At 57.7% G+C, this 55,039-nt stretch carries 56 protein-coding genes and 2 pseudogenes (2 of these 58 only partly in view); 32 read left to right on the top strand and 26 right to left on the bottom strand.

Features of this window, described 5'->3' with window-relative positions:
- Both BLV67_RS06670 and BLV67_RS33485 read right to left on the bottom strand, forming a co-directional pair.
- Window positions 1-817: the start of a methyl-accepting chemotaxis protein gene (locus BLV67_RS06670; RefSeq protein WP_069787833.1), read on the bottom strand. The gene continues 1,322 nt to the left of window position 1, outside the view; the window shows 817 of its 2,139 coding nt (coding positions 1-817); the start codon lies at window positions 815-817; its stop codon lies beyond the left edge, outside the window.
- A 185-nt stretch (window positions 818-1,002) separates the two neighbouring features.
- A pseudogene (locus BLV67_RS33485) lies at window positions 1,003-1,515 on the bottom strand (MFS transporter); the annotation flags it as partial.
- Window positions 1,516-1,823: 308 nt separating this feature from the next.
- On the opposite strand from BLV67_RS33485, the gene BLV67_RS06660 reads away from it, so the two are divergent.
- Entirely contained in the window at window positions 1,824-3,272 is a 1,449-nt protein-coding gene (locus tag BLV67_RS06660) for an APC family permease (RefSeq protein WP_065930141.1), read from the top strand.
- A gap of 81 nt (window positions 3,273-3,353) precedes the next feature.
- Window positions 3,354-3,776 (top strand): annotated as a pseudogene (locus BLV67_RS06655) (aldehyde dehydrogenase family protein); the annotation flags it as partial.
- A 479-nt stretch (window positions 3,777-4,255) separates the two neighbouring features.
- On the opposite strand, the gene BLV67_RS06650 reads toward BLV67_RS06655, so the two are convergent.
- From BLV67_RS06650 to BLV67_RS06635, 4 genes are all read right to left on the bottom strand, one after another.
- On the bottom strand, window positions 4,256-4,612 hold the full coding sequence (locus tag BLV67_RS06650; RefSeq protein ID WP_058426049.1) for a type II toxin-antitoxin system RelE/ParE family toxin: 357 nt from the start codon (window positions 4,610-4,612) through the stop codon (window positions 4,256-4,258).
- A gap of 2 nt (window positions 4,613-4,614) precedes the next feature.
- Window positions 4,615-4,905 carry a type II toxin-antitoxin system ParD family antitoxin gene (locus BLV67_RS06645; RefSeq protein WP_069787830.1) on the bottom strand — a complete coding sequence of 97 codons (291 nt, stop codon included), beginning with the start codon at window positions 4,903-4,905 and terminating at the stop codon, window positions 4,615-4,617.
- Between the two features lie 201 nt (window positions 4,906-5,106).
- On the bottom strand, window positions 5,107-5,322 hold the full coding sequence (locus BLV67_RS06640) for a death domain-containing protein (protein ID WP_058426048.1): 216 nt from the start codon (window positions 5,320-5,322) through the stop codon (window positions 5,107-5,109).
- Between the two features lie 206 nt (window positions 5,323-5,528).
- Window positions 5,529-6,071, bottom strand: a complete 543-nt coding sequence (locus tag BLV67_RS06635) for a 3-demethoxyubiquinol 3-hydroxylase (protein WP_244160699.1) — start codon at window positions 6,069-6,071, stop codon at window positions 5,529-5,531.
- A gap of 226 nt (window positions 6,072-6,297) precedes the next feature.
- On the opposite strand from BLV67_RS06635, the gene BLV67_RS06630 reads away from it, so the two are divergent.
- The gene (locus BLV67_RS06630) at window positions 6,298-6,918 is read left to right on the top strand and encodes a tyrosine-type recombinase/integrase (protein ID WP_069787828.1); all 621 of its coding nucleotides are present in this window, start codon (window positions 6,298-6,300) and stop codon (window positions 6,916-6,918) included.
- 336 nt (window positions 6,919-7,254) lie between these two features.
- Here BLV67_RS06630 and BLV67_RS06625 read toward each other — a convergent pair whose 3' ends face one another.
- The 3 genes from BLV67_RS06625 to BLV67_RS06615 form a co-directional block, all read right to left on the bottom strand.
- Complete coding sequence (locus tag BLV67_RS06625) at window positions 7,255-7,563, bottom strand: hypothetical protein (RefSeq protein ID WP_069787827.1); 309 nt, start codon at window positions 7,561-7,563, stop codon at window positions 7,255-7,257.
- Between the two features lie 29 nt (window positions 7,564-7,592).
- The gene (locus BLV67_RS06620; protein WP_003192635.1) at window positions 7,593-8,195 is read right to left on the bottom strand and encodes a hypothetical protein; all 603 of its coding nucleotides are present in this window, start codon (window positions 8,193-8,195) and stop codon (window positions 7,593-7,595) included.
- Between the two features lie 80 nt (window positions 8,196-8,275).
- Entirely contained in the window at window positions 8,276-9,826 is a 1,551-nt protein-coding gene (locus tag BLV67_RS06615; RefSeq protein ID WP_074854429.1) for an MFS transporter, read from the bottom strand.
- A 116-nt stretch (window positions 9,827-9,942) separates the two neighbouring features.
- On the opposite strand from BLV67_RS06615, the gene BLV67_RS06610 reads away from it, so the two are divergent.
- The gene (locus BLV67_RS06610; protein WP_003192639.1) at window positions 9,943-10,581 is read left to right on the top strand and encodes a TetR/AcrR family transcriptional regulator; all 639 of its coding nucleotides are present in this window, start codon (window positions 9,943-9,945) and stop codon (window positions 10,579-10,581) included.
- Between the two features lie 837 nt (window positions 10,582-11,418).
- Window positions 11,419-12,027 carry an RBBP9/YdeN family alpha/beta hydrolase gene (locus BLV67_RS06605; RefSeq protein ID WP_003192641.1) on the top strand — a complete coding sequence of 203 codons (609 nt, stop codon included), beginning with the start codon at window positions 11,419-11,421 and terminating at the stop codon, window positions 12,025-12,027.
- 802 nt (window positions 12,028-12,829) lie between these two features.
- On the opposite strand, the gene BLV67_RS32910 is transcribed toward BLV67_RS06605, so the two are convergent.
- The 3 genes from BLV67_RS32910 to BLV67_RS06585 form a co-directional block, all read right to left on the bottom strand.
- Window positions 12,830-13,114 carry a hypothetical protein gene (locus BLV67_RS32910; RefSeq protein ID WP_032900782.1) on the bottom strand — a complete coding sequence of 95 codons (285 nt, stop codon included), beginning with the start codon at window positions 13,112-13,114 and terminating at the stop codon, window positions 12,830-12,832.
- A 159-nt stretch (window positions 13,115-13,273) separates the two neighbouring features.
- A complete protein-coding gene (locus BLV67_RS06590) occupies window positions 13,274-13,630 on the bottom strand; it encodes a hypothetical protein (protein WP_003192646.1) in 357 nt (118 codons plus the stop codon).
- Between the two features lie 257 nt (window positions 13,631-13,887).
- Window positions 13,888-14,358, bottom strand: a complete 471-nt coding sequence (locus tag BLV67_RS06585; protein WP_069787825.1) for a hypothetical protein — start codon at window positions 14,356-14,358, stop codon at window positions 13,888-13,890.
- Between the two features lie 462 nt (window positions 14,359-14,820).
- Between BLV67_RS06585 and BLV67_RS06580 the strand changes: the two genes are divergently transcribed.
- Window positions 14,821-15,801 carry an NAD-dependent epimerase/dehydratase family protein gene (locus tag BLV67_RS06580; protein ID WP_244160698.1) on the top strand — a complete coding sequence of 327 codons (981 nt, stop codon included), beginning with the start codon at window positions 14,821-14,823 and terminating at the stop codon, window positions 15,799-15,801.
- Here the strand turns inward: BLV67_RS06580 and BLV67_RS06575 are convergent.
- The 3 genes from BLV67_RS06575 to BLV67_RS06565 form a co-directional block, all read right to left on the bottom strand.
- The gene (locus BLV67_RS06575) at window positions 15,767-16,180 is read right to left on the bottom strand and encodes a MerR family transcriptional regulator (RefSeq protein ID WP_069787823.1); all 414 of its coding nucleotides are present in this window, start codon (window positions 16,178-16,180) and stop codon (window positions 15,767-15,769) included. The genes BLV67_RS06580 and BLV67_RS06575 overlap by 35 nt on opposite strands.
- A 908-nt stretch (window positions 16,181-17,088) precedes the next feature.
- Complete coding sequence (locus BLV67_RS06570; RefSeq protein ID WP_069787822.1) at window positions 17,089-17,373, bottom strand: hypothetical protein; 285 nt, start codon at window positions 17,371-17,373, stop codon at window positions 17,089-17,091.
- The gene (locus BLV67_RS06565; protein WP_069787821.1) at window positions 17,373-17,672 is read right to left on the bottom strand and encodes a hypothetical protein; all 300 of its coding nucleotides are present in this window, start codon (window positions 17,670-17,672) and stop codon (window positions 17,373-17,375) included. Before BLV67_RS06565 ends, BLV67_RS06570 begins: the two co-directional genes overlap by 1 nt.
- Window positions 17,673-17,892: 220 nt before the next feature.
- Here BLV67_RS06565 and BLV67_RS06560 point away from each other — a divergent pair, with 220 nt between their 5' ends.
- Genes BLV67_RS06560 through BLV67_RS06550 form a run of 3 tightly spaced genes read left to right on the top strand, consistent with a single transcriptional unit; the run spans window position 17,893 to window position 19,094 of the window.
- Window positions 17,893-18,114 carry a PLDc N-terminal domain-containing protein gene (locus BLV67_RS06560; protein WP_069787820.1) on the top strand — a complete coding sequence of 74 codons (222 nt, stop codon included), beginning with the start codon at window positions 17,893-17,895 and terminating at the stop codon, window positions 18,112-18,114.
- Window positions 18,115-18,126: 12 nt separating this feature from the next.
- On the top strand, window positions 18,127-18,642 hold the full coding sequence (locus BLV67_RS06555; protein WP_069787819.1) for a hypothetical protein: 516 nt from the start codon (window positions 18,127-18,129) through the stop codon (window positions 18,640-18,642).
- Window positions 18,643-18,650: 8 nt separating this feature from the next.
- The gene (locus BLV67_RS06550) at window positions 18,651-19,094 is read left to right on the top strand and encodes a DUF421 domain-containing protein (RefSeq protein WP_069787818.1); all 444 of its coding nucleotides are present in this window, start codon (window positions 18,651-18,653) and stop codon (window positions 19,092-19,094) included.
- Window positions 19,095-19,101: 7 nt separating this feature from the next.
- On the opposite strand, the gene BLV67_RS06545 is transcribed toward BLV67_RS06550, so the two are convergent.
- Complete coding sequence (locus BLV67_RS06545; protein ID WP_069787817.1) at window positions 19,102-23,247, bottom strand: CheR family methyltransferase; 4,146 nt, start codon at window positions 23,245-23,247, stop codon at window positions 19,102-19,104.
- A gap of 318 nt (window positions 23,248-23,565) precedes the next feature.
- Here BLV67_RS06545 and BLV67_RS06540 point away from each other — a divergent pair, with 318 nt between their 5' ends.
- The 14 genes from BLV67_RS06540 to BLV67_RS06475 are packed head-to-tail and all read left to right on the top strand — an operon-like array spanning window position 23,566 to window position 37,733.
- Window positions 23,566-24,423 carry an SDR family oxidoreductase gene (locus BLV67_RS06540; protein WP_069787816.1) on the top strand — a complete coding sequence of 286 codons (858 nt, stop codon included), beginning with the start codon at window positions 23,566-23,568 and terminating at the stop codon, window positions 24,421-24,423.
- A 17-nt stretch (window positions 24,424-24,440) separates the two neighbouring features.
- Window positions 24,441-26,234 (top strand): thiamine pyrophosphate-requiring protein, encoded by a 1,794-nt coding sequence (locus BLV67_RS06535; protein WP_069787815.1) that lies wholly within the window; start codon window positions 24,441-24,443, stop codon window positions 26,232-26,234.
- 59 nt (window positions 26,235-26,293) lie between these two features.
- Complete coding sequence (locus BLV67_RS06530) at window positions 26,294-26,950, top strand: cytochrome c3 family protein (RefSeq protein ID WP_069787814.1); 657 nt, start codon at window positions 26,294-26,296, stop codon at window positions 26,948-26,950.
- Window positions 26,947-29,820: a TAT-variant-translocated molybdopterin oxidoreductase gene (locus tag BLV67_RS06525; protein WP_069787813.1), complete on the top strand. Its 2,874-nt coding sequence runs from the start codon at window positions 26,947-26,949 to the stop codon at window positions 29,818-29,820. Before BLV67_RS06530 ends, BLV67_RS06525 begins: the two co-directional genes overlap by 4 nt.
- A complete protein-coding gene (gene nrfD / locus BLV67_RS06520) occupies window positions 29,810-31,174 on the top strand; it encodes an NrfD/PsrC family molybdoenzyme membrane anchor subunit (protein ID WP_069787812.1) in 1,365 nt (454 codons plus the stop codon). The genes BLV67_RS06525 and nrfD overlap by 11 nt, the downstream gene beginning before the upstream one ends.
- Window positions 31,167-31,691: a DUF3341 domain-containing protein gene (locus tag BLV67_RS06515; protein WP_069787811.1), complete on the top strand. Its 525-nt coding sequence runs from the start codon at window positions 31,167-31,169 to the stop codon at window positions 31,689-31,691. The genes nrfD and BLV67_RS06515 overlap by 8 nt, the downstream gene beginning before the upstream one ends.
- Window positions 31,688-32,221 carry a c-type cytochrome gene (locus BLV67_RS06510; protein ID WP_069787810.1) on the top strand — a complete coding sequence of 178 codons (534 nt, stop codon included), beginning with the start codon at window positions 31,688-31,690 and terminating at the stop codon, window positions 32,219-32,221. Before BLV67_RS06515 ends, BLV67_RS06510 begins: the two co-directional genes overlap by 4 nt.
- Window positions 32,218-33,210 carry a hypothetical protein gene (locus tag BLV67_RS06505; protein WP_069787809.1) on the top strand — a complete coding sequence of 331 codons (993 nt, stop codon included), beginning with the start codon at window positions 32,218-32,220 and terminating at the stop codon, window positions 33,208-33,210. Before BLV67_RS06510 ends, BLV67_RS06505 begins: the two co-directional genes overlap by 4 nt.
- The gene (locus BLV67_RS06500) at window positions 33,200-33,550 is read left to right on the top strand and encodes a hypothetical protein (protein ID WP_069787808.1); all 351 of its coding nucleotides are present in this window, start codon (window positions 33,200-33,202) and stop codon (window positions 33,548-33,550) included. Before BLV67_RS06505 ends, BLV67_RS06500 begins: the two co-directional genes overlap by 11 nt.
- On the top strand, window positions 33,540-34,340 hold the full coding sequence (locus tag BLV67_RS06495) for an SCO family protein (RefSeq protein ID WP_069787807.1): 801 nt from the start codon (window positions 33,540-33,542) through the stop codon (window positions 34,338-34,340). Before BLV67_RS06500 ends, BLV67_RS06495 begins: the two co-directional genes overlap by 11 nt.
- Window positions 34,337-35,269 (top strand): cytochrome c oxidase subunit II, encoded by a 933-nt coding sequence (gene coxB / locus BLV67_RS06490; protein ID WP_065946790.1) that lies wholly within the window; start codon window positions 34,337-34,339, stop codon window positions 35,267-35,269. The genes BLV67_RS06495 and coxB overlap by 4 nt, the downstream gene beginning before the upstream one ends.
- Window positions 35,266-36,864 carry a cytochrome c oxidase subunit I gene (locus tag BLV67_RS06485; RefSeq protein WP_069787806.1) on the top strand — a complete coding sequence of 533 codons (1,599 nt, stop codon included), beginning with the start codon at window positions 35,266-35,268 and terminating at the stop codon, window positions 36,862-36,864. The genes coxB and BLV67_RS06485 overlap by 4 nt, the downstream gene beginning before the upstream one ends.
- A complete protein-coding gene (locus tag BLV67_RS06480) occupies window positions 36,851-37,477 on the top strand; it encodes a cytochrome c oxidase subunit 3 (RefSeq protein WP_069787805.1) in 627 nt (208 codons plus the stop codon). Before BLV67_RS06485 ends, BLV67_RS06480 begins: the two co-directional genes overlap by 14 nt.
- 1 nt (window position 37,478) lies before the next feature.
- Window positions 37,479-37,733 carry a hypothetical protein gene (locus BLV67_RS06475; protein ID WP_069787804.1) on the top strand — a complete coding sequence of 85 codons (255 nt, stop codon included), beginning with the start codon at window positions 37,479-37,481 and terminating at the stop codon, window positions 37,731-37,733.
- Here the strand turns inward: BLV67_RS06475 and BLV67_RS06470 are convergent.
- Window positions 37,705-40,017 (bottom strand): FdhF/YdeP family oxidoreductase, encoded by a 2,313-nt coding sequence (locus BLV67_RS06470; RefSeq protein WP_069787803.1) that lies wholly within the window; start codon window positions 40,015-40,017, stop codon window positions 37,705-37,707. The two genes, BLV67_RS06475 and BLV67_RS06470, sit on opposite strands and share 29 nt — an antisense overlap.
- 178 nt (window positions 40,018-40,195) lie before the next feature.
- On the opposite strand from BLV67_RS06470, the gene BLV67_RS06465 reads away from it, so the two are divergent.
- Window positions 40,196-41,122 carry an NADP-dependent oxidoreductase gene (locus BLV67_RS06465; protein ID WP_083269419.1) on the top strand — a complete coding sequence of 309 codons (927 nt, stop codon included), beginning with the start codon at window positions 40,196-40,198 and terminating at the stop codon, window positions 41,120-41,122.
- Window positions 41,123-41,352: 230 nt separating this feature from the next.
- Here the strand turns inward: BLV67_RS06465 and BLV67_RS06460 are convergent, their stop codons facing one another.
- The 5 genes from BLV67_RS06460 to BLV67_RS06440 form a co-directional block, all read right to left on the bottom strand.
- A complete protein-coding gene (locus BLV67_RS06460; protein WP_069787907.1) occupies window positions 41,353-41,592 on the bottom strand; it encodes a hypothetical protein in 240 nt (79 codons plus the stop codon).
- The gene (locus BLV67_RS06455; RefSeq protein WP_069787801.1) at window positions 41,592-41,846 is read right to left on the bottom strand and encodes a DUF6555 family protein; all 255 of its coding nucleotides are present in this window, start codon (window positions 41,844-41,846) and stop codon (window positions 41,592-41,594) included. Before BLV67_RS06455 ends, BLV67_RS06460 begins: the two co-directional genes overlap by 1 nt.
- Before the next feature lie 101 nt (window positions 41,847-41,947).
- Window positions 41,948-42,229: a hypothetical protein gene (locus tag BLV67_RS06450; RefSeq protein WP_074854428.1), complete on the bottom strand. Its 282-nt coding sequence runs from the start codon at window positions 42,227-42,229 to the stop codon at window positions 41,948-41,950.
- Between the two features lie 40 nt (window positions 42,230-42,269).
- Complete coding sequence (locus tag BLV67_RS06445) at window positions 42,270-43,580, bottom strand: SDR family oxidoreductase (RefSeq protein WP_069787906.1); 1,311 nt, start codon at window positions 43,578-43,580, stop codon at window positions 42,270-42,272.
- Window positions 43,581-43,661: 81 nt separating this feature from the next.
- Window positions 43,662-44,423, bottom strand: a complete 762-nt coding sequence (locus BLV67_RS06440) for an OBAP family protein (RefSeq protein ID WP_069787800.1) — start codon at window positions 44,421-44,423, stop codon at window positions 43,662-43,664.
- A gap of 187 nt (window positions 44,424-44,610) precedes the next feature.
- On the opposite strand from BLV67_RS06440, the gene BLV67_RS06435 reads away from it, so the two are divergent.
- A complete protein-coding gene (locus BLV67_RS06435) occupies window positions 44,611-45,111 on the top strand; it encodes a CinA family protein (protein ID WP_069787799.1) in 501 nt (166 codons plus the stop codon).
- Here BLV67_RS06435 and BLV67_RS06430 read toward each other — a convergent pair.
- Both BLV67_RS06430 and BLV67_RS06425 read right to left on the bottom strand, forming a co-directional pair.
- Window positions 45,108-45,638 (bottom strand): cupin, encoded by a 531-nt coding sequence (locus BLV67_RS06430; RefSeq protein WP_069787798.1) that lies wholly within the window; start codon window positions 45,636-45,638, stop codon window positions 45,108-45,110. The two genes, BLV67_RS06435 and BLV67_RS06430, sit on opposite strands and share 4 nt — an antisense overlap.
- Window positions 45,639-45,663: 25 nt before the next feature.
- Entirely contained in the window at window positions 45,664-46,101 is a 438-nt protein-coding gene (locus BLV67_RS06425) for a hypothetical protein (RefSeq protein ID WP_069787905.1), read from the bottom strand.
- A 270-nt stretch (window positions 46,102-46,371) separates the two neighbouring features.
- Between BLV67_RS06425 and BLV67_RS06420 the strand changes: the two genes are divergently transcribed.
- Entirely contained in the window at window positions 46,372-46,614 is a 243-nt protein-coding gene (locus BLV67_RS06420; RefSeq protein WP_240164006.1) for a hypothetical protein, read from the top strand.
- A 336-nt stretch (window positions 46,615-46,950) separates the two neighbouring features.
- Here the strand turns inward: BLV67_RS06420 and BLV67_RS06410 are convergent, their stop codons facing one another.
- Window positions 46,951-47,205: a hypothetical protein gene (locus BLV67_RS06410; RefSeq protein WP_045792168.1), complete on the bottom strand. Its 255-nt coding sequence runs from the start codon at window positions 47,203-47,205 to the stop codon at window positions 46,951-46,953.
- Between the two features lie 191 nt (window positions 47,206-47,396).
- Here BLV67_RS06410 and BLV67_RS06405 point away from each other — a divergent pair, with 191 nt between their 5' ends.
- Together BLV67_RS06405 and BLV67_RS33280 are read left to right on the top strand one after the other, a co-directional pair.
- A complete protein-coding gene (locus BLV67_RS06405; protein WP_069787795.1) occupies window positions 47,397-48,107 on the top strand; it encodes a glycosyltransferase family 2 protein in 711 nt (236 codons plus the stop codon).
- A 4-nt stretch (window positions 48,108-48,111) separates the two neighbouring features.
- On the top strand, window positions 48,112-48,360 hold the full coding sequence (locus tag BLV67_RS33280; RefSeq protein ID WP_074854427.1) for a hypothetical protein: 249 nt from the start codon (window positions 48,112-48,114) through the stop codon (window positions 48,358-48,360).
- A 7-nt stretch (window positions 48,361-48,367) separates the two neighbouring features.
- Here the strand turns inward: BLV67_RS33280 and BLV67_RS33275 are convergent, their stop codons facing one another.
- Window positions 48,368-48,571, bottom strand: a complete 204-nt coding sequence (locus BLV67_RS33275; protein ID WP_069787904.1) for a hypothetical protein — start codon at window positions 48,569-48,571, stop codon at window positions 48,368-48,370.
- A gap of 227 nt (window positions 48,572-48,798) precedes the next feature.
- On the opposite strand from BLV67_RS33275, the gene BLV67_RS06390 reads away from it, so the two are divergent.
- From BLV67_RS06390 to BLV67_RS06375, 4 genes are all read left to right on the top strand, one after another.
- Entirely contained in the window at window positions 48,799-49,938 is a 1,140-nt protein-coding gene (locus BLV67_RS06390) for a glutathione-independent formaldehyde dehydrogenase (RefSeq protein ID WP_054070027.1), read from the top strand.
- 304 nt (window positions 49,939-50,242) lie between these two features.
- Entirely contained in the window at window positions 50,243-50,620 is a 378-nt protein-coding gene (locus BLV67_RS06385; protein WP_069787794.1) for a termination factor Rho, read from the top strand.
- Window positions 50,621-51,785: 1,165 nt separating this feature from the next.
- Window positions 51,786-51,989, top strand: coding sequence for a helix-turn-helix domain-containing protein (locus BLV67_RS06380; RefSeq protein WP_069787793.1), 204 nt, complete (start codon window positions 51,786-51,788; stop codon window positions 51,987-51,989).
- 238 nt (window positions 51,990-52,227) lie between these two features.
- A protein-coding gene (locus BLV67_RS06375) for a DEAD/DEAH box helicase (RefSeq protein WP_069787792.1) crosses the window boundary here: on the top strand, window positions 52,228-55,039 show its 5' portion. 2,483 nt of this gene lie beyond the right edge of the window; 2,812 of the gene's 5,295 nt are visible here — the first part of the coding sequence; it begins with the start codon at window positions 52,228-52,230; its stop codon lies off the right edge, out of view.

Raw genomic sequence — 55,039 nt, 5'->3', positions numbered from 1 at the left:
AGGCCGCGAGCACGCCGCTGTCGGACACAATCAGCATGCTTCCCGAACCGTTGAACAGCATGCGCTGGGCATCGCTTGCGGCCGCTTGCAGGGCGCCGAGTGCGAGGTCAACGCCCAGGGCGCCGATCACTTTGCCATTGGCAATCAACGGTATCGACAGCGTGGTCATCAGTTGTACCTGCCCGGCCTGGGTGTCGGCATAGGGCGCCATCAGGCAGGTGCGCCGTGTGTCGCGCGGGCAGGTGTACCAACTGTTGTAGGGGGTGCCGCTGATGCTGAGATCGGTCTTATGCAAATCGCTTTCGGGAATCAGTATGTTCACCGACTCGCCAGCGCCCCGGTTCCAGGCACTGGCAAAGCGGCCGGTTTCGTTGGAGGCGCGCGCGGCGTCGTTGGCGAATGCGCTGTCTTGACCCTCCAGCGCATTCGGCTCGAAAACCAGCCACAGCCCGAGTATCTGCGGATTGCGCTCGAAGGTTGCCTTGAGACTCTGGTTCAGCTCCTCACGCAACGTCGCGGCCGGCAATCCGCGCTGCGCGGCCATGTTACGCAAATGTGCCGCCTGGTCGGACAGGGCGGTAATGAGCAGCAGGCTGTTGCCGAAGACCCGCTGCAGGTTACCCGTCTGCTCGGCGGCCTTGGCCAGCAGCAGGGTCTCGCCGCTCTCGGTGAGCATCTTGCTGCTGGACGTACTGATCAACCGGTTGTTCTGGTGACTCTGATAGAGGTTCAGGCTGACGATCAGACCGATTACGCCCAGAAGGCACAGGCCGGAAAGCAGGATGATTTTCAAACGGATGGAGAGGGCGTCGAGCATCGGAGTATCTCGCAGGTGAACAGCATGCTTGTTGACCATCAGTTGGCCCGGGCCACTGACTTCTTATTGGGTATGTCATATATCGGCCGGTCTCGGGTGTTAGCGAAGCCGGTTCGGTAATTCTCTCGTTATCGCGCTATGACGGGCGTCTGCCGGCTGAACTTGACCAGCAGCGCCGCAACCAACAACAGGCTGCCTGCCAGCGTCACCCCGGCGGCACCGCCCAGCTCGAAGGAAACCTCCTCGATAGACGCGGCCATACCGGCCTTATCGGTGGGGACGCTGAGCATGATGGTGCTGGAAGCTGCCGTCAGCGCCGCACCCATGGCCATGCCCAGTAGCGCAAGGCTGGCAACCTGCAGCGGTACCGCCGCGTTGCACAGCAACACGTACGCCAGCATGCCGGTGGCCGAGAGCAGCAGCGCCGCCAGCACAATCGGAACGTTGATCAAAAACACCGAGCCCCACCAGAAATGCTCCAGCAGCAAGCCGCCCACGACCGGACCGAGCGCCGCACCGCCGGAGGCCACCGACGCCCAGATACCAAATGCCATGGCCTGTTCGCGCTCGTCGCTGAACGTCAGCCGGATCAGGGCCAGGGTGGGCAAGGCGGTGTACAGCACGGTCATATCAATGACGATGAGCAGCAATGCGCTGGAAATAATGGCGAGGATCAGCCAGCGGTGCTTGGAGGGCATAGTGTGGGCTCGATAATTGAATGGCCAACGCCGGCAGCTTCAGGTCAGCCAGGCATAGGACGGGTGAACCTAGCATGCACGAGCGCGCACCCGTGGCGTTATCCCAAATCGGCGGGGGAATAAGTCGGCCCTGACCTGTTTTGGGGCGCTGACCGCGATGTTACCGATTTGGGATAGCGAGGGTTGCGTGGGCGGGCATAGGATCGAATCCAGCGTGCAACCTCAAGAATAAAAGCGCTACCCGGCACCGATAGCGGCTGGATCGGGGCCACCCCACAGCGACTGCCTCATACAATAAGGTCAAGAACATGAGTGTAACTATGCCGGTCAACAGCTCTACAGAGCTCAAGCGTGGCGCCCTGGGTGTCGGCTTCATCATCTTCTTTGTGATTTCGGCGGCAAGTCCGCTTAGCGTGATTGCGGGTGGGTTCCCGATTGGCATCATGCTAGGCAACGGTGCCGGCACCCCAGCGTTACTGCTGCTGGCCTTGCTGGTGCTGTTGGCGTTCTCGGTGGGTTACACCACCATGTCCCGCCATGTCACCAACGCGGGCGGTTTCTACGCCTTCACCTCTCGTGGCCTGGGCGGCCTGGTCGGCGGCTCGGCGGCAGTGCTGGCGATGTTCGCCTACAACATCTTGCAGATCGCCCTGTATGGCATGTTCGGTGGCGTGGTCGCCGGCACCATGGAAAGCGTGGCGGGTGTGATATTGCCCTGGTGGTCCTATTCGCTGATGGCGATGGCCAGCATTGCGTTTCTCGGCTATCGCAAGATCGACCTCTCGGCACGGGTACTGTCGTTGGTGGTGATCGCTGAATACCTGGCGATCCTGATCCTCGACTTCGCCATTCTGAAAAACGGGGGAGACAGCGGCGTCAATCTCGACTCGTTCACCCGTCAGCATGTGTTCAGCGGCACTCCGTCCATCGGCCTGCTGTTCTGCTTCGCCGCCTTTATCGGCTTCGAGGCCACCACCATCTACGGTGAAGAAGCGAAAGACCCCCAGCGTACCATCCCGATCGCCACCTACAGTTCGGTGTTGCTGATCGGCGGGTTCTATGCGCTGTCGGTGTGGTCGATGGTAGTGGGTGTGGGCGCGGACAAGATCGTGCCGATGCTGCAAGCCATGCAAGACCCCACCACCTTTATCTACGGCATGTCCGATCACTTCGTCGGCCCGCACCTGACCCAGGTCATCCGCGTGCTGTTCATGGTCAGCATCTACGCCGGGCTGTTGGCGTTTCATAACGCTGCGGCGCGCTACTTCTACGCTATCGGCCGTGACGGCCTGCTGCACAGCATGCTGGGCACCACTCACCGCGTGCACCAGAGCCCGCACATGGGGTCTGCCTTGCAGAGCCTGATCGCGGCCGTGGTGGTATTGATCTTCGCCGCGATGGACGCCGACCCGATCCTGCAGCTGTTCGCCTGGTTCTCCAACCTGGCAACCCTGTGCGTGATCCTGCTAATGGCGATGACCTCGTTCGCGATCTGCGTGTATTTCCATCGGCACCCCGAACTCAAGGTCGGCCTGCTGCGCGGGCGCATTCTGCCGGTGCTGTCGTGCCTGGCATTGCTGAGCGTGCTGGTACTGGCGGTGGCGCATTTCGATGTGCTCACGGGGGCCAGCCAGCTCTTGTCCTACAGCTTGTGCGCGGTGATTCCCGCAGCCCTGATGGGCGGCCTGTATCTCGCCGCGCGCCTGCGCAAGGTGTCGCCGCAGCGGTTCCTGGCCCTGGGCAGTCACAAGCTCTAAGGCCTGGTTCGAAACCTCTCTCCTGTGAATTGTTCGCTGCCGTTGTGCGGCAGGGCTCGTCTGCGTTAAAGGAAATTGCATATGCACCATTACAAGATGCTCATCAACGGCGTTTCGGTTGCCGGTGAAAACGGCCAGTTTGACGTGATCAATCCGGCCACCGGCGCCGTATTCGCCCAATGCCCGGCCGGCTCGCTGTCCCAGTTGGACGAGGCGGTGGCCGCCGCTCAGGCCGCTTTCAAGACCTGGCGCCACAGTACACATGGGCAGCGCTGTGAGCACCTCAATGCTATTGCCGATGCGATTGAAAAGGACGCTGATGCACTGGCCCGGCTGATCGTGCAGGAACAAGGAAAACCGCTTGAGCTGGCGTTTTCCGAAGTCATGGGCGCCGCCGCCTGGACCCGCTACGCCGCCGGGCAGGAGATCGCCGTGGAGCTGGTGGAAGAAACCCCGACCCAGCGCATCGAACTGCACCGCAAGCCCTTGGGTGTGGTGGCGTCCAAAGAACATTTTGACTAGGCTCTAGGACAGTAGTTTCAGCTTGAAAAAAGCGAATTATGCCCCCATTTATGCCCCCAATTGCACAGGGTGTGCGAGCGATCGCGAATGGCGATTTCTGACATGGATCTGGGTGGCCGTCACTGGTATTCAGTGCGCCTCCGTATACTGGGCGAGCAACCCGTATCTGGCAAATCCTTGGTCGCTCGGAAGAGGATTTGGGTAATGAGTCGACATCCTTAAGTGGAGTTGTCGGGTCTGTCTCTCTGCACCTATCCTGAAATTGACCCGCGAGATGCTCGTGCTCTGCGTGATGTTGCCAGGGCTCTGGTCGTGGGTCTCGATAGCCCGGTGGACACCGAACCTCCCGCCTCAATTGGCCGCCAAGTCGGCTGACAACGAGGGCGCTCAGGTTGAGATATAGAGGGGACGCCTTACCTTCGCTATTCCTGGCCAGTTAAGCCGTTGGGCCAGGTCGCTGATCAGTCGTTAGGTAAGTGCAACTGCACTTCCATGGCGTCATGAAGGAGTCGGACGACCTCGATCACGTCGTCATTTGCCAAACGATAAAATACGACGTGGCGTGGGCTTTTGACCGTTCCATGGGGATGTCTGGCCTGCTGGCGTGAATAGGTGAGATGATAGCTGCGAAGGCCCGGTGCAAGCTCATCGCGGTCATGGCTGCCAATGCAATAAGGCGTGTCGGCAAGCGCTTGCAGCGCCGCGAGGATCAGCGCCTGGTAGCGCTGGCGTGCTTGATCGCCGAACTGCGCTTGGGAGAGCCTGAGGATGTCGACAATGTCGGCACGCGCCGCGTTGGAAATCCGATACTGCGGCATGCTCAGTGTTTCTCTCGCGCGGGGAGGGTGGCCTCCAGGCTCAAGCCCTCGAGGTAGTGCTCCAGATCTCCTTCGTTCACCTGAGTAAAGCGCCCGTGCTCAAGGTCCATGATGCCGATCGAGGTCGCCTGACGCAGGGCCTCAATTTTGGCGGTATCTTCGGCGATGCGTTGCTCCAATAGCCTTAAGCCTTCTCGCATTACTTCGCTGGCATTTTGATAACGGCCGGACTGGACCAGGTCCTGGATAACCTGTTCTTGGTGAGGGGTGAGCACAACGTTTCGCGTCGCCATCATTAGCTCCAACTCTGGGCAAACATATTGTTTCGAACGTTGGCATATTATGCCATTTTACATAAAAGCAGGGAGTTTAGGATTTGTACCTGACGAACTGTAAAGTGTGGGGTCATCCTTTGCGCCGAACAGATGGCCCGGACTGTAAGCGCACAAAGTCCAAGCAAGGCTGTCGCATGCGGGACGTCGTGGACAGCTTAATTAGTGTGGGCCTCGGGCCTTCAGTTTTGCCAAACCTTGTTTGATGTGTCCGGCGTTCTCTCCAATCGTTTGTAGCGCGCCGCGGATATTGTCGCCTGTGTCCGTCGTACCCTTGCGCTCAATCCACAACGTCAACTCCATCACCGCCGCCTCTAAGGCGAGCTGGTTTTGGTACAGACGCTCAAGGACATCAGGCAGTGAATATTCAGTGGGCATTGTTTCGACTCCAATGAAGGAGCCGAAAGCGTAGCAGCGGGGGAGGCGGATGTCCTGAGCCACCCGTGAGTTAAGTGCATGAAACGGTTTAGAGTGAGGGCCAGCATTCGCCAAAAACTGCCGTTGCGACAGGCAGCAGACGGCCAGAAGCGGTCAGTCATTTGTCCAAATTGCGGCAGTGAAACTGGGATAATTACACCTGTTTTCTAAGAACGCATACCCATCCAGATTACCGCTTCAGTCCATGCAGTCACCATCGGTGTCAGTACCCTGAACCAGGGATCGCGCACATCAATCTGCGCTGCTGAGTGGTCATGATGTTGCTGCTCCTCCTCCACAATCGACGTAATGGCAGCCACCGCGTGGAGATCGATATCACCCAGCACATCAAGTTGATGAGCCAGGTGCTTGAGCACCACACTTTCAACCGCGACGGTAGTAGCGACAATGGCTTTGCGGCCACAGATGCCAGTAACCAGACCCAACGCCAGACCGCCGATGCCACACAACCAATAGCTACGGCAGCGGGGATAATTGCGACGTTGCAGCTCCTCCAGAAAAACCGTCCGATGGCGGCGCTCGTGGGAGAGGAACTCCTTGAGTTCGTTCACCATGCCCGGGACGAAAAGCCGGGCCATAAACAACTGTCCACTGTAGATACAGATCGCACCATGCTCGCCCGCATGGTCGACCTTCATCATGCGGTTGCCGAGGTCTTCGCCCTTAGCCGTGTAGTCTGGTGAGTTCACATTGAGATTTCTTGTTCGAGGGGCTTGGTCATCGGGCCTATCCTTGCTCTTGAGCCGGCATCGTGCTGTAACGCCAAGCAGATAAGCAAGTGGGACTTCACACAGGGCGCCCCCTCACCATCGTCGATTTGGCCGATCTTTAAGCAGCTGACAGACCGCTTTGGGTCGGTTAGCGACCGTCGCTCTGATTAGCCATCCTTGTCTTTCCACACGTGGAGGACTTGTCATGAACATCATCGCTACCTGCAGCCGTCAGCCCTGGAACAAAGGAAAACTAGTCGGGCAGAAAGCCCCACTCCGATTGAGAGATATCTGGGCCATCCGAGTAAGGCTTCAAATTGCGGAAAAAACCCGGGATCTGGCTCTCTTCGATCTGGCCATCGACAGTAAGCTTCGAGCTTGCGACTTAACCAAGCTCCGCGTGCGCGATGTCGCCCATGGCGAGCACGTTTCATCCCGAGCCATGGTGATGCAGCAGAAAACGCAGCGGCCAGTGCAGTTTGAGATCACTGAGCAAACACGGTCAGCTCTCGTGGCCTGGATACATCAGGCCCAGCTACACAGCGAGGATTGCCTTTTTCCTAGCCGGCTGCATACCTCAGACCATCTATCCACTCGTCAATACGCTCGTATCGTCAAAGGCTGGGTGAAAGCCGTAGGCCTTGATCCAGCCATGTATGGCACTCACACAATGAGACGTACGAAGGCATCACTAATCTATCGCAGAACGAAGAACCTTCGGGCGGTTCAGTTGCTGCTCGGCCATACGAAGCTGGAGAGCACTGTTCGATATCTGGGGATTGAGGTCGATGACGCCCTGGAGATGGCGGAACAGACTGAGGTTTGATCATGCATAGCGACGGTCGAAGTCAGACCGTCGCTAACCGGCCAGAAGCAGTCATCCCGTGATCACTCTACAACCTCTACGCGCAGTATCAGCCAAAAGAGCATCAACGCAGTGAGGAACAATACGGTGTGAGCGGTTTATAAAATGCTCTATTGCACAAGCGCGCGGATGGGGATGGATAAGCTGGCATATTTGAGGGTGTGCTGCTGAAAGCCGACGCGATTTTTGCAGAGAAACTCCCTGAAGAGCGGTTTAGATGCCTATTGAGCTGACCGTCGGGTCGTTGTTCGCCGCAATCCGACTTCTGGGCACTTTGCGTGAGACCAGCGTGATGGTTCAGCCTCCAGATGATTCTGCATCGCACAAAAGCTCCAGCAAGTCATTCGCCAGGGCCGCCGCTTCTTGTCGATAGTCGGTATTCCAGCGGCTCGACCAGTTAATAGGCTTTCCCTCATCCTCCCAATGCGCCAACGCAAGCCCGTTGAGTATTTCAGGCTCGAACCAAATACGCTGCCAGGCGACGGCGTCCTGGACTGACGCTGTGTCTTTCCACTGGAATTCTGTTTGCGCGACAAATGCCGCCCATGCGAACACATCTTCTGAGGCTCGCTCGCCGAGCGTTCGGAAGTATTTCGCGCTAGCCAATTAACGATTCCTTGTAGTCGTGCACCTGTCTAGTAAATGTCCATCCCCGGATACAGAGCTTCAGGTGGATGATAATCGGGGTCCTCAAACCTACTGTTCTGGTAATAGGTTTGGGCCGTCGGTCCATCACCGTTGTAGGTCACCTGCGGATTCGGCGTGAGATGCCAACCGTTTCCTTCTGTGTCGCGCTCAATCAGCGATGCGTACACCCTACAGCTGCCTGATGAGCCGGATGTCAGCCTGAACTGGTAATAGAGTCCGGCTTGGGGAGTAAACTTCGTCGAGATGTGGCAGGAGCGAGTGCGTGACCCCTCCCAGAAAAGATCCACCTGCGTTTCGATACCGGGTCGGATCCGCGTTTCGTAATAGTCCCATGTGAGGTCTTGCCCTGCCTTGGGCATGCCCACGTCTTGTGTATGGGTGAACGGCAGGAGGCCGGTGCGAACAGCGCCGCCCGAACGTTTACCGTTTTCGTATTGGTAAACTTCGGCATGTTGCGTGTAGTCGACGATACGTACCCAGGCAGGATTGGGCTCGTTTTCGGGCGCGGTGAAGTAGTTGGTGTGGGGCAAATACTGGCAACCTGCGAACAACGGCAGCGTCAGGAAACAGAGGGTACGGCGAATAGACATAAAACAGTCCTTTACGGGATTGTTGTACAGACCACAGAACTGCAGGTGAATTTCAAGGCTGGCTCCACTCTGAAGCAAAGTCAGCCGCCATCTGTGTGTTTCGGTGGGGGCGATGGCAAGGTGTCGGCCTCAAAAGAGGTGATTAACAGCATCAGGGCCACCAGTGCACAGGCGAGCCCGGAAACCATCATTGCCACATGAAACCCGTGCTCCATCGCGGGAACAAAAAGTGTAGAAACAATCAGCGAGTCACTTGATGCCACACCATGAGCAATCACATACCGCACAATCTCAGGCGCTTTGGCTACCCCTTGATCACGCAGCGCGGCAGCTAGCACTCGTGACGCCTCGCTGCTCATGAGCGTGCCCAAAAAGGCGACGCCGATTGTCATGCCCATCTGACGCAACGCGTTCATCGTGGTAGAGGCCACCCCCATACGATCAATCGGTGCGGCGGTCATAACCGCCATGCTGGTGGCAGGTACTGCGAGACCGGCTCCGAGCCCCAGAAGCCCGAACAGGGTGCCCACAATCCAATAAGGGGTATGTGCTGTGAAGGTCACCATGGTAGACATCGCCAGCGCCGTCACGCCATAACCGGCCACCAGAAGTCTTCGCGATGTCATCACTGCGCTCAAGCGCCCGTACAAAATCGACACGCAGCCGGTGACCAGAAACTGCGGCATCATTCGCCAACCCGTTTCAACCACTGACAAGCCTTGAATCGTCTGTAAATAGATCGAGAAGAAGAACAGGCAGCTGTAGTACGAAAAACCCAGGGTAAAAGAGGCCAGGTTGACCACGGCAAACGAACGCCTGCGAAACAGCGAAAGTGGCAATAACGGTCGATCTACACACCGCTCTACAAACATAAACAAAATAAACACCACCAGGGCAACTGCCAGCGCCGCTATGGGTATCAAAGAGTTCAAGCCCGGCTGGCCGATACTGATGAGCCCATAAGTCAGGCTGGCAAGACACACGACGCTGAGCACTTGCCCTGCCGGATCCAGCGCTGTGCGCGCTTGCTGTTTGTGCTCCCTGATCCCCCAGATGCCCAGGCCTATGGCAATCATCCCAAGAGGCAGGTTGATAACAAAAATACTCTGCCAACCTATGCCATGGAGCAACAAGCCACCCAGCAATGGCCCCAGGATAAGCGCCAATGCGCTGAACGCCGACCAGCCACCAATGACGTGAGCACGCTCTTCAGCGTCTGGAAATGCATGGCTGAGAATTGGCAGGGCACCCGGGATCAGAAGCGCACCGGCGACTCCCTGCACCGCCCTCCCGAACAGCAGTAAATCCAGGTTGGATGCCATAGCGCAAACTGCTGAGCCGACAGTAAACACCCCTACACCTGCCAGCCAGGCCCGCTTATGCCCATAACGATCGGCGATTGGCCCCGAAGACAGCATGAAGGCTGACAAACAGATCGTGTATGCATTGACGACCCATTGAAGACCGGAAATATCCGTTTGCAACGCGTCTTGCAGTGTCGGTAGTGCCACGTTCACGACGCTGATATCCAGCGTAGCGAGAAACGTGCCGAGGTAGGCTGCACATAGCGCCGCTATGCGGGGAAAGCGGCGGGTGACCGGGTTATCTGAGGCGGAGCGATCAATGTTCATGCCTCATGATATTTGCCGACTGACCGTCGGTCAATGGATCATTCCAACTTTTTCCCACCTCGATTGGTTCCCTCCTTTACACTGATTTCCTTTGACGAATTGTTTGAAACGAGACGATGAAAACCAAAGCCCCCGTAAAAGCTCCGGCGACAGAACGTGCTCCCAAGCCCCGGACCAAACCCGCCGAAGTACGTCTGGATGAACTGATGGCGGCAGCCGAGAAGCTTTTTCTAGCTCAGGGGGTCGAGGCCACCACGATCAACGAGATCGTTGAGTCAGCTCAAGTGGCCAAGGGCACGTTTTATCACTACTTTTCTTCCAAGAACGAAATGCTTGACGCTCTGGCCGTGCGCTATACCGAGCGCTTCATGCTCAGCCTGGACAATGCAATGGCGCGCTGCGCTGCCGATGACTGGGAAGAGCGTCTTCGCGCCTGGATTCACGCCAACATCGAAACCTACGTCAAGACATATCGTATCCACGATATCGTCTACGTGAACCACCACCATCATGATCGTGCCAACGGCTCGAAGAACGCTATTCTCGAGCAATTGCTTGCGATTATTGAAGGGGGCAAGCTGGCCGGCAATTGGGCGCCAGAACATCCGAACGTTGTGGCATTGCTCATTTATGCGGGCGTCCATGGCGCGACTGATAACATCATCGCCGCTAATACCGAGGACTTCGCCCCGTTTGCCCATGCCGTTGCTGATGCTTGCCTGCTGATGTTACCCAACGGCGTCAAACAAGCCTGATCGGAGGCGGTGCTTCGGCTAGAAGCAGACGCTCGCCAGTATATTTTGGTGCCTTATCGTTCTACTTGGCGTTGCCTCAGGATATCGGTGGCTGAAGGGAGCTACCATGTGCCTCGTAACCGACCGGGGCACATGAAATGCTCAGGCTTGCCTGGCTGGAAAGGCGCTGACCTGGCGCTATGCATACGTCCCCCCGACATCTCACGCCTGTAGGCGCGAGCTTGCTCGCGAAAACCCCATCAGCCCTCCAACTCGCCAGCCCGATAAATCGCAGTGTGATTGTGAGCCACCCACGCCCTCGACGGTTTGGTTTGTTAGGATCTTTACAGGTAGGTCGACTGACTTAAGTGGACGGTTACGCTGACATTTTCGCATGATCGGAAAAGCGTACGACAACGGTATACCAAGGAAGCTGCTTATGCGCAGACGTCACCTAGGAGCCATCCGCCACATCCAAATCAGTGATCCATTGCCATTGCCGCCTGTGCCGCAAAAAACACGACTGCATCGCTTCTTGCGGCAGGGCGAGTTTGCCGAAATCAGGCCTTGTGTCACTCATGCGAAATTGGCCCTCACTTGACCACTCGTTTGCATCGCATTTGACCAGCCATTTTCAACGGAGTGACCAGCACGAGTCGTGGTCATTGACGGCCACGAATTGCCATCAGCCCTAGATTACAACCGCATTGCCGATGGCCGCGATTGGACGCATATCACGGCACGCGTTGCAGGGAATCATCCAGATCGCTCAATTTATCAGCTGTGACATCCTCGCCGGCCGAAAGCAGAAAGTGTAGTATCAGCGACCGATCAATCCGCTGATCTCTGATACCCAATATGCATGCAGCCAACAGAACATCGAACCGCTATGACGGTAAACACGTTGTAATTGTGCATGGTTATACTGCCTCGCCCAATGTGAACTGGTTTCCTTGGTTGGCGGAGGTGCTACGGGAGCAAGGCGCGCAAGTTAGCATTCCAGCTATGCCTGATTCGTTCAATCCTGATCCAATAAAATGGGCATTGGCGTTGCAGCAATCACTGCCAGCAGCTGACACAAACACGATCCTCATAGGGCATAGTCTTGGATGCATCGCTGCTCTACGGCACTTGTTGTCCTTACCCGCACACACCCTAACTGGCGGAGTCTTGCTGGTCTCCGGCTTCGATAGAACGGTGTCTACGTTGCCAGAGCTACACGCCTTCACAGATGCACCGCTGGACCACGCGGAAGTTTGCCGTCGTACACAGAAAATCATCTCGCTGTTTTCCGACAACGATTCAATTGTTGAGCCGGCAGCATCTATCGAACTGTCCCGCAACCTCAAAGCCGAGCAAGAAGTCGTTAGTGGTGGGGGACATTTTCTCGACCGCGAGGGATTTGTACAGTTTCCAGAAATATGTACGGTTATTGCGAGGCTTCTTGGGCACGAGACACAGATTTAGCCGCTGGCGTATCCACGGGACACGCACTCGTTACTGCTATGTCTCGGCGAAGTTCACGCTCCAAGCCGGACGCTATTACCAATTCATGCTGACATCCGGTTCGGGCGGGACATGTACGTTGTATCCGTCGCTGATCGAACGCGACAAAGATGGGACCGGATGGCATCTGACTCCCAATTCTGAGGTGACGTACGAAGGCGAGGGGCCTACTGCCAAAATGCATTACAACAATAGTCGTTTTGAAGATCCCGATTACCACCCACCTGCGGATCTTTATCCTGGCATCGATGTTAACTGAAGGGCGTGTGATTCACGCCTAGCCGATGGCTGCCACTTACGGATCAATGTCAGGGGATATTTTATGGGTGCCAGGACGTACTGGCTCAGCGAGAGCGAACAAGCGTCGGAGAATCTCTTTGCATGGTCGGCTTTTGTCGCGCAAACCATCGCGCAAATTCTGCACTGAACCATCCACGAAAGGTTCGAACGAATCCAAGCCCAAGCCGTTCTGGTCTCGGCGTGTAAAAGACGCAATGGCAGTTTCGGATCGGACGCTGCCTAGGGCATTAGGCAACCTTGACAGCTTTAAGTGCAACGTCGAGCTGCGATCTGGCATTCGACTCATAGCGGCAGGCGAGCAGTCAAATTACCGAACTCTACAATGTCCGAAACGGATTCCTTCTGAGGCCTTGAGGGCTGCAACGTCTTGCGAGCGATCATCGGAAGGGGCTCCTCTTGATCAGTTGCGGTTCTCACTCGTCTTTTAACGCCGAGTCAGGAACAGGCCCGGTAGCTGCTCTAGCTACCATGTAATCCGATCAATTTCCTCTTGGTTCATCGCACGCCAATCAGTCTGGTGGATACCGTAATCAGCTTGAGCGTACTCAAGTGCCTCCTCCAGCGAAAGCATCAGATGGTCCCCTTCAATCTGCTGGCTGGTGTAATCAATGAAGCGAATCTCCATATAAACCGGTGGTTCGTCCTCACCCTCAACCTCGAGACCAAACAGCACGATAGCCGTAACACTGGGGCGATACTCACAAATGCACCGCACCTTGGCAAAGAGGTACAAGGGGGGCTTTTTCATATAGGGACTCCTTCACTGCTCAAGTGGTGCATGGGGTACAAGCGACAGCACAGGGTCGGTTGCAGCCTATCTCTACCGGCAGCTGACGACCCACAGGTGTCAGCAACCAGAGTCAGAGCGGAGGCCGGGGCTCGCGTCGTATAGCCATCGCGTTCCTGGCTACCACACCAAGATGGGAAATATATCGTGCCGCGTACTCACGACATAAGACTCCAATCCATTTTTCTCAGGATGGATTTGCAAGATCATTTGCGTACTGAAGGTGATGGTGAAAACCCCAAAACTATCAATTGAAAAAGCTTCTACATCGTGGTTTAGAAAGTCGAAAAGTAAAGGGCTTGTGGCAGCATCTTCACCATGCCCCCACTTGCATACCCTATTGATATCACAAGCGAATGGGCACTGAATTAACACGCTAGCCATATCGCCAAAAAGCAGGATCTGCGAACCGATCCCGACAGTTACACCTGTTAGCGCGGAAGGAATCATTTCGGCCAAATCTGAATCATTTATCATCGTGCCGTGCTCTTTTCATACAGGTGGTTGTTGAAGAAGCATAGGCCTGAATCGGCTCTCATTTAGTAGGCAGATCATATAACCATTTGTTAGCGCGGCCACCCAGGCTGACCGTCCGACGTTAGCGGAAGCGGCTTGGGTGACGTCAGCTTTTGGCCGATTGCTGCCCGTCACGAACGGCAGAAATCGGCCAAAAGCCGCCGGTCGGGTCAGGCGACTTCCGACCCAAAGCGGGCATCCACTCGTGACTATTCGGATCATGCGCCCACGTCATTTATCAGTTCGCGCCAGGCATCCCTTGCCTTCTGCTCCGAGGTAAAGACTTGTACTTTTGGATGCCAGAACTGCCCCTCAATTACGATGCATTCCAGGGTAGAGTCCTGAAACGTGAAGACATAATGGATGGCATCTTTTAGAAACCGCTGTCTATCGTGTCGCGGATGAATGGCGTTTCTCTGTCCAAGCTCTGCTAGCCAAGGCGAATTATCTATTCGATGAATTTGGTAATGCTTGAGGCCAAGTCCAATAAGCGGATGACCACCCAAAGCCTCGTCGTTTGGTGAGCCGAACTGAATTTTTTTAACTAGGGGAAAATGGATTAAAGCTATTTCTTCCCCAGCGGTGCAATACCGTAAACATAGCTGCGTGTCCGTGGCAAACACGATGGGTTCGGGCGACGTACTCGGCTGTGGCCAGGAGTCAAGCAGCACTACGGTTGCGAATGACATAGGTAAGCCTAGTGAGGAATAGGGAGCAAAACAGAGTGCGAGAGCGACGCGTTGTCGTCAAACGTTTCTGATCGCGATGGGCTGCTTCTGGCCGAGGCTGTGTAAAAACGTTTTTGAGCACGTCAGGTGCTCAAAACTGGACTGGAAATCGCGTTTCTACGCGAAATCCACATCTGCAGACGTGCCGATAAATTTCAGATTTAACGTAGACGCGGACACTTCAATTTTGGCGAAGCGTTTTTACACACTCTGGGCCGATAGCTGCCCGTCACGAACGGCAGTAATCGACCAAATGCGGACGGTGGATACGTCTAGAAAAACCGGTGCGATGGAGACCCCTGGTGAAGCCCCTTTGCTGTCACCTTAGACGGGCCTGACGCCAGCGCTTGACTCTGTCCCTTGGGGCAACCCATACCCTGCCTTATCTATTTCAGGTTCCGTCGTCAGCGGATAAGGCAATCCATGAATACGCTATCGATGGTCACCGGTGCCAATGGGCATCTGGGAAACACCTTGATCCGGGCACTGCTCGCCCGAGGGCAACAAGTGCGCGCCGGGGTCCGTGACCCGGACCGAAGCCCAGCCCTGAACGGGCTCGACTGCCACGTGGTACGCGCCGAACTGCAGGACCCTGACTCACTGCGCCAGGCCCTGCAAGGGGTGGACGTGCTGTACCAGGTAGCGGCAGTGTTCAAACACTGGGCGAGGAACCCACACGCCGAGATCGTCGACGTCAACGTACAAGGTACGCGTAATGTGCTGCGGGCCGCCGCAGAGGCCGGGGTCCGGCGCGTGGTCTATGTCAGCTCCGTGGCAGCGGTTGGACACAACGGCCAACGCCTGGATGAAAACAGCTGGAACACCGATCAGAACAACCCGTACTACCGCTCAAAAATCCTCTCTGAACGCGCTGCCTGGGAGACCGCCCAGGCCTATGACCTGCCGATGGTCACGGTGTTGCCCTCGGCAATCATCGGCCCTCATGCCACGCGGCTGACCGACACTATGGGATTTCTTGCGGCCGTGCTGGCGCGCAAGCTGGTGCTGGACCCGAACTTTTATTTTAACTTTGTCGATGTGCGCGACGTGGCCGACGGTCTGATCCGCGCCGCTGAAAAAGGCCGTCCCGGCCAGCGCTACATACTCGCCAATCAGCGGGCTTCATCACTGGTTGAGGTGATCGAGGCACTCAACACGCTATACCCCGGGTATCGACTGCCGCGCCGCGCACCAAAAGCCTTGCTGTTGCTGATCGCCTGGCTGCAAGAACAGCGGGCACGGTACACCGGTCAGCCAGCCGAATTGCTGCTCAGCCAGGTGCAGATGTTTTATGGGGTGCGCCAGGTCTACTGCATCGACAAGGCTATAAATGAACTGGGCTACCAGCCGCGCTCGCCGCAGGACGCTCTCAAGCAGGCGTTTGCGCACCTATTGGCACGCTGATACCAGGCGCAGCGCCGGGCACTGACGTGGGGGCGAATTGCTGGTTGATCTGTTGTTGCAACTGCGTCAGGTGCTGCTCCCGATTCTGCAAGGCCTGGATCTGCGCTTGCAGCTCCAGGCGCTTGACCTCGATGCCCTGATTGGCCAGCGCCAGGGGAAACGGTGCCTGATGCTGCTTGGCAGCCAGCAACTCGCTCATCTCCCCCAGTTTGAACCCCACCGCCTGGGCAGTGCGGATCATCTGAACCAGCGTCAAATGATGGGCCGTGTACAGCCGATAACTGCCACGGCGCTGTGGGGTCAGCAGGCCCAGTTGCTCATACAAACGAATGGCTTTGGGAGTGCACCCCGACAACGTGGCAAGTTCACCTATGTACATATAGCGCTCCCCCTGATCCAGCTCCGGCCCGCAGTTTACTGGCTGTGACCGGATGTTGTCCTGATTCACCCGGTGTTCATACAGATTTCGTCAGCGGCACCGTCTAGTTTGGGAAGCAGGGACAGATTTATTCCACCCATGGATCGGCCAATCTTGGCCAATTTCTACAGGTCTTACCGGCTGCTTAGGGTCGAAAGCAGCCAGATGAAATGGCGAGCTATCGGCCAAAGACTTTATTTCTAAATATTTGCGTTATGGCAAAATGATCTGATTACTTTGATGCTCAAGCCAGTCATAGCTCATTTGAAATTTTGGCTAATTTCTAGCGAGCAATTCTAAGGGTTAAAACAGACTAAGGCGGTTAGACAACTAATACGTGAGGTAAACATGAGCTATCACGTCGCACACAGATACGGTGCCATAAGCCCCATCTCTGGCATACGCCTGTTCCTTCAGCTTCTCGCCGAACTGATAGCTCGCTTGGAAGATGAGGGTCACGGTGATTTTGCGGTGAACCTGTCACGAACCGTTATTTTTGAAAACCTAGTAAAATCGAGATCAGACGACACTTTATAAGACTGGATATTGAGAATACTTGGATAACTAGTCGCTGTTTGGGTATTGGCGGCTCCAGAGATACGCGACGGGATGAAAGATAAATCAAAGGCGTTCATGCGCCGGACAATTTCCTTCAAGTGCTTGCGTTAACCTTCTTGGCATGAATGGGGGATCTACGCGCAGACGAGCCACATTAAGCCAGGTCGATTGTGCTGCGATCATCCCGTTCAGGCGGTTTGCAGCATTTCTTCATCGCACACCGGCAAAGTTTGTTCGAATCTGCTCTTCTTAGCGGCACAGCTTTGTAATGTCGATTTAGCGTGTGCGCGGTTGGTCGTAGGCACACGCGATCATGGGAGTGGGGCATCCTTTATATGGCGAGCGTCACTGGTTGGCGTGGAGGAACTCACCAACTCAGGTTTGCGACCACCGAGCATGGGCAAGTGTTCGTGGTGCATAGTTCGGGCAACCGGTTTATCTGCCAGAATCGCCTTCTTATGAAGTGCCGTTTCCAGCTCTTCCAAATGTCGCGAGAGTATTTTCACCGATCCGTCCAAATTGGCGGGATCGAAAGGGATCTTACCATTTGCGATTAGCACCATTGCCAGGTCCCACGCGCGCTGAGAGTCTTTCATCACGCCACTTCCTTCTCGCGCTTGGCAACTTTTCCGTCCTTTGCCGCCGCGCTTATTATGGGCGCTGGGAAATATTTATTGAGCACGCCGAGATGATCAATCGCTTCACGGAAAAGCGCTTCGGCTTTGCCGCGAAGGCGCAGATATTCATCAAACATTTCGCTATCGAAATCAGGGTGCTCCAGCAAGTCGAATGCGCTGTTGCTAAGGGCATTGGCCTGGTTGAAAAGCTTTTGATTTTGCTCCATGGCCAACTGCCGGCAGGCCATCATTTTTGTGTGGCTGTTATTGTGTTGCATGGCTTCAATCCTTCATCAGCAGGTCTCTCTATGGTGGTGTGACAAGCTTGCGAGGCCCTTGTATCAAATTGGTTTTCTCTTAAATATCGATTAATTCAGCGATTCAGCTGCGCCTAAATTATCGCCTTTTTAGATCGACGCTTCGCCATCTCAAAAAAACTGAACCTCATCGCCGCTCCTCAGACCTAACAACTTATAACCAGTAACCGGGAGGTACGTCATGCAAGTTACCTATTTCTGGATTGGCCTGATGGTCATTCTGCTGTTGCTGGACTTATGGGTCCTCAATAGCGTCTGGCGTAGCGATAACAGCACGGGCAGCAAGGCGGGTTGGACGGCGTTGGTCGCAGTATTACCGTTTGCGGGGTTGGCTATTTGGGCGATTGCGGGTCCGCGTGGCATCACCAAAGGTCCGTCCTCTCCAGAACACAGTAAGGGTTGATCAAGGGACCGTATGAAGGAGCCTGTTCATCGGGATCTGCACAGCCGCAATTACCCGGTCGATGAGGACATGGTCTTGCAACGCAAGGTCTGGTGCTTCGAGCGATTGGGCTGGTACGGCTTGGTAACGCTGATCGGGCTCACCTTGGCAGGGGTATTCTCCAAAGGGCCGCTGAGCAGCGCAGAGGGCCGCACTGCCGATGGGCAACTGCGCGTCGAGTACCAGCGGTTCCTGCGCAATGGCTCTTCCGATGAGTTGATCGTCCATCTCCAGGGCAAACCCCGCGAACCGCTCGAAGTCGAAATCAGTGGGGAATTGTTGCGCGGCTTTGAAATTGAAATGCTTCAACCGCAGCCATTAAAGGCGAGTGCCGCCGGCGAGGGCGTAAGGCTCTGGGTGCTCAGCGACAACGCGGGACAGGCGATCGTGCACCTGACGGTGCGCAGCGACGGTGTGGGCAGTTTTACGACTCGCGTTTCGCTGCCAACCGGCGCCTTATTAGGTTTCTCACAGTTCATTTATCCCTAGGGGGTATCATGGATTCGGTGTTACGGGCCGCTGCTATCTACATAGTATTGATGATCCTGTTCAAGGTCGCTGGTCGACGTTCGCTTGCGGAGCTGACCACCTTCGACCTGGTGCTGTTGATGGTCATCGGCGAGGCGACCCAGCAGGCTTTGCTGGGCGACGACTTTTCGCTGACCAATGCGGTGCTGGTGATCGCAACGCTGATTGCAATAGACATTGGTTTTTCACTGGTCAAACAGCGTTCACGCTGGTTTTCCCGCCTGCTTGATGGCGGCCCGACGATAGTCGTCGAGCATGGCAATGTGCTCCATGAGCGCCTCAAGCGTGCGCGATTAGATGAAAGCGATATTCTTGAAGCCGCCCGATCCGCTCAAGGCATCTTGGAGATCAATCAGATCAAATTCGCGATCCTTGAGCGCAACGGAAAAATTTCCGTCATTCCTTCTGAATAGATCCAGACTAACGCCGTAAGCGACAGAGTTTTTCGATGAGATCAATCAACGACTCATGGGCGACCGGTTTGCTGAGATGGGTACTAAAGCCCGACTCAGCCGCCTTCTTCTGGTCACTGCCGGCACCGTAGCCTGTGAGGGCAATGGCGGGCACCTGGCGCAGGTGGCCTATCGTACGCAGCTTCTGCATCAGCTCATGGCCATTCATTTTCGGCATGCCAATGTCAGAGATGATCAAGTCGTACTGTGCATCGCGGGCAGTTTCCAGCGCAGTCTGTGGGTCATTGAAGGCGCTAACCTGAGCGCCTTCCATCTCCAGCAACAAATCCAGCACTTCGAGCACTTCGGCAGAGTCATCCACCAGCAACACCTTGACGCCGTGCAGACGTTCACCCTCGTCCTGTTCAGCGTCAGCAAGTTGCAGATGATCCTGTTGTTCGCAAAGCGGCAGCCATATCGAGAAGGTGCAGCCAAAACCCAGCCCCCTGGAATGGACACTGACCGAGCCTTCGTGAGCCTCCACCAATTGGCGTACCAAGGACAACCCTATGCCAAGGCCCTCGCGCTGATGCGTCTGGTGCTGGTTTTCTGCCTGCCCGAACAGATCAAAGATCTTCTCGCGGCTGTCATCTGCCAAGCCGATACCACTGTCGATCACATCCAACTGCGCGCGTCCCTCTGAGCGGCTCAGCACCAACTGCACCTGACCGCCCTCCGGGGTGAATTTGAGGGCGTTATTGACCAGGTTCCAGATCACTTGCTCAATGCGCGTCGGGTCGACGTCGACGATCAGGGGGCCATGATCCGAAGGCGTATGCATCGTGACCTGACGATGATGGCCGTCGGCGAGCACTACGCCATGGATATCCTGCAACGTGCGAATCAGATCAACCTGTTGTTTTTTCAGCTTGAGCTTGCCCGTGCGCACCCGGGCGACATCCAGCAGGTCGTCAATGATTCGCGCCTGGCTGGACACTGCCTCGCAGATTGTATTCACGGCTTTGATCGCCGGACCCGCCGCCTTGGTAGCGGGCAAGCGACGCAGTAAATCCGCGTTCAGTTGGATCAGGTTCAGTGGATGCTTGAGTTCGTGCGACATAACGGCGAAGAACTCGTCCTTGAGATGGCTCTTCGTCTGAGTTTCCATCAGGCGCTGGCTTTGCTCATCCTGGGTGCGTTTGTGGCCGGTGAGGTCGCGGGCGATTTTGACGTAGCCCTGCAAGCTGTCGCTCTTGAGCTGTGTGACCTCACCGCTGCAGTAGAACCGGCTGCCATCCTTGCGCACGTGCCAGCGCTCGTCTTCACCCCGACCATGTTCGCGCGCCGCGCGTAGCTCGCTCTCAGGTACGCCGGCGGTGCGATCCTCCGGTGAAAAAATCAAGTCGTAATAGGCGCCCAGCACTTCGCCCTTACTGTAGCCGAAGATCAGCTCTGCACCGGTGTTCCAATCGGTGATGGCACCGTGGTCATCAAGGATGATAATTGCAAAGTCGTGGGTACTCTCGGCCACCAGGCGCATGCGCTCTTCCCCTAGGCGCAGTTCCTCCTCTGCCTGGCGTCGTTTGGTGATATCGATGAAGGTCAGCACCGTGCCGTCGATATGATCCTCGCTGGAACGGTAGGGCAACAATCGTGCGATGTACCAGCGATCGTCCTTACTGCTGATTTCCCGCTCGATGATGCTCAGCGACTCAAACACAGTCGCAGCGTCTTCAGTGATTTCCGGGTAATCCAGGCGGTGCGTGATGTCCATCAACGAGCGTCCGGTGTCCACTGGGAGCATGCTGAAAATATCGGTGGCACGTGGCGTGAACCACCGGATGCGCATATTGCGGTCGACGAATACGGTGGCGATATCGGTGGAGGCGATCAGGTTGGTCAGGTAGTCATTGACCTTGTCGGTCTCTTCTACCTTGGTTTTGAGTTCATAGTTGACGGTCAACAGCTCCTCATTGATCGACTGCAGTTCTTCCTTGCTGGTTTCCAGTTCTTCGGTGGCCGAACGCAACTCTTCATTGACCGCCTGCATTTCTTCGTTCGAGGCCTTGAGCTCCTCGCTTGAGACTTCCGACTGTTCGATGGTGTCCTGTAAGTGCAGCTTGGTGCGTTGCAGCTCCCGCTCAAGGTTGCGCAGGATGGCGTTTTCAGCATGGCTGACGGCGCTGGTATCAGCCTGTTGTGGGTCGGTTTCGCTTTCCTGGAAGATCACCAGCACATAGTCGCTTTCGGTCGCGTCATCGCGATAAGGGCAGGCGGTAATGTCCACCATGAAGGAGCCCTGCTCGCGCTGGACGCGGACTTTGCGGGAGGTCACAGGCATATTCGATTGCTGGACCTGGAAGAGTGTGGTGCGGATGTCGAGGCGCAGGTCGGGATGAACCAGGGCCAACAGATTGTGAGTAACTTCCCCGGCGACATAGCGCAAGAACCGCCCGGCACCTTCGCTCATGTGCAGGATGTCGGCGTGGATATCGACGATTACGCTGGGTGGCGCGGCTTTTTCCAAGGCGCGCAGGTGGATATCCGCGAACGAAACTTTGCTGGGCGCCTTGATTTCAGTCCCAATCGACGCGGTGCTTGGGCGCAGGTAGCCGCCTCGCGGCATGGTTGGGGCGCGGCGCATAGCGGAGGAGCCGGCACGCACCCGAAAAATGCGGTTTCGTTTGTCCACCGGTACAAACAGGTCCAGGCAACCGTCGGCCGATTCCGAGGAACCGAGGAACAGATAGCCACCGGGGCGCAGCGCAAAGTGGAACATCTGCAGGATGTCGCGTTGCACTTCGCGGTCCAGGTAGATCAACAGGTTGCGGCACACGATCAGGTCGATCTGGGAGAACGGCGGATCAGCCAGCAGGCTGTGTTTGGCGAACAAGACCTTCTCGCGAATTTCCTTGCGTACCCGGTAGTGCTGGTTTTTCTCTTTGGCGAAGTACTGGCGCAGCCGCGGTGGCGGTACGTCGGTGATGATCGCCTCGGGGTATACGCCGTTGCGGCCGTGGGTGATTGCGCGCTCGTCAATATCAGTGGCAAACACCTGCATCTTGGCACCGCTGGCATCCAGCGCCAGTTGCTCGGCCACCAGCATCGCGAGGCTGTAGGCTTCTTCGCCGGTGGAGCAGCCGGCCGACCAGATGCGCACCTCCTCACGGTGCGGCACGCTGTCTTCGAGCGACTTCACCAAGTTAGGTATCACGTCGCGTTCAAGTGCTTCAAAGGCTTCGCGGTCGCGGAAGAAGTTGGTCACGCCGATCAGCATATCGCCGAGTAACGCCTTGGTTTCGTCTGGGTGTCCTTGGAGGAAGTTGTAATAGGACGCCAGGTCAGGCTGCGCGGTTACTTGCAAGCGACGCTCAATACGGCGCAACACTGTGGCACGCTTGTAGTGCTTAAAGTCGTGCCCGGTACTGGCGCGTAGCTGAATCAGGATGTCCAGCAATAACTGCTCCGCAACGGCGGCATCGCGTTCGGTGGCGGGCGGGGTGGTATTGATTTCGGGATCGCCGGCGGTGGGCAGGATGATCGATTGAGCATTGCACCACAGCTCCAGCAATTTCTGCGGCATTTCCACCACCGGAAGCACGAGATCGGCCATTTGCGTTTCGATGGCAGCCAACGGCATACCATCGAACTCTGCATCTTCCGGGCTTTGTACCAGAGTGATCCCGCCTTGCTCCTTGATCCGAGACAGGCCCACCGCGCCGTCTGAGCCGGTCCCAGACAGAATCAGGCAAAACGCCCGCTCTTTGTGCGTGTCGGCCAGATCGCGAAAAAATAGGTCAATAGCGATATGCGAACCACCTTCGCGCAACGTTGGCGATACTGACAAATAGCCATCGTTCATGCTTAGGAGGTGTGCAGGCGAGATGACATACACCCGATTTTTTTCTATGGGCGTGGTGTCATTGACCTGCGACACCGGCATGCGGGTTGACTCCTGGATGATCTGGTCCGCCACACTTTGATGATCGGGGGACAGGTGCAGGATCACTACAAATGCCATGCCGCAGTCTTTGGGCATGTGCTCAAAGAACGCCTTCACCGCCTGCAGCCCGCCCGCCGACGCGCCAATCCCTACCACCGGAAAACTCAGGTCGCTTGGAATCAGATCTTTGCGTTGCGGAACGTTAGGGGACCGCAGGGGGGCAGACTTCATAAATACCGACCTTGTTAGCTTGGTTAACTGCGCACGCGAAGAGCGTGTGGAGGGGCGCGAACTTAAACGAGTGTTATGGCTTGACCGAAAGCTAAATAAATATAGCTGAAAACCTGCGTGCAGCAGAACGCCTCGACGCAATTAGCCAATTCTACGAAGTACTACGCTGCGGTTGAGGCGCCCATTATTCAGAAGGTTTATTCGGATCGAAGAATGGCGCTCGTGCGCCTGAACGGTTATCTGATTTTTTCAAAATCCGTCTGAACTTACCTTCCCGGCCAACCCTCGCAAAAGTAATCACAGCCAGGAGGGAGACCGATGAACAGTTACCCAAAACCACCTTTCAAGGCGCAAGAGCAGCCCGTACCCGGTCAACAGCGCAAGATGGATCCAATGCCCGATTGCGGTGAGCAGACCTACAAAGGCTCGGGTCGACTCGCCAACAAAGTAGCCTTGATCACCGGGGCCGACAGCGGCATCGGGCGTGCGGTGGCCATCGCCTTTGCACGCGAAGGCGCGGACGTGGCGGTCTCCTATCTGGATGAGCATGAAGACGCCAAGGAAACCGCGCGGTGGGTCGAGGCGGCGGGTCGTCAATGCCTGTTGCTACCCGGTGACCTGGGCAACGCGGATCAGTGCACGGCGATCGTCGCTGACACCGTGGAGAAGTTCGGACGCATCGATGTGCTGGTCAATAACGCGGCGTTCCAGATGACCTACGACAGTCTGGAAGACATCCCTGACGAGGATTGGCTAAAGACCTTTAACGTCAACGTCACCGCGATGTTTCGCATCTGCAAGGCAGCGCTGCCGCACATGGCCGAAGGCAGTTCGATCATCAACACCAGCTCGGTCAATTCCGATGCGCCCAACCCAACGCTGTTGCCGTATGCGGCGAGCAAAGGCGCGATCGCCAACTTCACTGCTGGCCTGGCGCAGATGCTCGGCAAGCGCGGTATTCGCGTCAACAGTGTGGCGCCCGGGCCAATCTGGACGCCATTGATCGTATCGACGATGACCGAGGAGTCCGTCAAGAACTTTGGTGGAAATACACCGCTGGGACGCCCCGGGCAGCCAGTCGAAGTCTCGCCCATTTACGTGCTGCTGGCGTCGGATGAGGGCAGTTATATCTCCGGTGAACGCTACGGCGTAACAGGTGGCAAACCCATTCTTTGAATGAAGCGAGGCATTCGATGACGACGACAGTAGGCGACTTTCTGGTTGAGCGGCTCAGCCAATGGGGCGTTACCCGAATCTTTGGTTATCCGGGTGACGGTATCAATGGTGTATTCGGCGCGTTGAGCCGGGCGCAGGGCAAGATCGAATTCATTCAGGCCCGTCATGAGGAAATGGCCGCGTTCATGGCGTCGGCCCACGCCAAATTTACGGGAGAGCTGGGCGTTTGTATCGCGACTTCAGGGCCAGGAGCCTCGCACCTGATCACCGGGCTCTATGACGCGCGAATGGACCATATGCCGGTGCTGGCGATTGTCGGGCAGCAGGCGCGGGCGGCGCTTGGGGGGCATTACCAGCAGGAGCTGGACCTGGTGTCGATGTTCAAGGATGTGGCAGGGGCATTTGTGCAGCAGGCTACGGTGCCATCCCAGGTGCGTCACTTGGTGGACCGGGCCGTACGCACCGCGGTCGGTGAGCGCCGAGTGACGGCGATCATCCTGCCCAACGATTTGCAGGAGGCGACCTACGAACCGCCCGTCAGGGCCCACGGCACAGTGCACTCGGGGGTGGGTTATTCAAAGCCGCGAGTGGTGCCGTATGAGGCGGATCTACAGCGCGCCGCAGACGTGCTGAATGCCGGTGAGAAAGTTGCGATTCTCGTCGGCGCAGGGGCGCTGGCGGCCACCGATGAAGTCATCGCCGTCGCCGAAGCGCTTGGCGCCGGGGTGGCCAAGGCGTTACTCGGCAAGGCTGCAGTCCCTGACGATTTGCCCTGGGTTACCGGCAGCATCGGCCTGTTGGGCACCGAGCCCAGCTACAAGCTGATGACCGAATGCGACACCTTGTTGATGATCGGCTCGGGTTTTCCTTACTCAGAGTTCCTGCCCAAGGAAGGCCAGGCCCGTGGGGTGCAGATTGACCTGCAACCCGACATGTTAAGCCTGCGTTATCCCATGGAGGTGAATCTGGTGGGCGATGCCGCCGAGACCCTGGCTGCGTTGTTGCCGTTGCTCACCCACAAGACTCAGCGTAAATGGCGCAAAAAGGTCGAGGGTTGGTGTGCTAGCTGGGAGAAAACCCTGGAGAAACGCGCCCTGGTAAAAGCCAAACCGATCAACCCGCAACGCGTGGTCTACGAGCTGTCTCCACGCCTGCCCGACCACTCCATCATCACCAGCGATTCCGGCTCCTGTGCCAACTGGTATGCCCGCGACTTGAAGATCCGCCGTGGCATTCAATGTTCCCTGTCCGGTGGCTTGGCGTCCATGGGGGCTGCCGTGCCGTACGCCATCGCCGCCAAGTTTGCGCAGCCGCAGAACACCGTGATCGCGCTGGTGGGCGACGGCGCGATGCAGATGAACAACATGGCCGAACTTATCACCGTGGCCAAATACTGGCGGCAGTGGCAGAGCCCTAACTGGATCTGTGCGGTGTTCAACAATGAAGACCTGAACCAGGTCACTTGGGAGCAGCGCGTGATGGAAGGCGACCCCAAGTTTAAGGCTTCGCAAACTATTCCTGACGTGCCGTATCACCTGTTTGCGATTTCGCTGGGGCTGAAGGGGATTTTCGTCGATCGCGAGGAAGATGTGGCTGCGGCCTGGGAACAGGCGTTGGCCTCGGATGTACCGGTGCTGATCGAGTTCAAGACCGACCCCAACGTGCCGCCACTTCCCCCGCATATCAAGCTGGAACAGGCCAAAAAGTTCGCCACCACGTTGCTCAAAGGCGACCCGGATGAAGCCGGGGTGATTGTGCAAACCGCCAAGCAAGTGTTGGCCAGCGTTCTGCCAGGAGGCGCAAAAAAATAACGAACGCTTGCGCACCCGCGCAGCCAAAGCGTTAAGGACATGCACATGAGAATCCGGCAATGACGCAGATTTTCAGGCGCTCGGCCGATACCTGGCTGCGCGTAGGACTGTTGCTGCTGATCGCCGGGCTCTCGGGAGGTTTGCTAGTGGCGTTGACTCTGGACAGCACCGACTACCGCACCGGCCGTAACTGGGTGGTCGAGCAGCCATTGCCCTTCAGCCATGCCCACCACGCGGGCGAACTCAAGATCGACTGCCGTTATTGCCACAGCGCGGTGCAGTCCTCCGCGATGGCCAGCCTGCCACCCACCGAAACCTGCATGAGTTGTCATTCCCAGGTATGGACACATGCCGATGTGCTGGAGCCGTTGCGCAAGAGCCTGCGTGAGCTTGAGCCCCTGCATTGGCAACGCATCGCCAAGCTGCCGGACTACGTGTATTTTCATCACGGCGTCCATGTGAACGCCGGCGTCGGCTGCAGTGAATGCCATGGTCAGGTCGACCGCATGCAACTGATGTTCAAGGCGCAACCGCTGAACATGGGCCAGTGCCTGGCCTGTCACCGTGACCCGGCGCCCCATCTGCGTTCCCTGGAGCAGGTCACCAATATGCAGTGGAAACCTTCCGAGGACCGTCGCCAATTGGGTGAGCGCCTGATGATCGCGCGGCACATCGATACCCGGGGCCTTACCGACTGCGGGACGTGCCACCGATGAGTAAGCCGCTGGACTTCTCCGTTGTGCGTGAACAACTGGCCGGACTTGAAGGGCAGGCCTATTGGCGCGGGCTTGAGGCGCTTGCCGAGTCCCCTGACGCTCAAGCGCTGATAGAGGCGGAATTTGCAGGTGTGGCGCCGCTGATGGATCGACGGCGTTTCCTGCAGTTGATGGCAGCGTCCATCGCCATGGCGGGGTTGGCCGCCTGTGGCAAGACCCCGGAACAGGCAGTGACGGCGGTCAGTCAGCCGGTCAATCTGACGCCAGGCGTGCCGGCCTGGTACGCCACCGCCATCCCGTTTGGCGGTGTTGCCCAGCCCGTGTTGGGCAAGACCGTTGCAGGCAGACCGATCAAGCTTGAAGGCAACCCGGACCATCCCGTGTCGGGCGGCGCCTGCGATGCGTTTACTCAAGCGGCGATCCTGCAACTCTATGATCCGGACCGTTCCCAGGCGCCGCGTTTCAAAGGTCGGGAAGCCAGTTGGCCGGATGTGCGCGCGGCGCTGGCCCACGAGCAGCAGGTGCTGGACAGCGCTCGCGGCAAGGGCTTGCACATCGTCTGTGGGGCCAGCAGTTCACCGACCCTCAAGCGCCAGCTCGACCAACTGCAACAACGCTGGCCTGAGGTGCGCCTGTACCATGGCGAAGCCTTTGCCGAGACGGCCGCCCTGCGAGCCAGCGAACGCGCGTTCGGTCAGCCATTGGCCGCGCACGTTCACCTGGAACAGGCCGAGGTACTGGTGTGCCTGGAGTATGACCCGCTGGGCAGCGGTCCGTATCAGACGGTGCTCCAGCGCGGCTGGGCTGAACGTCGCCGCCAGGCAGCGAAGGGTGAGGGCGCCGCGTTGGTATTCGTGGCTGAAAGTGTTCCGAGCCTCACTGGCGCTGCCGCCACCGCGCGCTTGCCCACGGCACCGTCGCAGTTGCCCGGCCTGCTGCTTGCGCTGAGCCAGGCGCTAGGCCAGGACCTGCCCGGAACGCCGCGCCTGAACCCGGCGCAACGGCAGTGGGTGCAGGACGCCGCAGCTGCGCTCAAGGCCCACCCGGGGCGCGGCCTGATCGGTATTAGCCAGCAGGCATCCGAGGCGTTGCAGGCGCAGGTCATGCAGCTTAACCAGCGCTTGGGGCACGCAGGCCAAACGTTGGACTGGCAGGTGCCGAGGTTATTGGGTTACGAGCCCAATCAATCGTGGGGTTCGCTTGCGCAACTGAGCCAGGAAGCGGTGACCCATTTGCTGATACTCGACTGCAACCCGGTGCTAAATGCCTACCTGCAAGATGTGCTGCCCCAGGTGCCATTTCGCTTGCATGCCGGGCTTTACTACGACGAAAGCGCCGCGCTGTGCCATTGGCACCTGCCGCTCAATCATGCGCTGGACGGTTGGAGCGATAGCCGCGCGGCGGACGGCAGTGCCTGCATCGTCCAGCCGCTGATCGAACCGATGTATTCGACGCGCACCCTGCATCAGGTCCTCGACTTGCTGCTGCACTCAACCGAGACCGATGCCTTGGCGCTGGTGCGCGCAACCTGGGCGCATATCGCGCAGCAACAATGGCGCGAGGCATTGGCCAATGGCTGGATTGAACCGGCCCCAGCGCCAGTCAAGGTGGAGGAAATGACGCCAATTGCCCTCGCGGCGGCCGACGTCGGCGAAGGATTAGAGGCCGTCATCCGTCCCGACCCGACCGTGTGGGACGGGCGCTTCGCCAACTCCGGCTGGCTGCAGGAATTGCCCAAGCCCATCAGCACCCTGACCTGGAGCAATGTGATCGGGCTTTCGCCACACCTGGCCGAACAGTTGGGCGTGAGCAACGGTGACGGCGTGGAGGTGACGCTGGCCGATCAGACCGTGCGCGGACCCGCCTGGGTTGAACCCGGGCAGGCCGACCAGGTCATTTTCTTATACACCGGCTACGGTCGCAGCCACGCCGGGCGCGTCGGTGATGGCCTGGGTTACGCGGTGAGGCCCACTGAGCAATTCTCCGTCAGTGCCTCCCTACGAAGCACCGGCGAGCACTTTCCCTTGGCGGCCACCCAGTCACATCACCGGTTGCCGCAAGCGCAAGAATCGCCCATCCGGGTGGTCTCACGCGACAAACCACAACTCGCGACCCAGGCCATTCCCGCGTCGCTCTACAGCCCGGTGGACGACAGCGGCCCGCAGTGGGGCATGGTCATTGATCTGGACCTGTGCACCGGCTGCAATGCCTGTGTGGTGGCCTGCCAGGCCGAGAACAACATTGCCGTGGTCGGCGCCGAGCAGGTCGCCCAGGGGCGCAGCATGCACTGGCTGCGCATCGACCATTATTACCAGGGGCCGTTGGAGGCCCCGCGTTCGCGCTTCCAGCCATTGCCCTGCATGCACTGCGAGCAGGCGCCCTGCGAAACAGGCTGCCCGGTCAACGCCACCGTGCATAGCCGCGATGGCTTGAACCAGATGGTCTACAACCGCTGCATAGGCACCCGCACGTGCGCCTCTTACTGCCCGTACAAAGTGCGGCGTTTCAATTGGCTGGACTGGAGCGCCGACGCCGCGCCGTCGATTCAGGCCCAACGCAACCCCGAGGTGACGGTACGCTCCCGCGGCGTGATGGAGAAATGCACGTACTGCATCCAACGCATCAGCAACGCCCGCACGGACAACAAGCAACACGGCGATGATTTCGACTCCTCTGCGGTGGTCACCGCTTGCCAGCAAACCTGCCCCAGCCAGGCCATCCAGTTTGGTGACATCAACGCGCCCGCCAGCGCTGTCAGTCTCGCGCGCCGCGATCCCCGCCATTACCGCTTGCTGGAAGCCCTCGGCACCCGGCCGCGTACCAGTTACCTGGCGCGCATCGAGGAGGAGGGCGCCGGCGATGAAGGCTGAGCCGCTGCTGCACGCCACCGGGCATTTCCTGCCAAAGGATTTGAGCGACCAGCAGGTGTCGCGGCAGGTGTTCGGGCCATTGCAGCAGTTCCCCCGGCGCGTTGCCTGGCGCTGGATGTTCGGTGTCGGCCTGGTGTTGTTGCTGGTGTACCTGGGTTCGGTCGCTGTGCTGCTGGGCAATGGCGTGGGCATGTGGGGCAATAATCAGCCGGTGCATTGGGGCTTTGGCATCCTCAACTACATCTGGTGGCTGGGGATCGGCCACGCGGGCACGTTTATCTCGGCCTTGCTGTTGCTGATCGAGCGGCCCTGGCGGCATACCCTCAACCGGCTGGCAGAGTTGATGACGCTGATGGCGGTGATCTGCGCCGCGCTGTACCCGATCCTGCACCTGGGCCGTCCCTGGCTGTTCTACTGGACCATGCCCTACCCGAATGAAATGGGGTTATGGCCGCAATTCAAAAGCCCGACGGCCTGGGACATGTTTGCGATCCTGTCGTACCTCACGGTGTCGGTGCTGTTCCTGATGGTGGGCGCCATTCCGGATTTCGCCGCAGCTCGTGACCGGGCCAGCACGCCGCTGCGCCAGGTGGTTTATGGCTTGCTGGCGCTCGGCTGGCGTGGGTCGCAGCGGCATTGGGCGCTGTGGCGGCGCACCACGCGGGTGTTGGCGATCCTCGCGATACCGCTGGTGTTTACGGTGTCGAGTGGCTATTCGTTTTTGCTGACCATGGGCACCCAGAGCGGTTGGCACTCCACCTTGTTTTCCGCCTATTTCGTGGCCGGTGCGGTGTTTTCCGGATTCGCCCTGGTGGCGCTGCTGGCGATTGCCGTGCGCTGGATGTTGTGTATCGAAAGCCTGATCACCCCACGCCATCTGGACATGCTCGGGCGCCTGTTGCTGGCGACCGGCTGGCTGACCATCTACGGGTATCTGGTCGATCTGTTCATGCCGTTCTACAGCGGCGACGCCCATGAAATCGAGGTACTGCTTGCGCGCATCAGCGGCGCGTATGCCTGGAGTTTCTGGTTGGCGATCGTCTGCAATGTCGGGGTGCTCCAGGCGCTCTGGTGGCGAAACGTGCGCCAAAGCCCGCCGCGATTGGCACTGGTGGCGCTGGCCGTGCTGGTGGGGATGTGGGCCGAGCGTTTCATGCTGCTGATCCCGCCGCAGACGCGTGATCTGCTGGTTTCCAGCTGGGGCGATTACACGCCGTCCCTGTGGGACTGGACGCTGTTTATCGGCAGTTTCGGGGTGTTTCTGGTGCCCTATAGCCTGTTCCTGCGCTATGTGCCGATGGTTTCCGCGTTCGAGGTCAAGCAGGCGCTGCATCAGGAGCGCGGCGATGGCTGAGTGCCTGGGTTTACTCGCGCGGTTCCCGGCGCCCCAGCCCTTGGTGGATGCCGCCGTGAGCGCGTGGGACCTGGGTTATCGGCGGCTGGATGCCTTCGCGCCGTTTGCGCTGGAAGCCTTGGAGCCGGTACTGGCGGTCGACGCCAGGCGAGTAGGGCGCATGGCCTGCCTGGGGGCCGGGCTGGGCGTCGTCCTGGCGCTGGTGATGCAGCTCGGTCCGGTGTGGGCCTATCCCTTGAACATCGGCGGGCGCCCCTTGGTGGCGTTGCCTTCATTCGCAGTGGTGACGTTTTTGTTCGCCGTAGTGTTTGCAGCAACGGCGGCGGTGTTGACGTTGTTGCTGTGCAGTCGCCTGCCGCGCTTGCATCATCCGTTGTTCGGCGTCGAGGGGTTTGAAGCGGCAAGCGACGATGGGTTCTTCTTGTTTATCGATGCGCGCGATCCGTTGTTCGACGCGCACCAGACCCACGCCTGGCTGGCCGAACGCGCGCAGAGCGTGCAGGAAGTGGCGCCATGAATGCCTGGCCATGGGCATTGAGCCTGGTGCTGCTGTGCAGCGGCTGCGATGACATGTCACGCCAGGCCAAGGTGCTTGAACAACGCGCCGGCGCGTTGTTTGGCAATGGCCTCAGCAGTCGCCAGCCTCCCGCCGGCAGTGTGGCGCGCGGGCATCTGCAACGTGAAGCGCTGGCGCGCCAACGGCCGGCCCTGAGTGCGGACTTGCTGGCACGTGGCGAGGCGGGCTATCAAACATTCTGCACGCCGTGCCATGGCCTGGGCGGGCTCGGCGATGGGCTGGTGGTGGGTCGTGGTTTTCCGGCGCCGCCGTCGTTTATCGAACCGCGGTTGCTGAACGCCTCCGATGACCAACTGATGCAGGTGATTGCCGACGGGCGAGGCTTGATGTACGGCTACGCGTCGCGCATTCAGCCCGATGAGCGCTGGGCGATTGTCGCCCACTTGCGTGTGCTGCAGTTGAGCCAGCACGCCGACCTGCAAACGCTGCCGCCGACGGTGCGCCAGGCCTTCGAGGAGTCCGGCCAATGAGCCGGTGGTGGTTGCTGGCTGCCGCCATCGGCCTTGCCGTGCTCGGCGTATGGCAGCCTGCCTGGGTCGGTGCGGGCACCCTGGCGGCAGCGGTCAATGGCAGCAATATCGCGCTGGGTTGCCTGCTGCTTGCGTTGCTGACGCCTCTGGTCAGCGGTCGCTGGCAGCCTTTGCTGGATCCCGGCAGTCGCTTGGGTGCAAGCGCCGTGTTGCTGATCATCCCGATGCTGTTGCCGGTGCTCGTCACGATGCCCTGGGTGTACCCCTGGTTCGATCAGGCGGCCCCGGGCTTTCGTGGCCTGTGGTTATCGCCGTGGTTTTTTGTGCTACGTACTCTGGTGTACGGCGGGCTTGCCTGGGTGGTGCACGGCTGGGTGGGCAAGCGCAGTGCGGCGGGGCTGATCCTGTACGCTCTGGTGGCGAGCCTGGCCGCCGTGGACTGGCTCATGTCGTTGCAGGCGGGGTTTGTCTCCAGCGTGTTCGGCCTGTTGTTGATCGCCCGGCAACTGCTCGACGGCCTGGCCTTTGCCGGGTTGTGTGTCTTGTGCTGGAACGTGGTGCTGCTGCCCGCAAGCCAGTGTGTGCTGTTGCGCGGTCTGCTGGTAAGCGCCTTGGCGTTCTGGATCTACGTGCAGTTCATGCAGTACCTGATTATCTGGTCGGTGGACCTGGCGCATGAAACAGCCTGGTACCGCGTGCGCCAGACGGGTGGGTGGGGCGCACTGACGGCGCTGGTGGTCGCCGGGCAACTGGTGTGCCTGGTGGTGCTCGCGTCGCCATGGGGCGGGCGAATGAATGTGTTGACGTGGGGCTGTGCGGCGATCTTGTTGCTTGGGGTTGTCGAGTCGATGTGGATCAGCCTGCCGTCGATTTTTCCCGACGCGACCCTTGGCATGCTCCTCACCGCGGTGCTGTGCCAGGGGGTGTATGCCGCGGGCTTGTTTGCCGTGTGGCGGCGGCAGTGGCAAAGGAGGCGTCATGACCGCTGAATACCAACCCAACGATTTTGACGGTAAAAAAGCCGCCCGGGTAATGGTGCTGCTGGGTGTGGCCATAGCCCTGAGCCTGGGCGGCGTGGCCTGGTTGTTGAGCGGCTATCGTCAACAGGTGCAACAACCGCCGATGAGCACACTGGAACGCCAGCGCCTATTGCCCCCTGAGCCGCGTCTACAAGCTGATCCCCGGCAGGCGGGTGAGCGGCAACTGGCCCGCCAGCGTCTGCACCTGGACAGTTATGGCTGGGTCGACCGTGAGCATCACATCGTGCACCTGCCCTTGGCACAGGCCCGGCAATTGCTGCTGGAGCGAGGATGGCCTGATGAGCATTGAGCGCCTGCTGCTGGTCGTCGTATTGGTGTGCTGTTGGCTGCCGCAAGCGGGCGCCGCGCAGCCATTCGACCCCTTTACCGCCGCCGGAATCGACACGGCCCACGTCGGCCGACCCTTGGCGCTCGACAGTCGCTTCACCGACCAACAGGGCCGCCCCGTGCGTCTGGGCGACTTGCTCAACGGCCAGCCCACATTGCTGGTGCCGTTGTACTACCGTTGCCCGAACGTTTGCGGAGCGGCGCTTTCGACACTGTTCAGCCAACTGGCCAACCAGCCTTATCGCCTGGGCCGTGACTTCCAGGTGATCGCTTTCAGTTTCGACCCCCGCGAAGACGTGGGCGCCGCCCGGGAAGAGTTGGCCAAGCTCAGCCAGCACTGGCCAGCGCTGGCTGACGAGCCTGGTATGCACCTGCTGACTGGCGATGCGTCGGCCAGCCAGGCCCTGGCGGACTCGATCGGCTTCGGCTATCGCTTCGACCCGCAACAGCAGCAATACGCCCACAGCTCGGCAGTTGCGGTGGTAACGGGCGACGGGCGCCTGTCGCGCTGGCTCTACGGCCTGGGCTATCAGCCCAGCGACTTGCGCCTGGCATTGACCGAGGCCGGGCAGGGCAAGTTGGGGGCCATCAAGGAACAACTGTTATTGCTGTGCTACCACTACGACCCGCAGAGCGGCACCTACAGCAGCCGGATCATCCTGCTGCTGCAAGTGGCAGACGTGTCGACGGTGCTGGTGCTCGGCCTGCTGATTTTGCGGGCGGTGCGGCGCGAACGTAGGGAGGCGCGATGAACGAACACTTTCTGCGCCTGTGGCCGGCGCAAGCCTCGGATTACGCAGTATCGGTCGATTGGCTGGTGATCGGCTTCACCGCCATGATGGCGCTGTTCGTGGTGCCGGTGTTCGTCGCGCTCTGGGTGTTTATCTGGCGCTATCGGCGCGGCCGTCCCGCCGACCGCGACCATCGCCCGCAAAGTAATCTGCCTATCGAGCTGGCCTGGATCATCTTGCCGTTCATAGGTTCGCTGGTGGTCTTCCTGTTGTCGGCGCGGTTGTTTTTCATCGCCCGCACGCCGCCGGAGGATGCGCTGGAAGTGCAGGTCACCGCGCGCCAATGGATGTGGAAATTCCAGCACCAGGGTGGCCAGCGGGAGATCAACACCCTGCATGTGCCGGCCCGGCGCCCGGTGAAGTTGACCATGATTTCCGAGGACGTGATCCACAGCCTGTTTTTCCCCAGCCTGCGTATCAAGCAAGACGTGTTGCCGGGGCGCTACAGCATGTTGTGGTTCCAGGCCGAGCACAGCGGCACCTACGAGGTGTATTGCGCCGAATACTGCGGCACCGACCACGCGGCAATGCTGGCGCGCCTGGTGGTGCTCAACCCCGCCGATTACGAGCACTGGCTGGCAGACAACGGCAGCAGCGCTGACCTTGCCCGTCAGGGCGAGACCCTGTATCGCCAATACGGTTGCGCCAGTTGCCACGACTCAGGCAACGCGCCGCCGCTGGCCGGGGTGTTCAACCGTTCGGTGCAACTGGCCGACGGCAGTCAGGTAAAAGCGGATGAAGCCTACCTGCGCGACAGCATCCTGTTGCCGCAAAAACAGTTGGTAGCCGGCTACCTGCCGATCATGCCGACCTACAGCAATCTGTTGGATGAAGAGGCGGTGCAGCGGCTTGTCGCTTACCTGCGCGAACTTGCGGAGAAACACCAATGAGCCAACCCAGCTATTTGCATGCACAGGGCCTGCGGTCATGGTTGCTGACCCGCGATCACAAACGTATTGCGGTGCTGTACATGCTCACCGTGACCTTCTTTTTCTTTGCCGGCGGGCTGGCGGCGAGCCTGATCCGCATTGAACTGGTCACGCCGGAAGGGGATTTGCTCACCGCCGATGGCTACAACCGCGCGTTTACCCTGCATGGGGTGATCATGGTGTGGTTTTTCCTGATTCCGTCGATTCCGAGCGTGTTCGGTAATTTCCTGGTGCCGATCATGATCGGCGCCAAAGACATGGCCTTTCCGCGTCTGAACCTGTTCAGTTGGTACTTGCTGCTGGGTGGCGGCCTGTTCACCTTGCTGGCGCTGCTGCTCGGCGGGGTGGACACCGGCTGGACCTTCTACACGCCGTTGTCGACGATGTTCAGCAACGGCCATGTGGTGGCGGTGATCTGCGGCGTATTCATTGCCGGGTTTTCGTCGATCTTCACTGGCGTCAATATCATCGCCACCGTGCATACCCTGCGCGCGCCGGGCATGACGTGGATGCGCTTGCCGCTGTTCATCTGGTCTATGTACGCCACCTCGATCATTCTGGTGCTGGCCACGCCCGTGCTGGCGATCACCCTGGTGCTGGTGGCCGCCGAGCACCTGTTCAACATCGGTGTGTTCGACCCTAAATTGGGCGGCGACCCGCTGCTGTTCCAGCATCTGTTCTGGTTCTACAGCCACCCGGCGGTGTACATCATGATTCTGCCGGCCATGGGGGTGGTCAGCGAGTTGATCACGGCGGCAGGGCACAAGCGCATTTTCGGCTACCGCTTTGTCGCCTGGTCCAGCGTGGCGATTGCGGTGATCGGCTTTCTAGTGTGGGGCCATCATATGTTTGTCGCCGGGCAGTCGATGTATGCCAGCCTGGTGTTCTCATTGTTGAGTTTTCTGGTGGCGATTCCGTCGGCGATCAAGGCCTATAACTGGAGTGCCACGCTGTACAAAAGCGACTTGACCCTGCATGCGCCGTTTCTGTTTGCGTTGACGTTTATCGGGTTATTTATCGTCGGCGGCGTCACCGGGCTGTTCCTCGCGCTGCTGGCCGCCGACCTGCATGCCCATGACACCTATTTTGTGGTCGCGCACTTCCACTACATCATGGTCGGCGCCGCCGTGGCCGGGTACTTCGGGGCCTTGCATTTTTGGTGGCCGAAGATCACCGGCCGACTTTACTCGCAACTGTGGGGCAAGATCACCGCGATCCTGATTTTCTGCGGCTTCAACCTGACGTTTTTCCCGCAGTTTCTCCTGGGTTACCTGGGCATGCCGCGTCGCTATCACAGTTACGATCCGGACTTTCAGTTCCTCAACGTGATGTCGTCCGCCGGGGCTTCGATCCTGGCGCTGGCCTACGTGTTGCCATTTTTCTACCTGCTCGGCTCCCTGCGCTGGGGCGAGCGGGCGCCGATCAATCCGTGGGAGGCGGCCGGGCTGGAGTGGCGCGTGGCTTCGCCGCCGCCGCTGCACAACTTCGAAGCGCCGGTGACGGTGGATTTCGAGGCCTACGATTATTCCCCAGGGGCCCGCCGTGATCCGCTCTGACGAGAGGCCCGCCGACCCGTTCGTGGCCTGGGCCCAGCAACGCGAGGCCGCCCGCCTGGGCATGTGGCTGTTCCTGGCCAGCGAAGCGATGATGTTCGGCAGCCTGATCATGGTGGCGTGGTTCTTTCGGCTGCGTCATCCGGACGGGGTGGCGGAGGCCGTGGCGGGCCTGCATTACCTGTTGGCGACGGGCAATACAGTCCTGTTGTTGACCAGCAGTTTGTTGATGACCCTGGCCGCCAGCGAGCCACGCCGGGTGGGCTGGTGTCTGCTGGGTGCGGCCGTATTGGGCGTGTTGTTCCTGGGCTGCAAAGGTGTTGAATACGGCCTGGAGATCCACGAAGGCGTGCTGCCCGGCTTTACCGATCACTCAACCTGGCAGGCGCCGTCGGCGCAGTTGTTCATGAACCTGTACTTCATCGCCACGGCGCTGCACGGGCTGCATGTGTTGATCGCGGTCGGCCTGGCCCTGTGGCTGTACAGCGCGTTGAAACGCGACCGGTTGGCGCCTCACCAGCGCGCGATGCGCCTGGAAATGATCAGCCTGTATTGGCACCTGGTGGACGGGATCTGGATCCTGTTGTTTCCCACTCTCTACCTGGTGGGGCGTTGAGATGAGCAAGGCGGGCGCGTTGAAAGTCTATGGGGCGCTGATGCTGTTGCTGGCCGTGCAGATACTGTGCGTTCGCTATCAGCCCCGGTTCGGCAGCGTGATCATGCTCGCCGCCGCCGGCCAGTTCCTGCTGTTGTTGCTGTTCTATTTAGGGCTTTACCGGCACCGCGGCTGGGTACGTCTGTTTGGATGGGTGTACCTGCTGTGGTTGCTGGTAATGGTGGTGTTCATCCTGGGTGAATCGGCGACGCGCTGAGCCGCACCGGCACCGATTTGGCGGCCGGCACCTTGCTGCGTTCAGCGTGGTGCCAGAGCGGCACCAGCGGGTTGCATTCGGGGTAGTACGCCGCGGCGCAGCCTTCGGGAATGTCGTAGGCGATGATTTCGAATGGCCCGACCTGGCGCTTGACCTCCGGTTCGATGGCAGTGGTCAACATCACCTGCGCGCCGGGCGTGAAGCCCAGGCGCACGATGTCGTTGCAGTGCATGAAAATCACCTCGCGCGTGCCGCTGACCCCGCGAAAGCGATCGTCATAACCGTAAATGGTGGTGTTGAACTGATCGTTGCTGCGCAGCGTCATCAGTTGCAGGACATCCCGTGCCGGTTGCGCAAGGTTCACGTCGTCATCTTCGGCCAGGGTCACGGGCTTGACGAACTGCGCCTTGCCGCTCGGGGTCAGCCACTTGCGCTGCGCGGCGGCAATCGGGCGATGGAAGCCGCCAGGCTCGGTCATACGGCTTTCCATGTCGTGGAATATCTGCGGGTAGATCTGCCCGATGGCCGTGCGGACCTTGGCGTAGTCGGTGCTCCAGGCCTGCCAATCGATGTTGCAGGGATGGGAGAGGGTGGCCATGGCCAGCCCGGCGACGATGCTGGCTTCGGCGCGCACATGAGGGTCGACCGGCTCGCTGCTGCCACGCCAGCTGTGGATGCAGCCGGTGCTGTCTTCTGTGGTGTAGGTTTGCGCCACGCCATTTTGCCGGTCTATTTCGATGCGACCCAGGCATGGCAGCAGCCACTGGTGACGCGCCGGCAGCAAGTGCGTGCGGTTGAGCTTGGTGGCGACCTGTACGTTCAGGTGCAACCCTTGCCAGGCGGGCTCCATGCGCGAGGTGTCCGGAATTGCCCGCAGAAAGTTGCCGCCCAGGCCGACAAAACCGCGCACCTGGCCGCTGAGAATTCCTTCGCACGCATCCACCGTGCACACGCCCATTTTCTCTGGCACCTTAAAGCCGAAGTGCTGCTCGATCAACTCCGCCGGTACTTTTTTCGGGTCTTCGGTAATGCCTACCGTGCGCTGGCCTTGCACATTGGAGTGGCCGCGCACCGGGCAGATCCCGGCACCGGCCTTGCCGATATTGCCGCGCAGCAGCAGCAGGTTGACCAGCATCTGCACGTTGGCCACGCCGTGTCGATGTTGGGTCAGCCCCATGCCGTAGACGAACATCACGCGTTGGCTGTGGGCATACACGGTCGCGGCGGCTTCCAGTGCGCCGCGCGTCAGCCCGCTCTGGTGCTCCAACTTTGGCCAGGCACAGCCACGGACATAGGTGGTGAAGGTTTCGAAGCCGTCGGTGTGGCCGGCGATGAAGTCATGATCGAGTACCGCCGGGCTGCCTTGCTCGGTGGCGAGGTCATCCATTTCCAGCAACGCCTTGGCGATACCGGTGATCGCTGCCGTATCACCGCCGATTGCCACCTGATGGTACTGGGTGCTGATCAAGGTCGAGTCGGGCGTAAGCATTTCCGTGGGGGACTGCGGGTTGACGAAACGCTCCACGCCGCGTTCGCGCAGGGGGTTGAAGGTGATGATGGGCACATCGCGGCGACGCACGTCCTGCAGTTGATGCAGCATGCGCGGGCTATTGCTGCCGACATTCTGGCCAAAGAAAAACAGGCAATCGGTGTGCTCGAAGTCTGCCAGGGTCACGGTGCCTACCGGCACGCCTATGCTTTCCTGCAACCCTACCGAGGTACTCTCGTGGCACATGTTGGAGCTGTCGGGCAGGTTGTTGGTGCCGTAGGCGCGCGCGAACAACTGGTACATAAACGAGGTTTCCAGCGACGCCCGCCCGGAGGCATAGAACACCACGCTGTCGGGGTCCATGGCTTTGAGTTGGGCGCCGATTTCACGGTAGGCCTCTTCCCAGGAGGTTTCCCGGTAATGATCAGTGTCGGGGTCGTAGCGTAGCGGGTGGGTCAGGCGGCCATGCTGCTCCAGCGCATAGTCGGGCCAGGTACGCAGTTCGCTGAGGCTGTGCTCGGCAAAGAACGCCGGGTCTGTCTTGAGAGACGTTAGTTCCCAGGCGGTGGCCTTGGCGCCGTTCTCACAGAACTCCAGCGCATGGGGATGGCCGGGCTTGGCCCAGGCGCAACTGACGCACGCAAACCCGTCGGGCTTGTTCTGTTTGAACAGCGCGGCGGGCGCCTTGGCCAGCGCTTGTTCGCGCCACAGGATCTGCATCACCGACTTGGCCGAACCCCAACCGCCACAGGCATTGGTATAAGGCTGGAAATGGCTTTTGGGGTAGATAAGCATCAGGCACTCCCGGGTCTTGGCTGAATACAGTTGGGACGGGCCGGTAGACGCAAAGGTTCGAGTGGATTCGTGGGTGGAAGATGCCGTTTGTCAGTGTTGCTCGATATCAAGTGAACCCATGGACATCGGCGGTCCTCCACACCCCTGTGTGCTTTGAACAGACAATGAGGTGCGTACCATGAAAGCAATCAGGATTGAGCAGTTTGGCGGCCCCGAGGTCATGCAATTTTGTGACGTCGAGGTGCCGGAGCCTCTGGCAGGCGAGGTGCTGGTCAAGAATTTTTTTGTGGGGATCAACCCTGTGGACTACAAGATTCGTGAAGGCCAATACCCGGAGGTCAAGCAGGACAAACTCCCGCTGACCCTCGGCCGTGAAGTCGCCGGCCTGGTAGAAAAAGTCGGGCAGGGCGTCAGCGATTTCAAGAAGGGCGATCGGGTGTTTGCGATGATTGGCGCCGACGGTGGCTATGCGGAGTATTCGCGGGTACCGGCGGTGCATCTGGCGCATATCCCCCAGTCACTGGATTGGCCGGTTGCGGCCGGTGTACCGCTGGCGGGCCACACCGCTTGGCAGGCCCTGGTGGAGCACGGGCAGATCGAGCAAGGGCAGAAGGTGCTGATCCATGGCGGGACCGGCGGGGTGGGCCACTTTGCCGTGCAGTTTGCCAAGGTCAAGGGTGCCCAGGTATACGCCACCGCCTCCACGGACAGCCTGCCGTTCTTGCGCGAGCTGGGGGCAGACCGCGCGATCGACTACAAGACCGAGCGTTTTGAGGACATTTGCAAGGAGTTTGACCTGGTGATTGATTTGATCGGCGGCGACACGCAGGCCCGTTCCTGGCAAGTGCTGGGGGAGGGGGGCCGGCTGGTGTCGACCCTGACGATGCCCGACGCCAGCCATCCGCAGGCAGCCGGCAAGACCGGCGCACGGTTTACCGCGGCGCCACGTGGCGAGGAGCTGACAGAGATCGCCGGCTTGATCGAGGCAGGCAATGTGCAGGTCTACCTCGCCAAGGTATTCGAGTTGGGGGCTGCGGTGCAGGCGCTGGATTACCTGGCCAATGAGCATGTGCACGGCAAGGTCGTGCTGCATATCAGTGATTGAGAGGCGTCATGAACCCACCATCCAAACCCCATACGTCGGGGCAAACCGGGCAAAAGGTGCGGCCCGATACGGCAAAGCGCAACGACAAATCGGAGGACCCGACGGTCGACCGCCCCTGGAAGGCGGACGTCGGTCAAGTCGGCGTCGCCCCTGGCGGTCCTTCAAAAGACCCTGAGTCAGGGGCGTGATACTTGACCGGGCGTCAGCCCTGTTTTCGACAGGGCTGACGGCTATCTTCGCTTTGTACGATGGATGCGCATCCACTCTTGGTAAGCGGCGGTGCGTTGCGCATCTGCAGCTTTCTTCGCTTCGATGAAGCGCGCCCACGTCTGCGCGTCGCCGCTGTAGGACTCGATGATTTTGTACGCTCGCGCATCCAGTCGGTCGGCTTCAAAAAACATCTCGTTATTTCGCGCGACCTCATCATCGCGTGCTTGTCTCGTCGTATAACCAAGCGTCTGGCTGTTCATCATGCGAGACCCTCCGCCCACTGCACCTGCGTCGCGGCGCTCCAGCGTACCTGCGTGATGCCGTATTTTTCCGCCATCGGTTTGGAGACACGCTTGAGGGTGTGTTGGCCAAATTTCGGTATGACGGCGACGCCTGCATCGCAGCTGGCCCAATGCCAAGCCTCGGCATTGTTCATTTGCGATGCGCGCACGATGAAGGACTTCGGTTCACCGTGAAGCTGATACTCGATGGTAAATAGATTGCTATCTTTCATGAGACCTCCCTATGCTCATGAATTACAGATATTTGACGTCAAAGAAAATTCAAAAAAATTGTCCGACAATGCGATGGATGAGCTCCGGCGCTTATCACACCTCAATCATCTACTGTAAACGTGACCCATCCGGGCGCATTCGTGGGCCGCTCTATATCGACGATGACGCCACTCACGGTGGAGCCATCGGGTAAATGGACTGCGACAAAGTTAGGATTACCCGGCCAATCCAGTGGCTTGTCGAAGTCCAAACGCGCAATCGTTGGTTTTCCACTGCTGCTCAAATGGATCTCTGCTGACTCATTAAAACATTCATCCGAGGGTGTGCCCAAATGACGAGAGGCAGTCATTACGCTCGCGTTACCTTGGAATTTGTAAGACATGCTGATTTACCTCATTTAAACGGGGCGGCTGCCCCCCATTTCAGTTATGCGGCTTGTTGTTTGTTGAATGCTTGCGCGCAATGAGCACACCGCCGAGTAACAACGCTGCGCTTGCTGCAATCAACCAATACGGTGTACGGCGTGTTTGTCGCCAGCCGCCTTCAATGCGGCGCTCACCGCTGGCGGGTCTAAACAGGTTGCCCGACGAAGTCGCTGAGTGGGGTGCCCGTTGCAGGGCGGTGCGGGTGAGCCAGCCGGATACCTGGGGAAAGGCGGGCAGCAAAAAATGCGCGACTCGAGCGATGGTTGCGGCGGTACCGACAGTGGTGCTGTTCCTCGGTTGCAGCGCGCAAGCGACCATCGCCCGCGCTACCTGACGCGGATCATAGACCGGTGGCGGCGGCGTCAATGTATGGCCAGTAAAATTTGCGCCATCGCGAAAGCCCGGTGTATCCATCACGGCGGGATAGATGTCGCACACATGAATATTCGGGTAGCCAACCAATTCGCCGCGCAGTGCTTCGGTCAAGCCACGCAGGCCATATTTACTGGCTGAATACGCGGCAGCAAAAGGCTGGGCGACCCAGCTTCCCAGCGAGAGTGTATTGATCAGAATCCCGCTTTTCTGGCCTTTGAAATAGGGCCACGCCACGTGGGCTCCACGCAGGTAACCGAGCAGGTCTGTTTGCAGTACTTGTTCGTGTGCTTCCAAAGGCGTGTTTTCGAAGCTGCCGACGGCCCCTACACCGGCGTTATTGATCCAGATATCGATGCGGCCATTTCCGAAAGCCGCAGCCTTTTCCGCCAGCGCGCGCATTTGGTCGCCATGTGTCACATCGGTTTTAACGGCGATCGCCTGCGCGCCGCGTACAGCACATTCCTCGACCACTTCTGCCAGCGCCTTTTCATCACGAGCCGCCAAGACTAACCGGGTACTTTGTTCTGCGAATGCGTGAGCAGCAGCACGACCTATGCCGCTTGAGGCGCCGGTGATCACCACCGTTTTGCCGTGTAACTGGCCATTGTTTTTTCCCATTACAGGCGCGCGTGCAGGCAAATCCTCGGGCACATGAACAGGTATCGGATGGAGTTTCAAACGGGCACCGTCGGCCAGTACGAGGGTAAGGTTTTCAATCGTGCCAGCGACACGGTCGGGGAATACCGGGTCGCCTAAGGCGTCGAGCTCGTCGTAAATAAATGTCTGGCCCTCCAGCCACCCGACAGCCGTCAAGAGTTCAGGACCCAGGTAATATTTTCCATCCAGGAAAAAACCGCAAAAGCTCCTTGTTCGCTCTAGGCTCTCCACTGCGTATCGTTCGCCAGGACTCATTCCGGTTGCTGAATCAATCATCATGACATCCTCCTATCTCTGGTCTTGCGATAGAGAAGGGCTAGCAAATGATCGTTCAATCCAAATGACTGAGTGGTGCGTTCAGTGCTGATGGGCCGTTACAGTCGGATCGGTGATCTGAATAACGGTGCCCTTTTGCCATGCGTCCGCACCCGGTGCGATGGGTGGCGCAACTATATCGATGCGTGTCTTCTTCTTTTCGGTGCTGTCGATACCCATCCGCTTATCTCGCTCGGCGACCATCCCAGGGTCGGCCTGGCCATCGGTGGTAAACCCCATCATCAGTTGCGGCGCACCCAGCGGCAGGCGTTTGTTGAGATCGGTATGCCAGGTATGCCAAGTCTTACCGTAGGTATGCACCAGTTTTTCCATCAACGCGTGCTCCGCCACGTCGGGGATTCCCGGCGCGACCAGTTGTCCTGATTTCACTTCGTGCACGTGGCTGTGCCACAGCGCCTTTTCAGGGGTAGGCAGTGTGGTGAATAACTGCTCGCTGATGATGTATTCCACGCCCATCAACTTTGCATCCTTGCGATTGCCGTCGTAGATCACGCATTGAATCACCTCTTCATTGAGAATCGCGCAGTAGTGATGCGCTTCCATCTGTACCTCAGGATGGCCGTTATAAAAGTGAAAACCGTCCAGGTAGGCGTTCAATGCATCAACAGGCGGACGAGATTGGAGCAAGGCTGCACCGGCTTCCAGGGTTCGGGTAGATGGAGCAGTCGGTTTACCGGGTGCCCCCACGTTCGAGGGAGAATGATTGCCAGCGCAGGCGCTTAACAGGGTAAAGGTTGCCGCCAAGGAGCATGACTTGGCCATTCTGGCTGTCTTGGTAATCATTGCCGTAGGTTCCATCCTCTTGCCTTCTCTCAAGCTGTATTCGTGAACGTCAGGTTCAACTCTGTAGACGTTGGAAATCCTGACACCGTGCACGTTCAAAACACTTTCACTTGAACGTTGATTGATCTGAAAGGTCGTTTTTTGGAACGGGTGATAGCGCAATCGCTCGCGCGCAGGAGCAATTATCATGTTAGTCGCCACTTCTATCGTGGAGTACCTCAAACGCAATCGACTGGTCATTGCGACGGCCGAGTCTTGTACCGCGGGAAAAATTATCACATTGCTTTCCGAGGTCGACGGAGGGGGGGCATGTATTGAGAGTGGTTATGTTGTCTACTCGCCAGAAGCGAAGCAGCGACTACTAAAAGTACGCGCGTACACCATAAATACTTTTAATCTCACGAGTCGTGAGGTTGCTCGGGAGATGGTTCTCGGGGCGCTGGACGACAGCCCGGCAAATGTAGCCATCGCGACCACAGGCATACTCGGTCCTGATGTGGTCGATGGAATACCTCCTGGAACTGTGTGTTTTGCCTGGGCCTATCGAGTAGGGCGAGGTCTGAGCGTGTTCAGTCGAAAGGAACGCTTCATGGGATCGCGCGAGGAGGTCCAATTGGCGGCATCCCTCCATGCCCTGAAATCATTGCCGCATTTTCACCAGCTAGCCATGGCGGGAGAGGGCGCTTAGCGATCTCTGACCCACAGCCTGCGAAAAACACGTTGATCGCCCTTTACTGGCCCCTCATCAGGAAATGGTAGCCGTTCGATATTTCTCAATTGTGCCGGGGTGGGCGCCTCGCGGCAGATATCCGCTTGCTGGCCTGGCGGATAGGCGCCTACTACGAGGAAGTCTTTACTGGCGCTCAGACTGCAATGTCCGGTGCCTGCCGGCAACAGCAACACATCGCCTGTACTCACGTTCAGAACCTGCCCGTGCTCACCACCCAGCATCAGCTGAGCATGGCCGCTTGCGACACCCAGCACTTCGTGCCCCTGTGTATGGTAATGATGATAGTTGTAGATCCGATCACGCCACTGAGGTGGCCAACCTTGGCTGGCGAACATTGCTTCAAAGAGTGCCGCAAGGTCGTTGAAGGGCTTGGACAGTGCCTCTGAATAAAAAAGTACGGGCAGGTCTGGGTTATTGGGCACCGTATCACCGCGCTTAAACATAAGCGGTATTGGCGCAGTTGTACCATTCTCAAAGCCGTTCATATGGGATGCGCCATTTGAAATCCGGTTATTGAGCTGACTGCCACGTCCACTGCCCGCCGTCTTTCTCACAATCGATTTTGGCTTGCTTAAGGTCCTGTGCGGCGTAGTGATAGGTCACCACCCCAGCGTTGCTGGGAAGCATCGCGCCCGCGTGGCCAGGAACTTTGGCGGTTGCATGAGGATTCGCAAGTGCCTCGTGTGTGAGTGTTGCCTTGCAACTGGCCGTATAGTCGCCGGCGCATTGAGCGATCTTGGTTTTTTTTGTGTTCATCATGTCCTTGTTTTCGTTGCTGCACGACCAATCGATAGCGTCGGAAGGCACGCCTTCGTACGTGTAGCAGGTGTGCTGTTCAACCACGGGTACCTGATCGCTCTGAGAGTGCGTGTAGACATCACACGCCGCAGCCAAGGCGTTTGAAAAGGTAAAACACGAGATCAAAAACATGGGGAGGCGCAGGTTCATGATTGTCATCTCCACGCAGCGTTCACACTGTCGGATTCAATTGAATCGATTCATCTAGGAGAAAATTCTTTTCTCTTCACAAGTGGGAGGGTGCAACGGTAAATAAAGTTTTAACGCTGTGCATATCCCTCGACGAGTGGCGTGCAGCGCTATCCACCAATGCTGAATAGGGGGGGCTTTGGGGTGATTGTGTTTGAACATTCAGGTCGGCGACGCTCTCACATAGAAATAGGCGAAAAGACAAACCCTGCTCCAAACAGGATGAGCATTATGAGCCACTTACCCCAACGACCCGAGCTCAAAGCTTTGTACAAGGCGTTGAACGACTACGATTACCGCGCCAATTCTCCGGATGCTTACCACCGTGCTCTGCTGGACGGTGCCAAAGCGCTGTTAAGCGGCGGTGTCATTGATTGGGACCAATGTGAGGAACTCAAACAACTGGCTGATTCGGGGCATGCCCGGGCCATGCTGGAAGCCAAAGCCCATCTGAAGCGTGATCCCTCGGCGTAACAGCAGCGGCAGGCGCAATTTCCAGCTTCTCCCCCATCACGACTGAGCTTATGGGGCGACGTCCAACAGCAGCTCTCCACTGGGAAGTTTTTCAGTGTGGTGCACCACCCCACGGTAGGAGCCGCCCTCCCATTCGAAGGTAAGTGTGTGGGCATGTTGTAGCTCGCTAGGCCACGGCAGTGCGAATTGCAGCTGAAATCCAGACGCTTTGCGCATTATGCGTGCTCTGCACTCGCTTGCGAGTGGATTCACTCCGAACAGCGTGTCCACTAGGTATTCAATTTTGATTGAATGCATCGTCGCTTCAGTAGAGTCCGGCATATGAATTCCTATTTATTACCCCACAGATGAACGCCTGGAAGACTGTCTCGATATGACCATTTCTTCCAGTATTTCCCGTATGAGCCTATTGATTCCTGATTCCCCGTGATAGTGGGCGCGATTGATATTGGCGATGGTGAACTGATCAGCATCGTGCGCCGTCACGGTCACCGAAAGGCTGCCGTCGGGATTGAACGCACAGTGAACTGCGCAGTTAGGAAGGCGAGCGGAAAGGGCTGCTTCAACCTCCACTTTGGTTAGCGTGTCCATCAGTTCTCCGGATTAAAAGCCTAAACACGACAAGGCTAGTTCAGAATGCCGCGGCGTAAATACTGGCAGGATAATGGCGCTCCGAAACGTTCCTTTAGATGCAGCTGCTCTCGCTACGATAGATTCTTTAAACCTTCCTTATCAGGGCGGTGTCGATTGCTGGGCACACGTCGCGAGGTAAGGGAGAGAAAATGATAGGGATCGTGATACCTGCTCATAACGAGGAACGCTATATCAGCCAATGCCTCGAGTCCGTGCTCCTCGCGGTTGAACACCCGTCGCTAAAAGATCAGTTGGTCGAGATACTTGTCGTCTTGGATGACTGCTCAGATAGCACGGAGGCAATGGTCGCGGCGATGGGCATACAGTCGATTGGTGTCTCTTTTCAAAACGTGGGTAAGACGAGAGCTGTAGGTGCTGAGCAGTTACTGAAAGCTGGTGCTCGGTGGCTTGCTTTCACGGATGCCGATACCGTTGTACCGCCCGATTGGCTAGCGCGTCAGATTGAGTTTGACGCTGACGCGGTGTGTGGAACAGTTGAGGTCGACAGCTGGAGAGAATACGGCGAGGCGGTTCGCACTCAGTACCTGGCGTTGTACCAGTTTATCGAGAACCATCGCCATATCCATGGTGCCAATCTCGGCTTGAGTGCCGAGGCTTATCAGAACGCTGGTGGGTTCAAGCATTTGATGGCACACGAGGATGTTCAACTGGTTGCAGACCTTGAGAGGATAGGAGCACGTATTGTCTGGACAGCCACTAACCCTGTGGTCACCAGTGCACGCCGGGACTACAAGTGCCGGGGTGGATTTGGAGATTATCTGGCTTCCCTTATGCCTCCCAATACCGACATAGGTGTCGAGCCGTCCATGAGTTCAGATTCTGGCCTCCGGGGGGCGTGACCTTGTGGATCTGATTGATTGGGTGCAATGGCCCGCCATGGTAGTGACTGTCATATCAGCTTGGTTTATCGGTTCTCAACAACCGCGCCGGCGCATGATTGCCTTTTGGGGGTTTATCCTCAGCAATGCGCTATGGGTTATCTGGGGATGGCACACAAATGCTTTCGGATTGATTGCACTCGAGTGCATTTTGCTTGGCATGAATGCTCGTGGGTTCAGGAAAAATCAGCACAGTAGCCAGGCCTCAGAATAAATCGCGCCTACTGATTCTTAAAATTCTTTTTAAACCCACGTAGGTTCATCGAGCAAAGACAGATCTGCAGCACGATCAGCGCGTAGGCCTCAGCATAAGCCCCCCAAACGACCCAAAGGACATTACTCAAAATAAAACAGAAGAACCCGGCCATTCTTCTCGCGGGGCGTTGAGACCCGATAAGCCACGCGGCGATCACTGTCACTGCCATGGCGGGCCACTGAACCCAATCCAGATAACTCAAGCCAACCTCTCAATCTCTATCGATAAGAAAAGAGAGGGATACGAGGGCGAATAATTCAGATTTTTTGAGCGATTTTTAGAATGTACCGCTCGTCAGACATGCCTCGAATTTCTTGAACATACATTTTGCTCTCTCGGACAGATTAAACATGTGCTGACGAAAAACCCCTTTCGTCTTGCCTCTGGGAGAACGCAATGAAAGCCATCGTTTACAACGGCCCTCGTGACGTCAGTGTGCAAAATGTGCCGGACGCCAAAATTGAAAAACCCACCGACGTTCTGGTGCGGGTGACGGCCACTAATATCTGCGGATCTGATCTGCATATGTATGAAGGCCGAACCTCTTTCGAAACCGGCAGAGTGTTTGGCCATGAGAATCTGGGCGAGGTCATCGAAGTTGGCGCCGGTGTGGATCGGGTAAAGGTAGGCGACCGCGTATGCCTGCCATTTAACATCGGCTGCGGCTTTTGCGAAAACTGTGAAAAAGGTCTGACCGGATTCTGCCTGACCGCTAACCCGGGCAGCGCGGGTGCTGCATACGGGTTCGCTGACATGGGCCCTTATCAGGGAGGGCAGGCCGAACTGCTTCGGGTGCCTTATGCAGACTTCAACTGCCTGGTGCTGCCAGAAGATGCGCAAGAGCGTGAAGAAGACTACGTCATGCTGTCCGACATCTTCCCGACGGGCTGGCATGCAACCGAGCTGGCGGGCCTCCTTCCTGGGGAGAGCATTGCCATCTACGGCGCCGGCCCGGTGGGTTTAATGGCCGCCCACTCAGCAATCATCAAGGGCGCCTCTCAGGTGTTCGTGGTCGACAATCATCCCGACCGTTTAAAGCTCGCCGCTCAGATGGGTGCTACGCCCATCAACTCGCTTGAGAAAGAGGCAGTGGACCAAATCTTAAATCTGACTCACGGCAAAGGCACCGATCGAGGATGTGAGTGTGTTGGTTACCAATGCTGCGACCGCCACGGTCATGAGGCCAATCATCTCACTATGAATAACCTTGTCGCCTCGACAAAAGCGACGGGGGGCATCGGTGTCGTTGGAGTGTTTGTACCGCAGGATCCAGGCGCTAAAAATGAACTGGCCAAAGAAGGCAAGATGGCCTTCGACTTCGGCGCTTTCTGGTTCAAGGGGCAGCAGATTCGAACTGGGCAGGCTAACGTCAAAGTCTATAACCGTCGCTTGGCCGAGCTTATCCATCACGGTCGTGCCAAACCATCTCAGATCATTTCTCATCGACTCAAGCTCGCCGAAGGCCCAGATGCCTATAAGCACTTCGACGCACGTGACGATGGCTGGACGAAGGTCGTACTCAAGCCAGCAGCCTGAAATGAACAGCCAAATTCACTAGTAGGTAAACGATCATGAAAAAGTTGAGTATGTGCTTGGGCTTCTGCAGTGTATTCATGCTTCATGGATGCTTTGACAGCGCCGATAATGCAACCAAAGACAACTCCAGCGGCACCAAGTCCTCTGTACAGATGCAGGAAGGAAAGGCGGACGACAGTAAGCGATAATTGATGGCCCAGGCCGTTATGAACCGCTGGGCCAAAACCCTTTGAAGACAATAAAATGTTGGGTTGGATGCTCCACAAATGTAGGCAATGTGCTCAGCCACTAAGAGGATGCGATCATGCCGCGCGGGGATAAAGACAAGTACACCGATAACCAAAAACGCAAAGCGAAACATATCGAAGATAGCTACGAGGCTAAAGGGGTTCCCGAAGATGAAGCAGCACGTCGTGCGTGGGGAACAGTTAATAAACAGTCAGGTGGCGGCGAACGGAAGGGTGGGTCTGGGCAGAAAACCACCGAAGCAAAAAAGGCTAAAGCCCGAGAATCATCAGCCCGGCGAGCTGTAGCAACACGACAGGGTGCCCCGCGAACTGATCAGCGATTAGAGGATATGAGCAAAAATGAGCTTATGGAGCGAGCTCGTAAACACCGAATAGCGGGGCGTTCGACTATGCGTAAGATCGAACTGATCAAGGCGCTGAATGAGGTGAGTTAAGGACTTAACTGAAGTGACCACGTGGCATGAGCGGTGCGACCAATGAATTCACGCTGGCCGCTTCGGTGTAACGGCGCCGGCTGGCCAAGTTTACCCCTCAGGGGCCACCGGTCGGTATGCGCCTGCCCAACACACCTTGCGTGATTAAACGGGTGCCCACCTGTGGGGTAGCAATTCGGTGCGTCGGCAGTCGCGTGAGCACAGCTTTGAGATAGATCCTTGAGCCTTCAGCCTTGCCAGCCCCTGCTTGATTTGCCCAGGGTTCTCGAAGATCGTCTCTAGAGCACCACCAGTGCTACTCGGTCGCAGATACGGCCCGCGAAGTTCTGCCTTAGCGATAAAGCATCGCCCATTAGGCCAAAGGGCCTCTCCTAGACGCCAAAAGCTCGTAAATGCTCAACCGCTACCGCCAACAAGGACGTCTTGCCCGCGCCATGGCCTAAGATGATTTCGTCCTACGCGCTCGCAATTTTATGGAGACGCTTCTCCAGCGCCACCCTGTACAGGATCCTCAGATTATCACCAACAAGCTTGGAGATGGCCTCTGTGACTTGAAGATTCAATATTAACTCCTGCGCGCGAATATCATGGATCCACGCTTCAACTGCGGTAGGTGCTTGCGCCGCTTTTGGCCCTTTTTCGCGCTGCCTTTGGCACCATTCCAGTCCGATATTTCTCTTCCTTTCTCAGCGTTTTCGCATGTCAGATAGCCTTGCCAGACGGCCTGTTTTACGGGCGATTAGGCCGTTTTTCCTCACCCGCTGCGCGGCGCTAAACCCGGAAGCTCAGTTCCGATTCTTCGTTCTTAAGGGTCAGGGGGGGTAAAGAGCGAAAAGTGGCTACGTTTCAGCAGCTCGCATTTCCTTAGCTATTTATTGGGACGTCAACCTCAATGGCCCTTAGCTGGAACGCGAAGAAGCATGGGGCGTAGGTGCATCAGATGACGCTTCCTGAGCTACTCTGCTGGAGCAATGTTTTGCTGCGGACACGGCGATTAATCGGGCTGAAAGGCTAGTCAGATTCTGTTGTTACCTAGGGGGGCTTTTTCTGGCATCGATGAGGTCCGCCCGGTTGGATATAATCCTTTTAAATCTATCCTAACCTGACCTAAACGGGCAAAATCACTAAAAACCCCTTAAGTCTTACGTTCACGCAGGTCTGTGATATGTCTGATCGTTGGTTTGGTGTCGAAGAAATAAGCGAACACTTGGGTGTCAGCAAAGACACCATATATGCCTGGATTGCCAAACGTCAGATGCCTGCTCACAAGGTCGGGCGGTTGTGGAAATTTCAGAAGGCTGAGGTAGATATCTGGGTGAAGGCGGGCGGAGCCAGTGACGAATCAGTACAAATATCGCATGATGGCTGATTGCCGTTGTATGTGTTTTTACATTGCATAGGTTCTTCTTTTATGCGGCATGTGCCTCGCGTTGGATTGCCCCACTATTGAAGGAGACGGTCAGTTGGAATCGTTTTTTTGATAGTCATCGAGAATGTTCGAAGGCTACCGATTGTGAGGCAAGCACCTATGCGCTACCGGTTTTTTAGGGCGAAAAACGTTTTGATGACGGCTGGCAACTATTCCAACGCGAAAGGAAAAATCACCTATGGATAACGTATTCAACTTTCGCGATAAATTGATTAACGAATACAGCAGCTTTTCCCGAAGTTTTTCTCGGATTCAGGCTACCGACATTCGAGAAGAAGTCGAGCGGCAATATGCTAGTGGTCGTTATTGGCCTGAGCCACTCATCCAGATCAACCCAAATTATCAGCGCAAGGGCACAGTGCAGCAACTTGCAGCGGACGGTCTGTTGCACAAGGCCTGTGCCGAGCTTTTTCAGGTAGGAAAAACTGAGGGGCATCCTGAACATCTGCACCTATACGCCCACCAGCTACAAGCCCTGGCCAAAGGCCAGGGTCGCCAGAGCTATGTAGTCACGACTGGCACTGGCTCCGGTAAATCTTTGTCCTTTTTCATTCCTGTGATCGATCGGATATTAAAAGCCAAGGATCAGGATCAAAGTCCGCGTACCCGTGCAGTCGTCATCTATCCAATGAACGCCTTGGCCAACAGCCAGTTGGAGGAGCTCGACAAATTCTTGCACGGCTATCCAGAAGGGCAGCAACCATTCACCGTCGCTCGTTACACGGGGCAGGAGTCGCGTATCGAACGCGCCGCCATTGCTGACAATCCCCCAGATATTCTGCTCACTAACTTCATGATGTTGGAGCTTATCCTTACTCGCTTTGATGAGGATGACCGTCGGGTGGTGGAGCATTGCCATGGTCTGGAGTTCTTGATTCTTGACGAGTTGCACACTTATCGTGGGCGGCAGGGGGCTGATGTTGCATTGCTAGTGCGCCGTTTGCGTGAGCGCTTGCATGCTGATGAACTAGTCTGCATCGGCACCTCTGCCACTATGTCCAGCACTGGGAGCCAAGCCGACCGTAACAAAACTGTGGCCGAGGTTGCTAGCAAGCTTTTTGGTGCCTGCATTACTGAGCAGGACGTCATCGGTGAAACGCTAGAACGGGTAACAGATCCGCTCAAAGATGTATCGGCTATTCTGTCGCAATTGAAAATCGCGTTGAACCGCAAGGAATTTGCTTGGGATGGATTCGAATCTTTCCGCACTGACCCGATGGCAATTTGGGTAGAGCTGAATCTTGGGATCGATTTGCCGGACAATGAACCCCCACGTCGCGCCAAGCCCATGACTTTGCGTGATGCCAGCGCCAAATTGGCGAAAGAGGCCGGAATCACACCAGAGGACGCTCGCACCAGTTTGCAGCGTTTTTTGGTGGCAGCCCATGAAATTAGAACTCCGCAAGGCCGGCCGCCTTTTGCCTTCAAGCTGCATCAGTTCATCAGTGGTCCTGGCAAAGTTCTGGCTACTCTGGAGGCTCAGGGCGCGCGTCATGTAACTCTCGACGCGCAACGCTTCGCGCCGGGGCGACAGGACGAAGGCGTTCATCTGTATCCAGTACATTTCTGTCGAGACTGCGGTCAGGAATACCACCCTGTATGGCTTTCAAAGCAACTGCCTACCAGCTACCAGCCGCGAGAAATCGATGATATAGCTTCCGATGACAACGAAGACGTTGCCTTTGGCTTTCTCTGTCCGGTGCAAGCCGGCCAGCAGTACCGGGGGGTGTTAGAGGATCTACCCGAAACTTGGCTGGACTTGAGCAAAGACGAACCAAAGCTCAAGCAAAACTACAAAAAGTTAGTGCCTTATCACGCGTCAGTGAGCGTGAAAGGTGATGAGGGTTCCGGCGAGCCTTTCTGGTATATCCCCGGAAAATTCCGTTTCTGCCTGAAGTGTGCGCAGGTTCATGAAGCTCACGGCAAAGACATCAACCGCCTCGCTAGCCTTTCGGGCGAGGGTCGTTCATCCGCCACAACCATCCTGACCTTGAGTGCGTTACGTCAACTGTTTGCTGAAGGAGAGCCGGTCTCAGGGCAAGCCGACCCTCGTAAACTGCTGGGCTTTACCGACAACCGTCAGGATGCCGCCCTACAGGCTGGGCATTTCAACGATTTTGTTTTTCTGTTGACGCTGCGTTCCGGGTTAATCGGCGCTCTGCAAAATAGCCATGGGCTCCTTACCGAAGAGCAGTTGGCCGACTCGGTATTTAAAGCGCTGGGCTTTGACCAACTGAATGACGCTACCCTCGTTGAATACCTACGTACACCCAAGCTCATGGGACTGGCACGACAGGAGGCGCAACGCACGCTGCGTTTCATCATCGGTTATCGCCTGCTTCGTGACCTTCGTCGGGGCTGGCGCTTCAACAACCCGAACCTCGATCAACTGGGTCTGCTCGCCATTCGCTATCGCAGCCTGGATGAGTTCTGTGCAGACGACGCGTCCTTTGCGAAAAGCTCAACACTGAGCAAACTTAATGCTCACAATCGTGCAATCCTCTGCCAGCAAGTTTTTGATGTCATGCGGCGCGGTCTCTGCTTGGAGAGCCGTTACCTCGATCCCGTGGAACAGGACAAAGCCCGTACCAGCGCTTTCTCATACCTCAATGATCGCTGGGCCTTTGCGGCCGACGAGCAGTTGGAAACCGCCAAGTACCTAATTCTGGACAAGCGTCCAGACTATAAGGGCAAACCGCGTACCGATCTGATGCCAGGTGGCCCACGTTCACGCCTGCTGCGCGACATAAAAACAGCGCCTTTCTGGAAGCAAACTTCAGTAGCTGGCCAAGTGGCAAGCTGGAAAGATGCTGACTGGCGCGACTTAGTGGAAGCCCTGTTGCAGGCCGCGAACCTTTACGGTTATGTACAAAAGCATCCGATTGACCAGCAACTGGTGGGTTGGCGTCTGAATGCTGCCGCGCTGGACTGGTGTCTGATCACCGACGAAGCGCTCGGTGATGATAGCCGGACCAATGCTTTCTTCCGTA

Origin of the sequence: Pseudomonas salomonii (genome assembly GCF_900107155.1) — a bacterium.
Classification (GTDB): domain Bacteria; phylum Pseudomonadota; class Gammaproteobacteria; order Pseudomonadales; family Pseudomonadaceae; genus Aquipseudomonas; species Aquipseudomonas salomonii.
Note: the sequence above shows the minus strand (reverse complement) of the source record. Positions and strands in the feature narration are given on the sequence as shown.

Excerpts from the sequence above, each read along its gene's own strand:
- BLV67_RS06660 (WP_065930141.1), top strand. The coding sequence starts at position 1,824 with ATGAGTGTAACTATGCCGGTCAACAGCTCTACAGAGCTCAAGCGTGGC.
- BLV67_RS06650 (WP_058426049.1), bottom strand. The coding sequence starts at position 4,612 with ATGCCGCAGTATCGGATTTCCAACGCGGCGCGTGCCGACATTGTCGAC.
- BLV67_RS06645 (WP_069787830.1), bottom strand. The coding sequence starts at position 4,905 with ATGGCGACGCGAAACGTTGTGCTCACCCCTCACCAAGAACAGGTTATC.
- BLV67_RS06640 (WP_058426048.1), bottom strand. The coding sequence starts at position 5,322 with ATGCCCACTGAATATTCACTGCCTGATGTCCTTGAGCGTCTGTACCAA.
- BLV67_RS06630 (WP_069787828.1), top strand. The coding sequence starts at position 6,298 with ATGAACATCATCGCTACCTGCAGCCGTCAGCCCTGGAACAAAGGAAAA.
- BLV67_RS06620 (WP_003192635.1), bottom strand. The coding sequence starts at position 8,195 with ATGTCTATTCGCCGTACCCTCTGTTTCCTGACGCTGCCGTTGTTCGCA.
- BLV67_RS06615 (WP_074854429.1), bottom strand. The coding sequence starts at position 9,826 with ATGAACATTGATCGCTCCGCCTCAGATAACCCGGTCACCCGCCGCTTT.
- BLV67_RS06610 (WP_003192639.1), top strand. The coding sequence starts at position 9,943 with ATGAAAACCAAAGCCCCCGTAAAAGCTCCGGCGACAGAACGTGCTCCC.
- BLV67_RS06605 (WP_003192641.1), top strand. The coding sequence starts at position 11,419 with ATGCATGCAGCCAACAGAACATCGAACCGCTATGACGGTAAACACGTT.
- BLV67_RS32910 (WP_032900782.1), bottom strand. The coding sequence starts at position 13,114 with ATGAAAAAGCCCCCCTTGTACCTCTTTGCCAAGGTGCGGTGCATTTGT.
- BLV67_RS06590 (WP_003192646.1), bottom strand. The coding sequence starts at position 13,630 with ATGATAAATGATTCAGATTTGGCCGAAATGATTCCTTCCGCGCTAACA.
- BLV67_RS06585 (WP_069787825.1), bottom strand. The coding sequence starts at position 14,358 with ATGTCATTCGCAACCGTAGTGCTGCTTGACTCCTGGCCACAGCCGAGT.
- BLV67_RS06580 (WP_244160698.1), top strand. The coding sequence starts at position 14,821 with ATGAATACGCTATCGATGGTCACCGGTGCCAATGGGCATCTGGGAAAC.
- BLV67_RS06575 (WP_069787823.1), bottom strand. The coding sequence starts at position 16,180 with ATGTACATAGGTGAACTTGCCACGTTGTCGGGGTGCACTCCCAAAGCC.
- BLV67_RS06570 (WP_069787822.1), bottom strand. The coding sequence starts at position 17,373 with ATGAAAGACTCTCAGCGCGCGTGGGACCTGGCAATGGTGCTAATCGCA.
- BLV67_RS06565 (WP_069787821.1), bottom strand. The coding sequence starts at position 17,672 with ATGCAACACAATAACAGCCACACAAAAATGATGGCCTGCCGGCAGTTG.
- BLV67_RS06560 (WP_069787820.1), top strand. The coding sequence starts at position 17,893 with ATGCAAGTTACCTATTTCTGGATTGGCCTGATGGTCATTCTGCTGTTG.
- BLV67_RS06555 (WP_069787819.1), top strand. The coding sequence starts at position 18,127 with ATGAAGGAGCCTGTTCATCGGGATCTGCACAGCCGCAATTACCCGGTC.
- BLV67_RS06550 (WP_069787818.1), top strand. The coding sequence starts at position 18,651 with ATGGATTCGGTGTTACGGGCCGCTGCTATCTACATAGTATTGATGATC.
- BLV67_RS06545 (WP_069787817.1), bottom strand. The coding sequence starts at position 23,247 with ATGAAGTCTGCCCCCCTGCGGTCCCCTAACGTTCCGCAACGCAAAGAT.
- BLV67_RS06540 (WP_069787816.1), top strand. The coding sequence starts at position 23,566 with ATGAACAGTTACCCAAAACCACCTTTCAAGGCGCAAGAGCAGCCCGTA.
- BLV67_RS06535 (WP_069787815.1), top strand. The coding sequence starts at position 24,441 with ATGACGACGACAGTAGGCGACTTTCTGGTTGAGCGGCTCAGCCAATGG.
- BLV67_RS06530 (WP_069787814.1), top strand. The coding sequence starts at position 26,294 with ATGACGCAGATTTTCAGGCGCTCGGCCGATACCTGGCTGCGCGTAGGA.
- BLV67_RS06525 (WP_069787813.1), top strand. The coding sequence starts at position 26,947 with ATGAGTAAGCCGCTGGACTTCTCCGTTGTGCGTGAACAACTGGCCGGA.
- nrfD (WP_069787812.1), top strand. The coding sequence starts at position 29,810 with ATGAAGGCTGAGCCGCTGCTGCACGCCACCGGGCATTTCCTGCCAAAG.
- BLV67_RS06515 (WP_069787811.1), top strand. The coding sequence starts at position 31,167 with ATGGCTGAGTGCCTGGGTTTACTCGCGCGGTTCCCGGCGCCCCAGCCC.
- BLV67_RS06510 (WP_069787810.1), top strand. The coding sequence starts at position 31,688 with ATGAATGCCTGGCCATGGGCATTGAGCCTGGTGCTGCTGTGCAGCGGC.
- BLV67_RS06505 (WP_069787809.1), top strand. The coding sequence starts at position 32,218 with ATGAGCCGGTGGTGGTTGCTGGCTGCCGCCATCGGCCTTGCCGTGCTC.
- BLV67_RS06500 (WP_069787808.1), top strand. The coding sequence starts at position 33,200 with ATGACCGCTGAATACCAACCCAACGATTTTGACGGTAAAAAAGCCGCC.
- BLV67_RS06495 (WP_069787807.1), top strand. The coding sequence starts at position 33,540 with ATGAGCATTGAGCGCCTGCTGCTGGTCGTCGTATTGGTGTGCTGTTGG.
- coxB (WP_065946790.1), top strand. The coding sequence starts at position 34,337 with ATGAACGAACACTTTCTGCGCCTGTGGCCGGCGCAAGCCTCGGATTAC.
- BLV67_RS06485 (WP_069787806.1), top strand. The coding sequence starts at position 35,266 with ATGAGCCAACCCAGCTATTTGCATGCACAGGGCCTGCGGTCATGGTTG.
- BLV67_RS06475 (WP_069787804.1), top strand. The coding sequence starts at position 37,479 with ATGAGCAAGGCGGGCGCGTTGAAAGTCTATGGGGCGCTGATGCTGTTG.
- BLV67_RS06470 (WP_069787803.1), bottom strand. The coding sequence starts at position 40,017 with ATGCTTATCTACCCCAAAAGCCATTTCCAGCCTTATACCAATGCCTGT.
- BLV67_RS06465 (WP_083269419.1), top strand. The coding sequence starts at position 40,196 with ATGAAAGCAATCAGGATTGAGCAGTTTGGCGGCCCCGAGGTCATGCAA.
- BLV67_RS06460 (WP_069787907.1), bottom strand. The coding sequence starts at position 41,592 with ATGAACAGCCAGACGCTTGGTTATACGACGAGACAAGCACGCGATGAT.
- BLV67_RS06455 (WP_069787801.1), bottom strand. The coding sequence starts at position 41,846 with ATGAAAGATAGCAATCTATTTACCATCGAGTATCAGCTTCACGGTGAA.
- BLV67_RS06450 (WP_074854428.1), bottom strand. The coding sequence starts at position 42,229 with ATGTCTTACAAATTCCAAGGTAACGCGAGCGTAATGACTGCCTCTCGT.
- BLV67_RS06445 (WP_069787906.1), bottom strand. The coding sequence starts at position 43,580 with ATGATTGATTCAGCAACCGGAATGAGTCCTGGCGAACGATACGCAGTG.
- BLV67_RS06440 (WP_069787800.1), bottom strand. The coding sequence starts at position 44,423 with ATGATTACCAAGACAGCCAGAATGGCCAAGTCATGCTCCTTGGCGGCA.
- BLV67_RS06435 (WP_069787799.1), top strand. The coding sequence starts at position 44,611 with ATGTTAGTCGCCACTTCTATCGTGGAGTACCTCAAACGCAATCGACTG.
- BLV67_RS06430 (WP_069787798.1), bottom strand. The coding sequence starts at position 45,638 with ATGAACGGCTTTGAGAATGGTACAACTGCGCCAATACCGCTTATGTTT.
- BLV67_RS06425 (WP_069787905.1), bottom strand. The coding sequence starts at position 46,101 with ATGAACCTGCGCCTCCCCATGTTTTTGATCTCGTGTTTTACCTTTTCA.
- BLV67_RS06420 (WP_240164006.1), top strand. The coding sequence starts at position 46,372 with ATGAGCCACTTACCCCAACGACCCGAGCTCAAAGCTTTGTACAAGGCG.
- BLV67_RS06410 (WP_045792168.1), bottom strand. The coding sequence starts at position 47,205 with ATGGACACGCTAACCAAAGTGGAGGTTGAAGCAGCCCTTTCCGCTCGC.
- BLV67_RS06405 (WP_069787795.1), top strand. The coding sequence starts at position 47,397 with ATGATAGGGATCGTGATACCTGCTCATAACGAGGAACGCTATATCAGC.
- BLV67_RS33275 (WP_069787904.1), bottom strand. The coding sequence starts at position 48,571 with ATGGCAGTGACAGTGATCGCCGCGTGGCTTATCGGGTCTCAACGCCCC.
- BLV67_RS06390 (WP_054070027.1), top strand. The coding sequence starts at position 48,799 with ATGAAAGCCATCGTTTACAACGGCCCTCGTGACGTCAGTGTGCAAAAT.
- BLV67_RS06385 (WP_069787794.1), top strand. The coding sequence starts at position 50,243 with ATGCCGCGCGGGGATAAAGACAAGTACACCGATAACCAAAAACGCAAA.
- BLV67_RS06380 (WP_069787793.1), top strand. The coding sequence starts at position 51,786 with ATGTCTGATCGTTGGTTTGGTGTCGAAGAAATAAGCGAACACTTGGGT.